Source organism: Fontibacillus panacisegetis (assembly GCF_900102215.1).
Lineage (GTDB): Bacteria > Bacillota > Bacilli > Paenibacillales > Paenibacillaceae > Fontibacillus > Fontibacillus panacisegetis.
On sequence record NZ_FNBG01000012.1, the window covers coordinates 1 to 57,671 of the forward strand.

61 protein-coding genes and 2 riboswitches (1 of these 63 running past the window's edge) are annotated in these 57,671 nt (G+C 44.4%); of the genes, 43 read left to right on the top strand and 18 right to left on the bottom strand.

Annotated features, from left to right (window positions below):
- Positions 1-176: 176 nt before the first annotated feature.
- Positions 177-2,558, bottom strand: coding sequence for a sensor domain-containing protein (locus BLS49_RS11510; protein ID WP_091230093.1), 2,382 nt, complete (start codon positions 2,556-2,558; stop codon positions 177-179).
- 134 nt (positions 2,559-2,692) lie between these two features.
- Between BLS49_RS11510 and BLS49_RS11515 the strand changes: the two genes are divergently transcribed.
- Positions 2,693-3,256 carry a GNAT family N-acetyltransferase gene (locus tag BLS49_RS11515; protein WP_091230096.1) on the top strand — a complete coding sequence of 188 codons (564 nt, stop codon included), beginning with the start codon at positions 2,693-2,695 and terminating at the stop codon, positions 3,254-3,256.
- 42 nt (positions 3,257-3,298) lie between these two features.
- Here the strand turns inward: BLS49_RS11515 and BLS49_RS11520 are convergent, their stop codons facing one another.
- The gene (locus tag BLS49_RS11520) at positions 3,299-4,792 is read right to left on the bottom strand and encodes a methyl-accepting chemotaxis protein (protein WP_175471383.1); all 1,494 of its coding nucleotides are present in this window, start codon (positions 4,790-4,792) and stop codon (positions 3,299-3,301) included.
- A 299-nt stretch (positions 4,793-5,091) separates the two neighbouring features.
- On the opposite strand from BLS49_RS11520, the gene BLS49_RS11525 reads away from it, so the two are divergent.
- A complete protein-coding gene (locus BLS49_RS11525) occupies positions 5,092-5,484 on the top strand; it encodes a flavodoxin domain-containing protein (protein WP_245742360.1) in 393 nt (130 codons plus the stop codon).
- 5 nt (positions 5,485-5,489) lie between these two features.
- Positions 5,490-6,143 (top strand): hypothetical protein, encoded by a 654-nt coding sequence (locus tag BLS49_RS11530; protein WP_139173131.1) that lies wholly within the window; start codon positions 5,490-5,492, stop codon positions 6,141-6,143.
- Here the strand turns inward: BLS49_RS11530 and BLS49_RS11535 are convergent.
- From BLS49_RS11535 to BLS49_RS11580, 11 genes are all read right to left on the bottom strand, one after another.
- Positions 6,119-7,078, bottom strand: coding sequence for an NAD-dependent epimerase/dehydratase family protein (locus BLS49_RS11535; RefSeq protein ID WP_091230105.1), 960 nt, complete (start codon positions 7,076-7,078; stop codon positions 6,119-6,121). The two genes, BLS49_RS11530 and BLS49_RS11535, sit on opposite strands and share 25 nt — an antisense overlap.
- A 138-nt stretch (positions 7,079-7,216) precedes the next feature.
- Positions 7,217-7,741, bottom strand: coding sequence for a TetR/AcrR family transcriptional regulator (locus tag BLS49_RS11540; protein ID WP_091230108.1), 525 nt, complete (start codon positions 7,739-7,741; stop codon positions 7,217-7,219).
- A gap of 147 nt (positions 7,742-7,888) precedes the next feature.
- Positions 7,889-8,995, bottom strand: a complete 1,107-nt coding sequence (locus BLS49_RS11545) for a nucleotidyltransferase domain-containing protein (RefSeq protein WP_245742343.1) — start codon at positions 8,993-8,995, stop codon at positions 7,889-7,891.
- Positions 8,996-9,110: 115 nt separating this feature from the next.
- Positions 9,111-10,283 carry an oxalate decarboxylase family bicupin gene (locus BLS49_RS11550; RefSeq protein ID WP_091230111.1) on the bottom strand — a complete coding sequence of 391 codons (1,173 nt, stop codon included), beginning with the start codon at positions 10,281-10,283 and terminating at the stop codon, positions 9,111-9,113.
- A gap of 159 nt (positions 10,284-10,442) precedes the next feature.
- Positions 10,443-11,057, bottom strand: a complete 615-nt coding sequence (locus BLS49_RS11555; RefSeq protein ID WP_175471384.1) for a DUF1648 domain-containing protein — start codon at positions 11,055-11,057, stop codon at positions 10,443-10,445.
- Between the two features lie 25 nt (positions 11,058-11,082).
- Positions 11,083-11,343 (bottom strand): autorepressor SdpR family transcription factor, encoded by a 261-nt coding sequence (locus tag BLS49_RS11560; protein WP_091230117.1) that lies wholly within the window; start codon positions 11,341-11,343, stop codon positions 11,083-11,085.
- Between the two features lie 132 nt (positions 11,344-11,475).
- Positions 11,476-12,213: an MBL fold metallo-hydrolase gene (locus BLS49_RS11565; RefSeq protein WP_091230120.1), complete on the bottom strand. Its 738-nt coding sequence runs from the start codon at positions 12,211-12,213 to the stop codon at positions 11,476-11,478.
- Between the two features lie 181 nt (positions 12,214-12,394).
- The gene (locus tag BLS49_RS25615; RefSeq protein ID WP_342707195.1) at positions 12,395-12,559 is read right to left on the bottom strand and encodes a CHRD domain-containing protein; all 165 of its coding nucleotides are present in this window, start codon (positions 12,557-12,559) and stop codon (positions 12,395-12,397) included.
- Positions 12,559-12,729, bottom strand: a complete 171-nt coding sequence (locus BLS49_RS25530; protein ID WP_281243734.1) for a CHRD domain-containing protein — start codon at positions 12,727-12,729, stop codon at positions 12,559-12,561. The genes BLS49_RS25615 and BLS49_RS25530 overlap by 1 nt, the downstream gene beginning before the upstream one ends.
- A 147-nt stretch (positions 12,730-12,876) precedes the next feature.
- Positions 12,877-13,110 (bottom strand): helix-turn-helix domain-containing protein, encoded by a 234-nt coding sequence (locus BLS49_RS11575; protein WP_175471385.1) that lies wholly within the window; start codon positions 13,108-13,110, stop codon positions 12,877-12,879.
- Positions 13,111-13,181: 71 nt separating this feature from the next.
- A complete protein-coding gene (locus BLS49_RS11580; protein ID WP_091230122.1) occupies positions 13,182-14,228 on the bottom strand; it encodes a TolB family protein in 1,047 nt (348 codons plus the stop codon).
- A gap of 66 nt (positions 14,229-14,294) precedes the next feature.
- Positions 14,295-14,387, bottom strand: a riboswitch (cyclic di-GMP riboswitch).
- 925 nt (positions 14,388-15,312) lie between these two features.
- Between BLS49_RS11580 and BLS49_RS11585 the strand changes: the two genes are divergently transcribed.
- A complete protein-coding gene (locus BLS49_RS11585; RefSeq protein ID WP_091230124.1) occupies positions 15,313-16,035 on the top strand; it encodes a TrmH family RNA methyltransferase in 723 nt (240 codons plus the stop codon).
- A 12-nt stretch (positions 16,036-16,047) separates the two neighbouring features.
- Here the strand turns inward: BLS49_RS11585 and BLS49_RS11590 are convergent, their stop codons facing one another.
- Positions 16,048-16,230 carry a hypothetical protein gene (locus tag BLS49_RS11590; RefSeq protein ID WP_091230127.1) on the bottom strand — a complete coding sequence of 61 codons (183 nt, stop codon included), beginning with the start codon at positions 16,228-16,230 and terminating at the stop codon, positions 16,048-16,050.
- A 294-nt stretch (positions 16,231-16,524) separates the two neighbouring features.
- The gene (locus BLS49_RS11595) at positions 16,525-17,388 is read right to left on the bottom strand and encodes a sulfurtransferase (protein WP_091230131.1); all 864 of its coding nucleotides are present in this window, start codon (positions 17,386-17,388) and stop codon (positions 16,525-16,527) included.
- Positions 17,389-17,561: 173 nt separating this feature from the next.
- Here BLS49_RS11595 and BLS49_RS11600 point away from each other — a divergent pair, with 173 nt between their 5' ends.
- Positions 17,562-18,014, top strand: a complete 453-nt coding sequence (locus BLS49_RS11600; protein WP_091230134.1) for a hypothetical protein — start codon at positions 17,562-17,564, stop codon at positions 18,012-18,014.
- A 163-nt stretch (positions 18,015-18,177) separates the two neighbouring features.
- Positions 18,178-18,549 carry a hypothetical protein gene (locus BLS49_RS11605; RefSeq protein WP_091230137.1) on the top strand — a complete coding sequence of 124 codons (372 nt, stop codon included), beginning with the start codon at positions 18,178-18,180 and terminating at the stop codon, positions 18,547-18,549.
- A gap of 60 nt (positions 18,550-18,609) precedes the next feature.
- On the opposite strand, the gene BLS49_RS11610 is transcribed toward BLS49_RS11605, so the two are convergent.
- A complete protein-coding gene (locus BLS49_RS11610) occupies positions 18,610-18,822 on the bottom strand; it encodes a hypothetical protein (protein ID WP_091230140.1) in 213 nt (70 codons plus the stop codon).
- Between the two features lie 136 nt (positions 18,823-18,958).
- Here BLS49_RS11610 and BLS49_RS11615 point away from each other — a divergent pair, with 136 nt between their 5' ends.
- The 25 genes from BLS49_RS11615 (at position 18,959) to BLS49_RS11730 (ending at position 44,640) form a co-directional block, all read left to right on the top strand.
- On the top strand, positions 18,959-19,567 hold the full coding sequence (locus tag BLS49_RS11615) for a hypothetical protein (RefSeq protein WP_245742344.1): 609 nt from the start codon (positions 18,959-18,961) through the stop codon (positions 19,565-19,567).
- A gap of 66 nt (positions 19,568-19,633) precedes the next feature.
- The gene (locus BLS49_RS11620; protein WP_091230142.1) at positions 19,634-21,760 is read left to right on the top strand and encodes a DNA topoisomerase III; all 2,127 of its coding nucleotides are present in this window, start codon (positions 19,634-19,636) and stop codon (positions 21,758-21,760) included.
- 54 nt (positions 21,761-21,814) lie between these two features.
- Entirely contained in the window at positions 21,815-21,952 is a 138-nt protein-coding gene (locus tag BLS49_RS24815) for a hypothetical protein (RefSeq protein ID WP_175471386.1), read from the top strand.
- Positions 21,953-22,260: 308 nt separating this feature from the next.
- Entirely contained in the window at positions 22,261-22,524 is a 264-nt protein-coding gene (locus BLS49_RS11625) for a DUF1294 domain-containing protein (RefSeq protein ID WP_091230145.1), read from the top strand.
- A 73-nt stretch (positions 22,525-22,597) separates the two neighbouring features.
- Positions 22,598-23,032, top strand: coding sequence for a universal stress protein (locus BLS49_RS11630; RefSeq protein WP_091230148.1), 435 nt, complete (start codon positions 22,598-22,600; stop codon positions 23,030-23,032).
- Positions 23,033-23,249: 217 nt separating this feature from the next.
- Positions 23,250-23,351, top strand: a riboswitch (purine riboswitch).
- A 257-nt stretch (positions 23,352-23,608) separates the two neighbouring features.
- The gene (gene purE, locus BLS49_RS11635) at positions 23,609-24,115 is read left to right on the top strand and encodes a 5-(carboxyamino)imidazole ribonucleotide mutase (protein ID WP_091230151.1); all 507 of its coding nucleotides are present in this window, start codon (positions 23,609-23,611) and stop codon (positions 24,113-24,115) included.
- Entirely contained in the window at positions 24,112-25,266 is a 1,155-nt protein-coding gene (purK, locus tag BLS49_RS11640) for a 5-(carboxyamino)imidazole ribonucleotide synthase (RefSeq protein ID WP_091230155.1), read from the top strand. The genes purE and purK overlap by 4 nt, the downstream gene beginning before the upstream one ends.
- Positions 25,266-26,564 (top strand): adenylosuccinate lyase, encoded by a 1,299-nt coding sequence (purB, locus tag BLS49_RS11645; RefSeq protein WP_091230158.1) that lies wholly within the window; start codon positions 25,266-25,268, stop codon positions 26,562-26,564. Before purK ends, purB begins: the two co-directional genes overlap by 1 nt.
- A 61-nt stretch (positions 26,565-26,625) precedes the next feature.
- Positions 26,626-27,513: a phosphoribosylaminoimidazolesuccinocarboxamide synthase gene (locus BLS49_RS11650; RefSeq protein WP_091230462.1), complete on the top strand. Its 888-nt coding sequence runs from the start codon at positions 26,626-26,628 to the stop codon at positions 27,511-27,513.
- Between the two features lie 85 nt (positions 27,514-27,598).
- Entirely contained in the window at positions 27,599-27,844 is a 246-nt protein-coding gene (gene purS / locus BLS49_RS11655; protein ID WP_091230161.1) for a phosphoribosylformylglycinamidine synthase subunit PurS, read from the top strand.
- A 3-nt stretch (positions 27,845-27,847) separates the two neighbouring features.
- Positions 27,848-28,537, top strand: coding sequence for a phosphoribosylformylglycinamidine synthase subunit PurQ (gene purQ / locus BLS49_RS11660; protein ID WP_091230165.1), 690 nt, complete (start codon positions 27,848-27,850; stop codon positions 28,535-28,537).
- Positions 28,515-30,758 carry a phosphoribosylformylglycinamidine synthase subunit PurL gene (purL, locus tag BLS49_RS11665; protein ID WP_091230169.1) on the top strand — a complete coding sequence of 748 codons (2,244 nt, stop codon included), beginning with the start codon at positions 28,515-28,517 and terminating at the stop codon, positions 30,756-30,758. The genes purQ and purL overlap by 23 nt, the downstream gene beginning before the upstream one ends.
- Positions 30,743-32,221 carry an amidophosphoribosyltransferase gene (purF, locus tag BLS49_RS11670; protein ID WP_091230172.1) on the top strand — a complete coding sequence of 493 codons (1,479 nt, stop codon included), beginning with the start codon at positions 30,743-30,745 and terminating at the stop codon, positions 32,219-32,221. Before purL ends, purF begins: the two co-directional genes overlap by 16 nt.
- Positions 32,222-32,750: 529 nt before the next feature.
- Positions 32,751-33,794, top strand: a complete 1,044-nt coding sequence (gene purM / locus BLS49_RS11675) for a phosphoribosylformylglycinamidine cyclo-ligase (RefSeq protein WP_091230173.1) — start codon at positions 32,751-32,753, stop codon at positions 33,792-33,794.
- A complete protein-coding gene (gene purN, locus BLS49_RS11680) occupies positions 33,794-34,411 on the top strand; it encodes a phosphoribosylglycinamide formyltransferase (protein WP_091230176.1) in 618 nt (205 codons plus the stop codon). The genes purM and purN overlap by 1 nt, the downstream gene beginning before the upstream one ends.
- Positions 34,412-34,560: 149 nt before the next feature.
- Entirely contained in the window at positions 34,561-36,108 is a 1,548-nt protein-coding gene (gene purH / locus BLS49_RS11685) for a bifunctional phosphoribosylaminoimidazolecarboxamide formyltransferase/IMP cyclohydrolase (protein WP_091230179.1), read from the top strand.
- Positions 36,109-36,558: 450 nt separating this feature from the next.
- Entirely contained in the window at positions 36,559-37,830 is a 1,272-nt protein-coding gene (gene purD, locus BLS49_RS11690; RefSeq protein WP_091230183.1) for a phosphoribosylamine--glycine ligase, read from the top strand.
- 137 nt (positions 37,831-37,967) lie between these two features.
- Positions 37,968-38,222 (top strand): hypothetical protein, encoded by a 255-nt coding sequence (locus BLS49_RS11695; protein ID WP_245742345.1) that lies wholly within the window; start codon positions 37,968-37,970, stop codon positions 38,220-38,222.
- Between the two features lie 148 nt (positions 38,223-38,370).
- Positions 38,371-39,309 carry a ring-cleaving dioxygenase gene (locus BLS49_RS11700; RefSeq protein ID WP_091230190.1) on the top strand — a complete coding sequence of 313 codons (939 nt, stop codon included), beginning with the start codon at positions 38,371-38,373 and terminating at the stop codon, positions 39,307-39,309.
- An 88-nt stretch (positions 39,310-39,397) separates the two neighbouring features.
- Complete coding sequence (gene ilvA / locus BLS49_RS11705) at positions 39,398-40,657, top strand: threonine ammonia-lyase IlvA (protein WP_091230193.1); 1,260 nt, start codon at positions 39,398-39,400, stop codon at positions 40,655-40,657.
- A gap of 369 nt (positions 40,658-41,026) precedes the next feature.
- Entirely contained in the window at positions 41,027-41,950 is a 924-nt protein-coding gene (locus tag BLS49_RS11710; protein ID WP_091230465.1) for an ABC transporter ATP-binding protein, read from the top strand.
- Positions 41,943-42,713: an ABC transporter permease gene (locus tag BLS49_RS11715; RefSeq protein WP_091230201.1), complete on the top strand. Its 771-nt coding sequence runs from the start codon at positions 41,943-41,945 to the stop codon at positions 42,711-42,713. The genes BLS49_RS11710 and BLS49_RS11715 overlap by 8 nt, the downstream gene beginning before the upstream one ends.
- Before the next feature lie 47 nt (positions 42,714-42,760).
- Positions 42,761-43,135 (top strand): GntR family transcriptional regulator, encoded by a 375-nt coding sequence (locus tag BLS49_RS11720; RefSeq protein WP_091230204.1) that lies wholly within the window; start codon positions 42,761-42,763, stop codon positions 43,133-43,135.
- Between the two features lie 48 nt (positions 43,136-43,183).
- The gene (locus BLS49_RS11725; protein WP_091230209.1) at positions 43,184-43,882 is read left to right on the top strand and encodes an ABC transporter ATP-binding protein; all 699 of its coding nucleotides are present in this window, start codon (positions 43,184-43,186) and stop codon (positions 43,880-43,882) included.
- Entirely contained in the window at positions 43,879-44,640 is a 762-nt protein-coding gene (locus tag BLS49_RS11730; protein ID WP_091230212.1) for a hypothetical protein, read from the top strand. Before BLS49_RS11725 ends, BLS49_RS11730 begins: the two co-directional genes overlap by 4 nt.
- Positions 44,641-44,705: 65 nt before the next feature.
- Here the strand turns inward: BLS49_RS11730 and BLS49_RS11735 are convergent, their stop codons facing one another.
- Positions 44,706-45,407 carry a DUF1129 family protein gene (locus BLS49_RS11735; protein WP_091230215.1) on the bottom strand — a complete coding sequence of 234 codons (702 nt, stop codon included), beginning with the start codon at positions 45,405-45,407 and terminating at the stop codon, positions 44,706-44,708.
- Between the two features lie 240 nt (positions 45,408-45,647).
- On the opposite strand from BLS49_RS11735, the gene BLS49_RS11740 reads away from it, so the two are divergent.
- From BLS49_RS11740 to corA, 8 genes are all read left to right on the top strand, one after another.
- The gene (locus BLS49_RS11740; RefSeq protein ID WP_091230218.1) at positions 45,648-46,364 is read left to right on the top strand and encodes a class I SAM-dependent methyltransferase; all 717 of its coding nucleotides are present in this window, start codon (positions 45,648-45,650) and stop codon (positions 46,362-46,364) included.
- Between the two features lie 65 nt (positions 46,365-46,429).
- Positions 46,430-46,603, top strand: a complete 174-nt coding sequence (locus tag BLS49_RS24820) for a hypothetical protein (protein WP_175471387.1) — start codon at positions 46,430-46,432, stop codon at positions 46,601-46,603.
- Positions 46,604-46,742: 139 nt separating this feature from the next.
- The gene (locus tag BLS49_RS11745; protein WP_091230221.1) at positions 46,743-47,570 is read left to right on the top strand and encodes an alpha/beta hydrolase family protein; all 828 of its coding nucleotides are present in this window, start codon (positions 46,743-46,745) and stop codon (positions 47,568-47,570) included.
- A gap of 101 nt (positions 47,571-47,671) precedes the next feature.
- Positions 47,672-48,457, top strand: coding sequence for a DODA-type extradiol aromatic ring-opening family dioxygenase (locus BLS49_RS11750; protein ID WP_091230224.1), 786 nt, complete (start codon positions 47,672-47,674; stop codon positions 48,455-48,457).
- 168 nt (positions 48,458-48,625) lie between these two features.
- Positions 48,626-49,696: a DUF3048 domain-containing protein gene (locus tag BLS49_RS11755; protein WP_091230227.1), complete on the top strand. Its 1,071-nt coding sequence runs from the start codon at positions 48,626-48,628 to the stop codon at positions 49,694-49,696.
- 207 nt (positions 49,697-49,903) lie between these two features.
- Positions 49,904-50,518 carry a DUF47 domain-containing protein gene (locus BLS49_RS11760; protein ID WP_091230229.1) on the top strand — a complete coding sequence of 205 codons (615 nt, stop codon included), beginning with the start codon at positions 49,904-49,906 and terminating at the stop codon, positions 50,516-50,518.
- 89 nt (positions 50,519-50,607) lie between these two features.
- On the top strand, positions 50,608-51,597 hold the full coding sequence (locus tag BLS49_RS11765) for an inorganic phosphate transporter (RefSeq protein ID WP_091230232.1): 990 nt from the start codon (positions 50,608-50,610) through the stop codon (positions 51,595-51,597).
- A 426-nt stretch (positions 51,598-52,023) separates the two neighbouring features.
- A complete protein-coding gene (corA, locus tag BLS49_RS11770; RefSeq protein ID WP_091230235.1) occupies positions 52,024-52,983 on the top strand; it encodes a magnesium/cobalt transporter CorA in 960 nt (319 codons plus the stop codon).
- Positions 52,984-53,000: 17 nt separating this feature from the next.
- On the opposite strand, the gene BLS49_RS11775 is transcribed toward corA, so the two are convergent.
- A complete protein-coding gene (locus BLS49_RS11775; RefSeq protein WP_091230237.1) occupies positions 53,001-53,504 on the bottom strand; it encodes a hypothetical protein in 504 nt (167 codons plus the stop codon).
- A gap of 224 nt (positions 53,505-53,728) precedes the next feature.
- Here BLS49_RS11775 and BLS49_RS11780 point away from each other — a divergent pair, with 224 nt between their 5' ends.
- The 4 genes from BLS49_RS11780 to rlmD all read left to right on the top strand — a co-directional run.
- Entirely contained in the window at positions 53,729-54,019 is a 291-nt protein-coding gene (locus BLS49_RS11780; protein WP_091230469.1) for a YerC/YecD family TrpR-related protein, read from the top strand.
- Complete coding sequence (locus BLS49_RS11785; protein ID WP_091230240.1) at positions 54,019-54,792, top strand: sirohydrochlorin chelatase; 774 nt, start codon at positions 54,019-54,021, stop codon at positions 54,790-54,792. Before BLS49_RS11780 ends, BLS49_RS11785 begins: the two co-directional genes overlap by 1 nt.
- A 19-nt stretch (positions 54,793-54,811) precedes the next feature.
- The gene (locus BLS49_RS11790) at positions 54,812-55,693 is read left to right on the top strand and encodes a diacylglycerol kinase (RefSeq protein ID WP_091230241.1); all 882 of its coding nucleotides are present in this window, start codon (positions 54,812-54,814) and stop codon (positions 55,691-55,693) included.
- 549 nt (positions 55,694-56,242) lie between these two features.
- Positions 56,243-57,671, top strand: partial view of a 23S rRNA (uracil(1939)-C(5))-methyltransferase RlmD gene (rlmD, locus tag BLS49_RS11795; RefSeq protein WP_091230244.1) — the 5' portion only. 200 nt of this gene lie beyond the right edge of the window; the window shows 1,429 of its 1,629 coding nt (coding positions 1-1,429); it begins with the start codon at positions 56,243-56,245; its stop codon lies off the right edge, out of view.

The following is a 57,671-nucleotide window of genomic DNA, read 5'->3' on the forward strand; positions in this document are numbered from 1 at the left end:
CACATTTGCAGGAATTTCAGGAATTCCGCAGCATGACACTATTACACATGAGATACGGTCATAGAATGTGTGGCAGGATCAAGCGGTGCAGGGATCATCTTCCTTGCACCGCTATTTCTAGTTTTAACAGTAACCCTACTTTTGGAACAGCCCCTTTAAGAAGATTCATTCAAAATTCAGGTTAGAAGCGCGTTTCGCTGATGAATAAAATGGAAGCAGTCCTCCGCGGTAAGCGGCTTGCTTACATAGAAGCCTTGAATGTCATCGCAGCCAAAGTCTTGAAGCATGTCCCATTGTCCGCTCATTTCAACACCTTCAGCGATAACTCTTTTACCCAGATTGTGCGACATAGCAATGATCGCTTTGATAATCGCCCGATCGCTTTCGTCTGAGATCATATCCTTTACGAATGAACGGTCGATTTTAATAGAGTGTACGGACAGGTTTTTTAATAGTGAAAGGGAAGAGTAGCCTGTACCAAAATCGTCAATCGATAGCTTGACCCCCATATTGAGAATCTGCTCGCATATGTTAAGACTATACTGTTCGTTTGTCATAGCTGTATGCTCAGTAATCTCCAGACATAGCAGGGAAGGATCAACACCGGTTCTGGATAATGTATGAGCCAAGCGGGCTGGAAAATGAAGGTCTAGAAATTGTTTGGCAGAAAGATTAATAGACATTTGCAGGGAGTCAATCCCCCGATCCATCCAATCCTTTAATTGCTCACATGCTGTATCCAGCACCCAGTAGCCAATTTCAACGATCGCTCCTGTCTCTTCAGCAAGAGGGATGAATTTTCCTGGAGAGAGGTTGCTGCTATCAGGATATTCCCATCGAATTAAAGCCTCCGTACCTGTAATCAAGCCGGATTGCAAATCGATTTGCGGTTGATAGTGAAGCCGGAATCTCCCCTCGGACAAGCCCTTCCGAACAGTCTCTACGGTCATAAAAAGATCATTCTCATGACTCCGTAGAGAGCTGTCATAAATAACGTACCTATTCTTTCCTGACTTCTTGCCATGGTACATGGCAACATCGGCATGCTGCAGCAATTCATCTGCATGAACTCCATGCTCCGGTGAGATCGATATTCCGATACTGGCAGTAATGGTGAAGGATTTGCCATTATGTATGAACGGTGTATTGAATCCTTCCAGAAGTTGTTGACCTACACGGTGCAGATCTTCAATTGAATGAATATCCGGGATGATCAGGGCAAATTCATCTCCTCCAAATCTAGCAATAAGCGTCTGATCATTTGTATTACGCACAAGCAATCTGGCTACGTGCTCCAGCAATATATCGCCTGCATGATGTCCCTGTGTGTCATTGAGCTGTTTGAAGCCATCTAAATCTACTAGTAAAAGAGCGAAGGATGAGCTAGTTGCTATGGAGTGCTCCAGCTGTTCATGCAAACGTTTGCTAAACATGTAGCGATTGGCCAGCCCGGTTAATTGATCATGGCAGGCGAGGTAATTTGCCTTTCGTTCTGCAGATTTTACATCTGTAATGTCCAAAAGCACAAGAAACTGAAATTGCTCTCCCTCGGTCACTACGTACTCGCTTTCGGCTTTCACATATTTGATATCTCCAGTTGAAGTCGTAATCGAGAACACTCCCTTAAACAGCTCCTCATCATTCATTTTGGAATTTCCAGCTGTTATAGGGGCCTCAAGAGTAAGAAATTTATAGAAATTGTGATTGATGAGCTCTCGCCGGGAATATTGGAACAGGATCGCAGCTTCCGGGTTGGCATCCCGAATCATCATTTGCTCGTCAAGGAGTAATATGGACATAGGTGATTTCTCATATAGGATTTGGTATTTTCTCTCGATCGAAGGTAAAAAATCATATTTCACCATCGCATAACGCAGCAAAAGAGCGAAAACGAATAGTCCGTAGCTCGCTAAATGAGGAAGACCGAGATCCTCTGGTAAAAATGCAGGTCGTTTTAAATAAGCTCCAAGTGTCGTAGAAATGATTCCAGTACAGATTAGCCCCCGTGTAATGAGGACAACTTGCTTACGTTTCAATAAAAACGCAGTACTATTTCTAGTATTTTTAAAAAAGATATAAAGAAAATATGATACGATCAGTATGGAGTAAATAACGGTTAGTGAAAGAATAATTTTAAGTAAGGTGCTCGGATACACATAAGTCCATGCGCTTTCTTTGACATAGTTAAGGGATATTCCGTCGTTTAGAAAGAATATGAACAGGATAGATAGAGACGGAATATAGCAAATAGTAATAAGTGAAGGATATGAAATATTCAGCTGGTTTCCTACCAAGCTTGCGATGAAATGGAGCTCAAGACACAGTGTTAGAAATGCAGGAATGAGTATAAAAGTGATGACAACGCCATTTGCATACTCAAGAGGGGAGAAGTTCAACAAGAAAAAGCCAAGCATTAAAATCATCATTGCAATGAAAAAATAAGACGTGATCCTGTAAGTTGAATTGCTCCTATCACGGTGGTAGATTTCCACGGCCATATAGAAGAGAAGTAGCACAGGAAGCAGGTAGGCGGCAATGGATATTATGAAGAGCGTCACATAAGTTCCTCCTTATATCCACAAAAATTATAGAATTATCATATCACACTAATGTTAGCGATTGGATAGAAATTAACAGTCCGGATAATGAGGTATAATAAAGGGAGTTAAAATTAGGAGGGGAATACAACATCATGTATAGACAAGCTACAAAAAGTGACGCTTCGGCCGTTATTACACTTCTATTCTCAGCGATTGGCAACATCGCCAACACTTTAGCAGGTACGGACGATGATCAGCAGGCTCACCATGTGCTGGAGCATTTTTTTCAGCAGAAAGGCAATAGAATCAGCTATGAAAATGTAATGGTTAAAGAGGAAAATGGAGAGGTTATCGCGTTCATGCTCACATATCATGGCAGCGATGCCGCCAGTCTGGATCAGCCGTTCATAGATCGCCTTGCTGCTAATGGAGTAATGGCGCCAGTAATTCAACGAGAAGCGAAGGATGACGAATTTTACCTCGATTCAATCGCGGTAGATCCCAATTACCAAGGACATGGTCTCGGAACTGAAATGTTGCAGTTATTCGAACGCCAGGCTTCAGAACGCGGATATGATAAAATCATGCTGCTCGTTGATCAGGACAACCCCGCTGCACGCAAGCTTTATCTCAGACAAGGCTACAGCGAGGATGGATCGATTACAGTGAGTGGACATATTTTTGACCGAATGGTTAAAAAACCGGAGATCACGTAGAAATAGCCCATGGATGCCAAGGGCTACTCAAACATAGAGGCTCTAAGTGCTTGTCATCACACCTAGCTTGTCAATTACGGAGCGGACTTCATCCATCTCCTGATGGATCGTAATGATACGGCTGTTCTGCTCCTCAATGGAGGACAGCATTTCCTCGGCCGTTGCGGAATGCTCCTGCGTGATTGAAGCGATATCGCCAACCTGATCACGGATACCGCTGAATTGTTGAATCAAGCTATTCAATTGCTCTGCTTCCACACGAATATGATCGCTTATTCCGACAAATCTATTCTCAATAGTCTGGAAGCTGCTGCGGAAGCTCGCGACAATTTCAGCTCCTTGCTCTGAAGCAGCATGTCCTCTTTGAACGTCAGCCAGAGCTTCTTGCGTATTCTGAGTCATTCCATCCACAATGCCCTGAATCCGTCCGGTCAAATTGCTTGTGTTGGAAGCGAGCTTGCGAATTTCTGTAGCGACAACGGCGAACCCTCGACCTGCCTCTCCGGCTCTTGCTGATTCAATCGCAGCATTGAGCGAGAGTAGATTGGTTTGAGTAGAAATTTGCGTGATGGAGAGCAGAATATCGCTTATTTGTTCCATTCGTACATTCATATGAGATACTGCATCAAGTGCGGATTGAATAGCCCCCTGCACAACCGAGATTCGCTCCGTCAGCTCGGTGACTCCCTGGGAGCTTTTATTGACCAGCTCAGTAACCTCTGTGGAATCATCCAGAGTTGTCCGGGAGCTCTTATGTATTTCCTGTACGAGCTGGTCTATATCTAAAATTGACGAGTTAATATCGTTCAGGCTAGTCGCTTCCTGCTCTACTCCACGCGCAATTTCCTGTACTGCAAGAACGACGGTGCTGCTGATTTCCCTAGTTCCTGCAATGTTTATGTTGCTGCTGGTCACACTGTCATTTAATGTGCGTGTATAAGCGCGAATATCCTCCATATTTTTCCCCAGAGTAGTGTAAAGGTCAAGTGCCTCAGTCTCTTTTATCTTGCTCTCATCGATCAATCCTTTTCCCCACTTGGTCAAGAAATATAAGTAAACCACAGTACTATCAAGAAATATCAGACGTAGGATGAAGTCGGACAGCTCCCAATTTGGCCCCATAAGAGCTGTTGGGTTTATGATAAAAGTTGTAACTAAAAGTATGTTCAGTAAGCCTGAATAGGTAAGTAAAATATCTCTTCGAAAATACATGGCAGATGACACGATCGTGACAGGGAACACTAGAAAGAAACGAAAAGCACCCTGTTCGTAAATCAATAGGGTAAGGGCAATTACTGTAGGAGCAAGGGGCATTAAAGACCCAATCACATTTTCGGGCAATAACTTTTTTAAATGAGCAAAATATATTGCAGATCCGATGAGACAGGTGATGATCATAACAGTGGAGATGCGAAGCCCGATTTCGCGTCCATGCATAAACGGAGCTTCAATAGCAAAAACCGAAGAACAGACGAGCAAAATAAAGTAGTTTATTTTAGTGACATGATGGAAACTGAATCTGCCCTGTAGATGCATACATAACATCCTTTCCTGTATGTAACGTATTTCACATTAAATATAGATTAATATATTGATTGTTAACGAAACTTGTCAATGTCATTTTTCCAAATTATATTGTTTGGCTGTCTGGGCTTTATGGCTTTAAGGTACATCAAAGGCATAAGTTCTTTTTTTATGCAGAATTAATTGACAATGATAATCATTATCACTTATATTCGAATTAGATTACTTTATTAAAGAGGAGAATATCCATGAATAATAAAATTGTTATCGTATATGCAAGTTTGACAGGGAATACGGAAGAAATGGCATAGCTGATTGCTGAAGGTGTACGATCAACAGGCGCAACAGCTGATTTAAAAGTTGTGGATGAATGCAATGCCGTGTTATTGAAAAAATACGATGCTTTTATATTAGGCACATACACTTGGGGAGACGGGGAGCTGCCAGATGAATTTCTGGATTTTCTGGATGAGATGGAGGAGCTTGAGCTTAAGGGTGTAGTAACCTCTGTTTTTGGGAGTGGTGATTCGACTTATCGGCTGTTCTGCGGAGCTGTAGATGAATTGGAGGCAAAGCTGCAAGGGTGGGGTGCTGTAATCGCGCAAGAGAGCTTGAAGGTAGAGTTCGGGCCAACGAAGGAAGAGAAGCAGCTGTGTAGAGAATTTGGCGAAAAAATGGTTGCCCGGCTCAATGTGGTGAAATGAAATCAATGCTGGAAACCATTAATGATTATGAGATTGAGGAATGGATTCGCAGCGGCTTGCCATTAGGCTCTACCCCAACACTTAAGCAGCTAACATGGCGCCAACATGTTCAGTATGCGGTCGGGCACATCATTAACGACTACTATTCTAAATCGCCTGAGGTGAGAGAGCAGACCTCAGTTCAATTGCTTGTCGAACGGCGTTGGCCGAAAAAGCAAGATGGTTTTCTGAATGGTCTGCACTATTGGAAAGCTTATGACAGAGTTGCGGAACAGTTGACGAACATTTTTGATATCTCAGATCATTCAGCATATCCTGTTGCTCTCTATGAACAATGGAATACCCACGTGAAGGAACTGAATATAGATTTGACTATCATTTTTCAGGCTATATGGGATAGCGAAGAGAAAGCGGGCCAATTTACAATTCAAAAATTTATGGTTGATGAGGACATTGAAGTGATAAAAGCTTTTGTGTTTATGGCGAATGTGTTCTGGCACTCGGTTTATGGAGAATCCCCCGGCAGTATTGAAATATACACGTTGATGAGTGGGCGCAAATACAGCTTTGCTAGAGAGAATCTTTGTTATCGTGAGTCGTTGGATTATGTGTACTTGTTATCAAAAAGGGCCCCTCATGCGCGAACTTGCAAGGCATGAATGGTATCGGATATGCCATCTTGAAATGATGTCGCTGGAATGGGGCCGATCAGTCGCTCATACTTCTCTCCACTGAGGACGAACGGTTCTTCCGTTAAGTAAAGCATTTCGACGACTTCCTTCATGACAGGTACAAAAAGCCCAATCAAAGAGAGGCTGAGTCTGCCCATAGGAAGTACTGGCTTCGAGGCTCCGCTAGCAGCTTGCTGAGCGATCCGCACAATTTCTTTACCTGAGATGATGCCAGAACCGGGAATATGCCAGTTTTGTCCGTAAGCATGATCCCTGTCGGCAAGCTCTACAATCATTTTGGCCGCGTCTGGCAAATAAATATATTCACGCGGAATATGCATATTGCCGATAAATGTGGCAGTTTTGCCGGCTGCAATAGCCTCCATCGTTGTTCCAAGATAAGACGCCTGATTGGCGGTAGGGCCGTAATAGTCCGGCAGACGAACGATCATTTTTTGCACGCTGTCCCATTTGTCACTGAATAACATTTGTTCATACTTCAGTCTGATTTTACCTTTTCTCGTGTGAGGCTGCTTGGGGTGATCCTCAGTAGCCTTATTCATTTGGCTTCTTCCATACGGATAAATACCATCGATAACTATGACCTTAAGATTGAGGTGCTCCGCAGCTTCCATTACGGCTTCGCCAAGCGGAAGCAGTTTGCTTACCATCTCATGATATGGAACATTGGCACAGTGGAACAGAACATCTGCATCTTTAGCGGCGGCAATAATATCTTCTGCTTTAAATGCATCACCAGTGGATAGAGTCAGATGGGCAGGGCTTCCTATACGTAAAGCTAAATTCATTAGCTTCTCCCGAGAACGACCGAACGCAATAGTTTCTATACCTCTTTTACACAGCTCCTCCGTAATTGCTGCACCTGTTCCTCCTGTCGCACCCAAAACGATTGCTTTCTTCATAGAAAAGTTCTCCTTTCTTTTATCAACATGTGATTTGTCTAATGCCAGTTATTGATTGATCAATCACTAACTTTATTACATCATAATCAATAGTGAGTGATTGGTCAATAACCAATTTTGAGCGGCTATTTTAGCCGTCTAGATTCCCTTTAGCTCTGGCATAGCGAGTGCCATCGAAATATTGCATAACATGCCCTTGGCAAGAAAAATAGTTGTCCGTTCTTCTGCATTGGGAAAGCCTGCTTTTTGAAAGGCTTCTAGTACCATGCCTTGAACCCCCCGAAATCCGTTGCGCATCGCCTTACGAATCGTGTCATCAGATATGGTTTGGGCTTGCATTTGCAGTAAGGTCTCATTTTTATGCTCCAAAAGGAGTTGGTCATAGGCTTCGATCAGTTCGGCTTCCAATCGGTCCGATGCGGCAGACGCTATTACTTGACGGAAAGCATCGATAATTCTTGCCCATGAAACCTCCAAAGCGGCTAATAGCAGAGCTTCCTTTGTGGCAAAAAACTTAAAAACATATGGTTGCGAAATAGCTGCTCGTTCGGCTACTTGTGCAGTAGTTGCTTTAAAATACCCAATTTCAGCAAATACCTCGATGGCAGCAGCGATAATTTCATTTTTGCGGTTGACTGAGGCAGCGGTTTTATCCTTCGGCATACTATTGTTCCTCTCAATCGATTAGTGATTAGTCAATAAATACGTGTGTTTATCATAACGTATCGGATAGATGTCTGCAAATAGCAGACAAGGAACAATAACAATAGCCGCCCCACAAAAGAAATTGCGGAACGGCTGACGAATGGCCTAACTATGAAGAGAGGCTGCAAATTGCTCCAGGGTATCGAAACGGTTGATTTTTACGCCTTTGTCTTTTAGGCAGGATTCAAACCGGGCATCAAGACGTTTAACAGCTTCACACAATGGTGCTAAATCCTCAGGATCGAGATAAGAAACTAAGTCGGGAAATGCCAGGTTGTTGTACAACTCCTGATAATCCAAGGATAGATCCAATGCGATAGGCCAATATCCTTTTTCCGCATGATAGATGAACATCGCAATTAATTCCTGGATTTCAACGGACCAAAAAAAGGCAGTAGTATAGTCATTGGCAGCGCAAGCCAGGATGATTTTGTCCAGCATCCCTTTAAGCTCCTCATATGCCCCTTTCATCCTGTCGTGATAGGAAGGAGGGGTTGAGAATGTTTCCTTTTGTTTCATTAATAATTCCAGTGTCTCTTGCGTAAGTTCCTCGCAAGCATTCAGAACAGCATTACACGAGCCAGATTGAGTAATGGTGGTAATGTGCTTTTCAAGCTGTGCAGGACGCAGCTTGAATTTGTAGATTTGCTCCAGGTTTTTCCCCCAGCCTTTGGTGACATAAGTTTGATTTAACAGAGCAAGGCTATATAACACTTTTGTTAACACACTACGAGCTTCATAGCGGAAAAAAGCTATATTGTCCGAAGGCAGCATTCGGCTCATTTTATATAAATGCACATAAGTATCACGCAGCTCTTGTTCTGATTTTTCAAGCAATTGCAGTCCAGCTTGAGCTGTTGTAGTCACTTTATTATGCAACTGCTCAAAACGGGATCGGTCATCTTCGGAACGAGTGTACAGCAGCTTGCTATCCGCGATCACAGATGTTTTAGGATCGTCAAAGCTGGCCATTTGCTCTGCACGCTCCCAACTGATGGGCCAAAAATCAAAACTTATGTCTTTTAAAATAAATGCTATGCTTTGACGATAACCATCAGGTGTGGCAGGAATAAAGAAGAAGTCCAAGTCTGAGTGTTCTGTAGCTGTTCCTTGCGCATATGATCCATAATAAGCAACGATAGCAATGTCATCCGGACAATTCGTTTTGATATGATTGACTAAAATATCTGCAACATTCATAACGTTCAACATATGTATTCCCCCTTATCTGCATACAGCATAACAAAGTTTCTCAGAAATTGTCTGGGGGACTTTGACTATAAATGAAAATTGCGAGTTAATAGTTTGCTTTTTGCTGTTGCTTATCTTACTTTGGATAATACGAGTATCCGGGATATTTTACTACAGGCCATTTTTCCTTTCTTAAAGCACCCATCAGCTCAGGTCCTGCGTTAAGATTGCTTTGAACTAACTCGGCAGGGGTAAGCGCCATCCACTGATTAAGGGAAACATCTTCAAATCGGGCGCTTTTAAACATTTCGAGAAACCATAACGACTGTGTGCCTGTATTTTGAATATAGTGTCCGAAGGCAAAAGGAACATAACCTACATCTCCTGCCCGATAGTCAAAAGTTCTAGCAGCACCATTGCCAGCGAATACTGTCATGCGACCTTGACCAGTAAGATAATACTGCCATTCATCGTTATTTGGATGCCAGTGCAGCTCACGCATCGCGCCGGGCTCAATTTCTACAAGAGCTGCTGCAATCGTCTTGGAGATCGGAAAATTGGAGGAATCGACAATCCTTACGCTGCCGCCGGGAGTTTTGATGGGAGGCTGTGCAAGCAGCCGGTGCTTGAAGGTTTGAGGAATAATCCCGTATGGAGACTGGACCTTTTGGGTCTCAATGGCTCCGGGCACTTTATCCTGATAAATGTAAACCTGCAGTGAGGGAATATGATTGAAAGCATCAGCAGGTACTCCGAAATTGGCAGAAAGAACATCCTTTGGGGTATGTGCGAACCAATCAGAAATGGATAATGTGTTGAGGTCTGAGAAATGGCCGTCATCAAAAACGAGCAGAAATTCACAGCCATCCTCCAGGCCTTGTATGGAATGGGGAATACCCGGTGGGAAATACCATAAATCGCCGGGACCAATGTCGGCAATAAAGTTGCGTCCATTTTGATCGACTGCGGTTATTCGGGCATGACCGAGCAGCATATAAGACCACTCTGCTTGCTGATGCCAATGCAGCTCACGAACACCACCGGGCGTCAGGCTCATATTAACACCCGCTAGCGTCGTTGCGATAGGCAACTCGCGCACCGTAATTTCTCGGGACCACCCTCCTTGATTCAGCTGCATATGGGTATCGGAGAAGGAGAACCTCAAATTCGGAATAAGCCCGGAATCGGTAACCGGGGGAACCATCATATCCGGATTTTGCTTGTCTCGAATAACGTCTCTGGGGCCCTTATCAACCGTACCTGCTCCGTCACTGCGTATCGGCTGAGGGATGTGTTCTTGTTCCATCATACTCACCTCTTTTGGATAAAAAGTCAGATGAGAAATAGATATGTTGTTTGAACTTGGCATATGCGCAGGGCTTGTTGAGCAGTTTCAAAATTCGCTGATACTGTGTTACGAAGAAGAGTATTCCATGACTTGTAATCAAGACGTGGAATACTCTGGTTGTTATCTTAACCGAGAATAATACATAACACTCGAGAAAATTGCTACTAGAAACAAGCTGAGGCTAATGAAAAAAGCAGGGAAGATATAGCTGTTGGGAAGCAGGGAGAGGAGCAGGAACACAAAACCTACAATTAGCATGAACCGTCCTTGAAACCGCAAGGCTTTACTTTGAACATGTTCTGGAAGCTTGGGAAACTGGACGGAGCTTTGTCTTAAACGCGGCATTAAGTTACCCATCAATACAAATACGATCCCGACAATAATCGTTACGAATACAGCAACACCCATTTTGTAGCCTAAGTTGTAAGCAATCATAAAACAATGAACTGCAAACAGAGTTGTTGATACAATGGTTACAATGTTGTTTAAGCTGGCTTCATTTCGTTGCCGTCTCTGTGGGTCCTTTTCAAATCTTATTGAAAAAATAGTTATAGCACCTACGAATAGAATGAGCGCAGGAAGCAAAAATGCACCTACTCCAGTAGATACCCAGTTATCTGGATTTTGAGTCGAACCGAAATGAATAACCATTCTCTCAGGGAGATCTCCATAAAAAAACAGGCTTACAGCGACAGCTGCCAAGGTGAAAAGAAAAGGAATAATCATTTTTTTCATCGTGAATACCATCCTTTCATTGTTCTCATTTGTTAAAATCCATCATCCACTTCATGACATCCTGGAACACTGTAGTATTGAGCGAGTACACAATGTGTTGGCCTTTTCGTTCATCCCATACAAGATCTGCATGCTTTAAAATGTTTAGATGATTAGAGATGCTGGGCTTTGTCATGTCAAAATGCTCCGCGATTTCTCCTGCGGTTAGATCACCGTTCTTCAGCAGATCCAGCATTTTGCGGCGAGTGGGATCTGCCAATGCTTTAAAAGTGTCGTTCAAAGACATTGCTCTCACCCTCCTTGATAAGATATTTAGATAATTATCTAATAATTAAACAATAGGTGATGATGCATTTTTTGTCAATAGACTATATATGCATCGGATTAAACATGGGTGGCACAAAGCAGTTTTATTTATTCAGGAGAGGTATACCTTAAGGAGATCTTTAAGAGCCTTATTAATATCGCCTTGAAATAACCCGCCATGATAGCAAATGAGATGCTCGATATCATATTCAAGCAATTTTTGCACAGAGCGAACTGCCTCGTCCAAATCCCAGGCAAATTGCGGGTTGGCAATATTCAGTTTTCCTTCCTCGATGACGACGACATCTCCGGCGATCAGTGTTTTGCTGGTTGGAAGATACAAAGATATATGACCTGGCAAATGACCGGGAGTATGGATAATTTCAATACCATCGCACCAAGGCAGGTGTTCGCCGCTAGAAACTGTTACATCCACAGAGGCTGGCTCAACTGACTGGAGGAAGGCAATAAACTGTTCGATGCCTGGCTTTTCTTCATCGGGTAATTGATCGAAAGTGGACTCGGCCTGTACAGCTCGCAGCGGTTTATTCTTGCCTTCGATGTATGGAGAATCCAGCTCATGCGCAATAATTTCAATTTGTGGGTACGCCTGCTTTAGTGCAGCGAGTGAACCAATATGGTCTACATCGTGATGGGTCACGATCAATTTGGTGATGGAATCCAGGCTGATGTTATGACGGTAGGCTGCCTCTTCAAGGAGTGGGATAAAATTAGGATATCCGCAGTCAATAAGAATCGTATTCTCTTTATCCTTGAGGATAGTCGGAGTAATCGTTTGTCTTTGACCGTTAAATTCAAAATCGATTTCGAGTAAATAAACGTTTTTCATATATGCCTCCAAAAATTACACAAAAGTGATATTCAATTATAATCCCTAATACCCGAATTTAGGAAGCTTGAAATGAGGAATTATTAATGTACTATCTTAGTTTTTTATGAATTTCTAAATCAAAAAGGTACTTCCCAGAATCACCGGAAAATACCCTTTTTTTGTTTGGAAAATCAATGAATTACCTGTTTACTCTATTGACCTGACCGCGGATTTCGCCATCTGGGTGGCCGATGGTGTGGACATTAACATAAGCGTTTCCGTTTCGAAATTCACGTAAAAGATCGTTGATAGTTTTTCCACTGAGTGGACCAATGAGATCTTGATTGCTTAAAAACCCTCGAATTACGCAACGATAGGTCCATTTACACCTCGACGGCCAAGATGAATATGCGCTTGAGTCATGCGGGGAATATTATTTACTACTAGGCGGAATCTCAGGCGATTACCAACTACCTCAAAGACGGCGTTACCAGTTGAAATCGTCCGTACTGGCAAGGACTTCACTACGACCATTAAGCCCAGCTCTAAACGTTGGAATAGGGATCACTCCTCTAGTTCAAGATAGTTTAGTAACATGCTGCAGTGGAGTGTATTGTTTATGTTTTAGTCCAGAGCCAGTTTTAAAAATAACTATTTTTATTGGTACCTTACCTAAGATGCTTATGTTAATTCTTGTGTTGATTCGATTGGAATTAACTCATACAAGTCACTTGCAGTACAACCGAGAGTATCAGCGATTGAAATTGCTGCCTTTAAGGGCATAATCCTCTTATTTTCAATATAATCTGATAGTCGCTCGCTTTTATACAGCAAGGTTTGAGCTAGATCATCTATGGTCATTCCACAATCTACTAATCGCTCATGTAATAAGCAGCGGCCAAGTTCGAATTTCAATCTGTAATCCCCCGATACAAAAGATTGTTTACCTACATCATAACCCATTATTATGAAATTAATCCGAAACCTTAGCGCACTACGCTGCGAAGAGATATATTACCGGCATCATCCTGCATGAGAAGCTCGTCCCCTACAAAATAGAGAAAATTCGATTGATTTTTATTCATATCTCCGTAATTAAAGATGTTTCCCGTACGAAGGTCCATACCGCGCGCTATGTGTTTATCGTTAACCTTCTCTGTCCAGGCTACATAGTTCGTTCCCACAGATAGCAATTGGTTGGGCGCATTATGTATGGAGGAAGAGAGATTAATTGTTTTCTGCTGTGCATTCGGCTTCGTTAAGTCGACAATGGTATAGGCATTAAGGTATTGTTTTTTCTTCGCAGGGTCAAGTCGAGTTTGCGTTTCTGTAAACCAAATGACATACTTGCCATTAAAAGCGGCATTGTGAAACTCCTGATTGTCTTTCATTGTAACCACAGAAGTTACTTTGTCAGTAGCTATATCATAAGTCGACAATGTGTAATCCGGGTAATCCTGCCTTACAAGCAATTTTCCATCCACGATATCCATCACTTTGTAAGATTTATCAAGCACTTTAGTCTGCTTGGTCTTTAAGTTGATAATGGTATAACCGTCGTGACTTGTGGAATATACCAGATAATTACCATCGACATTGAGATATTCAGGGTAATCTCCTTCGTCTAGTAGCTGCTGCGTTTCTTTGGTTTTCAAATTGTATTGGATAATATTTTTTCGATAGACATTTATATTTTTCGTTACAGGTATAGTTGATTCTAAGAAAAAGATATCGTCTCCTTTAATCCGGATACTGGTCTTAAAAGTGTTCGAATTAGTGATCTGTTCAAGTTTTCCTGTCTTCACTGACCGTAAATATACTTGTGGGATACCGGCTTTGTCCTTTTCAATAAAGACAAAACGATCTCCGGAAATTCGGAAATTATAGCTTGGCTGAGTGCTGTTGGCAACCTTGCGGTCTTTTGTTTGGTACGTCCCAGCTCCAAATACCGGGGTTGCTGCTAAGAGTAGGGAAGCTATGATCATAAGCAGCATAGCACGCCCATACTTTTTGTTGCGGGAATTTGTGTACATAATGATGATGTCCTCCTTCTGTTTTACATCGTTCTAATTTTTTCGACAATAAAAAAACCAAGCTGCCGAAGCAACCCCGCTGTCATGCCGCTTGAAGAGCGGTTTAGACCGGTAGCTTTGCGTCTTCCGCCTTTCGGACGAAAGTTGCCTTTGTTCTACATCTTGGTGACGTGGAGAACAACATAAAATCTTGGATTATTTTGTCGCTTTTTAGAATATTCTAGGAGGAATGTGAATTTCCTCTTCTCCCACTCGAAATAAGGCACTTATCAAACAAAATCCCGAAGAGGGCAGCAACAGCCTGCCCATTGGCAACCTGTCTCAGCCCTCCAACCCGCGTCCGACGCGGTCTCTTAAGCTCTTACTCTTCCCCCGTCGCGATCGGGTTCTCCTCATAGCTAATCCAATCGCTCCAGCTTCTTACTCCCCCACGAACCCCCATGCTTGAATAGTTCCAACGTCAAAAAGTAGGGGTTCGGAGCAGCGCGGCGGGAATGCCTCGGAGGATATGCCAGCGCCCATGTGCAACGCCCTCCCTTGGCTACGCTTGGGAGGACTTGTGGAGCAAGAAGCCGTGGGGAAAGAGCTAGCGAAACAGTATGGTTTGAGCCAAGGGAACATATTCCCTTGTGGTTGGGTCAAGCCGAACAGGACGCTAATTAAAGTATAAGTGAAACAAGGTAGCATTCCAAAATCCGGATTGGCTACAAAGCTGATGTTTGCAAGCTGTTGGCGGTTGTTTGCAAGATTATTCTGCTTGATTCATTTAACCCAAACTAACCCTTGATATAATTAGAAATTTATTGAACAATAAAGTAGAAATAGTTGCACCAAACGAAGATTATGTGTCGGGCTGAGGTATGACAAGGGGACGGAATATGCCTAAGTCGGATTGGTCGGCATACAGAGGATTATCGAGACTTGGAGGTGAAACATGGCAATTACATTCGGTTATGTACTTGGCGCGCTCCATGCAAGGTCTGTCAAACAGACGGCGAAACTTGCATGGAGCATAAGATACTAATTTCGCCGTAACCGTTTGTCGGCCTTGCATCCTTAAAGATAATTTTAAGGAGCGGGTAATATGACAAACAAATTTAAAGCGTATAAAAAGGAATTTGAGATTTCCTACACGTCAGGCGCTTATGCGACGTTTGAGTTATTAAAAAAACGTACTAGCGACGCCGAGTGCGTATACATCCACTCGGATTACCGCGACGACGATGGCCTTAGCGAGCTGTGCAATGCATTAAACGTGCCTCTAGTGCAGTCTGACAAGGCATTTAGCATTTTAAACCAAAAGGGAAACAGCTATGTACTCGGTGTATTTCGCAAATACGCGGACGCGCTTGCGGTAGATGAGCCACATATTGTGCTAGTAAATCCGTCCGATATGGGAAACCTCGGTACAATCATCCGCACGATGGCAGGACTGAACCTTAGAAATCTTGCCGTGATTGAACCGGCGGCGGATGTGTGGAATCCAAAAACCGTTCGTGCCAGTATGGGCTCGTTGTTTCACATACGTCAATGCGTTTATGCGAGCTTTGACGAGTACCAGACGCAATATCCGCTCCACACCTTGTTTCCGTTCATGCTTACTGGCTCGATTGCGCCAGAGGACGCACCGCCGTGTCCACTCTTTACACTGATTTTCGGAAACGAGGCAAGCGGACTATGCGAAGCATTTGCCCATATTGGTCAAAGCGTTAAAATCCCGTTGTCTACCGATCTGGACTCGTTCAACCTTTCCATCGCGGCGGGGATAGGAATGTATGCGTTCGCACGGAACAACAATTTGGTGTAAGTGCAATTAAGTTTAAGTGCCACAAGAGGCACAAGCACGTCTGGGCTGCGCGGGGTCATCCAGTTCGCTATCGTCTGCCGCGAGAGTGTGCAGCCAAGCCGTGTAAACATTTACTACTACCGATGCAGCGGAGAGGCTGGACGAATTGATAACAAGTGCAGCAGCAGCCATCCGTTCATGATCAGCTGTCACCATAGGCCGACCACCACCAAAACTCGTGGCAGTCACTTGAGCGTACCTTGCTCCGGTTGACTGCCTCTTGTTGTCACGGAGACGGCAGTGAACGAGAGCCGTAGAGAAGGTGACTGCAGGCGATAGAGGAGACAACAACCTGGATCCGACCGTCTCGCAGTGGCTGGCTCAGGGTTCCTGCAACTGTTTTCCTCGGGTTCTTGTTTGCAAGCTGTTTACAGAAAAGCCCAAAGAGGGCCGCGACAGGTCACATGTTCACCACCTGTCACAGCCCCCAAACCCGTGTCCGACGCGGCCTTACGCCTTGCCCTCTTTCCCCGTCGCCACCGGATTCTCCTCATAGCTAATCCAATCGCTCCAGCTTCCTGAATATAACTTCACTTGTTCATATCCTAGCCGATACAGAGCAAGGACATTTGGGCAAGCGCTCACACCGGAGCCGCAATAGACAATGACTTCTTTGCTGTGATCAAGCGCTTGCGTAATCGGGGCGAAGTGTTCTCGCAGCTCTTCTTCGTTTTTCCAAGAGCCTGAAACTTGATCCTTCAGTACGTTTTTCCATAAGGAATTTATAGCACCCGGAATATGTCCAGCTTTAGCATCAATTGGCTCTTGCAGGCCTTGATAGCGGGCAGGTTCTCTGGAATCTACAAACAGGATGGAGGGGTTGTCCAGATTCAGTCCCACTGTCTGCATATCTACTACCATATCCTTACGAATTCTGTACTGGAAGGTAGAAGGGATTTGTACGGCAATAGCATCTGTAACGAGGTAGCCGGCTTCTTTCCAGCTAGTAAATCCTTCATCCATCACATACACGTTGTCATGCCCCAGCCAACGAAGAAGCCACCACAATCTGGATGCGTACATACCGCCTTGATCATCGTAGGCGATAATGTGGCTGCTATTGCTGATTCCTACTTGACCTAGCCGTTGTGCCAGAGTCTGAGGGTCGGGCAGTGGATGGCGTCCGCCATGCTCTCCGATTGGCGCTGATAAATCCTCTTCAAGATCAAGGTAAATAGCACCGGGTATATGAGAGGCCTTAAATGCATCTTGTCCAGCTTTCGGACTGCCTAGTTGAAAACGACAATCTACTATAATGAGATCGGGTTCGTACATGCGTGCTAAAAGCCATTGTTTTGAAACGATTGAATCCATATATATAACCTCCGATCACAAAATAAGTTCTTCCTGTATTTTATCATTATATTCTACAGCCATAGGATTGAATATAATGAGCTCGCAGAGAACGCTTCCTTAACTCTATAAATATTCATATATTACTTTCCGAAATAAAGTATGTAAATACTTACTTATCAAGGAGAGGTTAGATGAAGTACATAAAAGTGCTGGAATCAGGGGATGAGTTAAAGCTCACAACCGGATTTGGAGGGAAAATTAATGTCTTTTGGAACGGACTAAAAATCCAAAAATCAGATGGCAGGTATCCTGTAAATATGAATAACGAGTCCAAATCGCTTGATATTAGCAGGCATAAGTTTACGGGGTCACCTATCGTATTGCTCGATGGTCAGGAAATTGAAATTGCCAAAAAGCTAAAGGCATACGAATGGGTAATCTCGATGCTGCCTTTATTGCTTATTTTTATTGGGGGAGCGCTTGGAGGACTGCTGGGAGCTCTCGGTTTTTCCGTTAATGTCTTGTTATTCCGCTCTAAGCTTCCTACGGCAGTGAAAGTGATTTTATCTATTCTTGTATTAGGAGTAACTGTTATTACTCATTTTGTCGTAGCGGGGCTGATCTATTACTATATTGCATTCTAGAATTTAGAAAAAGCCGATCTAATTGTTTACAATTGACGATTGGCTTTTTTGTTGATTGCTTGAATTTTATGTGCTCTATCATCAATTCATATTTTCATGCTCTATGATCCATACCAATTCTGCTTTGAGGCATAAGATAGAGCAGAAAAGGAGGAATTTAATTATGGTGAATAGAGCGTTTATCTCTCAAACTTTCCCGCGTCTGACTGTGTGGGATGAGGAGAATTTTCGCGGCTCCCGCAGAATATTTACTGGGAATTTGGGGATTAGAAACATAGACAATATTCTGGATGGTATTGAGAGTCTACGTTTTTTCTCGACTAGCGGCAATGCGACACTAGTTCTGTTTACGCGTACGAGATTTAGAGGCAATTTCCGTGTACTTCGTGGTAATCGCAGCATTGCAGATTTAGATGATTTTATCAACGGTAATGATGTTGAATCATTAATTTCTTCCAATCAGCGCCTGACACTGCAGCAAATCCGAAATATCCGAAGCAGTGGACAACTGCCTAGCGGCTACCGCACAATTTAATAAGGCAAAAATCAAGGGAGTTCCTGACCATATCAAATGGCAGTTGGGACACCCTTGTTTTTATTTTTTTAATTCAAAAAACTGGCATTCCTTGCGTGGATGATAGGTAAGATCACTGACACTGGATTGTGTGATGATCGTTTCGTCCGTAAACCGAACCACAAAGCTGTCAGCCTCGATAAGATGACTGTCCCGAAAAATTCGAATATGGAGTTTCCGATCAACTGCTTCCTGAAAATCATGATCAGTGAAAAGACGTCTAATAGTAGGCATTGTAGCTTTTGTCTCCTTTGTTGCTATGATGGTATTTATTTTAACCTGTATCGAGGTCTATTGAAAGCAAACCTGACTGTGCCTACATACATTATAAAAACGAGGTTAGGCTGGGAATTCGGAAGGAGAGCTAGAAATGGCAGTTTGGCTTAGCAAAAATGTTACAAAAGGCTTGATTAAAAATCATCCGCAATCTTACACCGGGATAACAGGAGGAATTGTGCAAAAGGTGGCCCTTGGCATGCTTCCTTTTTACATGGAAATTGCATCGAACAGAAGTTATGCGGAGGAGTGGAGCAAGGCGATTGTTTGTGCTGATTTGGATCATATGAAAATATTGCTGGGCTCTGTATCAAAGCTGGCTGCCAAGCAGGGACTTGGCACAAACGGGATAGGGTATTTTGTTGATTTTGATGATAAGCATCATCCATGGTCTTTTTCGAATGGGACGACGATTCCGCCCAGTAAAGTGAGATTCCACTTTAGTACGAGAGTGCATCGAGCGATTTCTAGAGCTGTGATTCCGTTCTACCGTCAGCTGGCTTCTAATCGCGTATTTGCAGATGCGCTGGCTGTGGCCATTCGCAGAAAAGAAAATGAGCTTGTCGAGAGGGTGGTTCGTGGGTTAGTATGCACACCTGCGCTAAAGTCCGTAAGCATTGAGGAGCATGGTATTGTGCTTTTGTTCAAATATCCTTCGAGTAAATACAGCTATGAAAATCTGTTGATCCGAGTGCCGAATTAATCAGATATTTATCATCACCCCTAAATGCTATAATGATAAGGATGAAGGGAGTGTATGATGTAATCCATGAAAACATTGATATTAGCAGAGAAACCCTCGGTTGCGCGGGAAATTGCTCGGGTGATGGGCAGCCGGGATAAACATAAGAGTTATATTGAAGGACCTAAATATGTTGTAACCTGGGCGCTGGGACATCTGGTCGGTCTTGCTGAACCTGAGGATTATGACGGTAAATACGGCACATGGTCTCTTGAGGATCTTCCGATTCTCCCGGGGAAAATGAAGCTGAAGGTGCTGCGGGAGAGCAGCCATCAATACAAGGCGGTTGCGCAGCTTCTGCGCAGACAGGATATTGGAGAATTAGTTGTTGCAACGGATGCCGCACGGGAAGGTGAGCTGCTCGCGCGTTGGATTATGGATATGGCAAAATGGAACAAACCATTCAAGAGACTATGGATTTCATCGCAGACAGATAAAGCCATTAAAGAAGGTTTTGCTTCCTTGAAGCCAGGGAATCAGTTCGATCGGTTGTACCAATCTGCTCGCTGCCGTGCAGAGGCGGATTGGATGATCGGACTTAATGTGACGCGGGCGCTTACATGTAAATTTGGCTCGCCATTATCGGCGGGACGTGTACAGACCCCTACTCTGGGCATGATTATGCAGCGGGAGAAGGAAATAACCTCTTTTCGTTCCGAGGAGTATCATGTGCTGCGCGCTGATTTAGGCGGATTTGAAGCGGTATGGCGAGGGAGTAATGGAGATTCGCGGATTTTTGATGCTGAGAAAGTTAAGAGTCTGCAGAGTAAATTGGATGGACGTTCTGGAGCTATTGTTAAATTGAAAAAGAGTGAAAAGATCGTTCCACATCCACTTGCGTACGACTTAACCGAACTGCAGCGGGATGCTAATCGGATGCTTGGTTTCTCGGCAAAACAAACGTCAAATGTGCTGCAGCGATTATACGAGCAGCATAAGCTCGTTACTTATCCGAGAACGGATTCACGTTATTTGACTTCAGATATGTCCGATACGCTTAAGGAGCGTTTGACCAGCGTAGCTGTAGGTCCGTATGCATCGCTTGCAAGACCATTGCTGCGAAAGCCGCTTCCACTAAGCAAAAGAATCGTTGACGACAGCAAGGTAAGTGACCACCATGCGATTATTCCAACAGAACAGACTGTGATATTGGGATCGTTGAGTCCGGAAGAACGTAAGTTATATGATTTAATTGCGCGACGGTTTATCAGCTTATTTTATCCACCTGCCCGATTTGATAACGTTGCTGTAGTGATTGACGTTGCTGGGGAGACACTTCATGCCAAGGGCGTAACTGTGAAGGATAACGGATGGAAGGCCGTTTATGATGGACAAGCGATGGAAGAGGATGAAGCTGATGGAGACAGTGATGATGACAGTGAAGCATCGACGCTTCCTGAATTAAAAGAAGGCCAGCATGTCACTATTACTCGCTGTCGTATTCAGAATAGCCGAACCCAACCTCCAAAACGTTACACTGAAGCTGCCTTGCTGACTCAAATGGAGAAGCATGGTTTGGGCACTCCGGCGACCCGGGCAGACATTATCGAGAAGCTGGTTAGTTCAGATACGATTGATCGGCAGGGACATTCACTGCATCCGACTGGAAAGGGTAAACAGCTAATCGAGCTGGCTCCAGCAGATCTTCGTTCACCGGAGCTTACTGCCAAGTGGGAAGCGGAGCTTGAAAGAATCGCTAAAGGACAAGGTAAGCCAGATCCATTTCTTAGCGGTATTCGTGATATGACGCAGGGACTTGTCAGAGGTGTGAAAAATAGCGAAGCTACCTATAAGCCTCACAATGTCTCGAATAGTCACTGTCCAGACTGTGGGACAAGACTTCTGGAGAAGAAGAGTAAGCGCGGGCTCATGCTAATATGTCCAAATGAGGATTGTGGATATCGCCGGTCTGGTGAGAAAAGAGTTTCTAATCGCCGTTGTCCACAGTGTCATAAGAAGATGGAAATGAAGGAAGGTAAAGCAGGGTTATATGTACAATGTATCACCTGCGGAATTACAGAGACAGTTAATAAGGATTCCAAGCATATCAATAAACGTGAACAACAGAAACTGGTTAAGCAATATTCTAAACAGGAGTCGATTGGATCGAATCTTGGTGACTTGCTGAGAGCTGCGATGGAGAAGAAGGAGTAGTAGATCGAATAAATCGTGAATAGTTCGGGATGCTATAACTGGGAGGTGATAGGTGTGCCATATCACAAGTCTCGGAAAACCGAAAATCAGCAGAACAAGTCCAGCATTTTAGAAAAAACGATTGAGGCCAAACCGAAGAAACAGGCCGATTGTCCTCCTAGTCTCAACGGGATTTCCAAGAACGAATCCTGAGAAGCACAATAGAGGGTGTGTCCCAATTAGGCTTGCTCAGCTCATGAAGGTTCACCTGATTTAAAAACCTAAAATCGCGGTGCAAGGGAGATTGCCCCTGCACCGCGATTTTGTATTATTGGTCTGTTGTTGCTTATCAGAAATTGATATCGCTACCAAAGATGAAATTCAACGGTTAAAGGGCGATCAAAAGCAACCGGGGATGTCAGTAATCAGCCTTTTTAAATATTTTGGTAAGAGTTATAATAGAAGTGTGAAGAGGCGAAAATAATGCCATAATATGCCGGAGTTAAAGGGGGAAAGTCGGTATGAAGATTGGCGTGCTGTTGTGGTTCGCGGTCATTAACATCATCGCGTATATCGTGATGTCAGATGACAAAAAGCGCGCTAAGCAAAGGAAGGAACGAATTCCTGAGAGGACTTTGTTTCTGCTCGCAGCAATTGGCGGGGCACTTGGGGTGCTGGTTGCGATGAATCGCAAGCGCCACAAAACGAAGCATACCAGCTTTGTCATCGGTGTACCGCTGCTTCTCCTTCTGAATGCGGTCTTGTACGGATATTTTTTAACTTAATATCAGAATACCTTCGCCTCCAAGCTTTCTGATTTTATTGTGTGGATACTTAAAATGAGAGAGGTGCTTTCAAATGTTATTCAACAAAATTCTCGCAGCATACGACGGATCGAAGGCAGCTAACAAAGCGCTGGACAAGGCAATTGAACTCGTAAAATTAACGCCGGGGGCAACGCTGGAAGTGATACATGTGTTTGATTATCCAAGATTTTATGTGGCGGATGGTTTCGCACCCGTACCGGCATCCGTGAATAAGGATTTTTATGAGCTCGCTGAAAGAACGGTAGAAGAAGCTAAAAATCGTCTGGAGGAAGCTGGGGTATCTGCTAAGGTAGAGATGTTCCAAGGGTCCCCTGCAGAAGTGATTTTAAGTTACACTAAGAAACATGATAATGATGTAATTATAATAGGCAGCCGTGGTCTGGGAACGATTCGTGAGTTTGTTCTCGGTAGCGTCAGCCATAATGTGGTTCAAAATGCCAAAATTCCAGTATTGGTTATTAAATAAATGGACTCTTTGATATATAAATAATTTTAGAAAATTGTCAAAAGAACTGCTGGAATAACTTCTAGTGGTTCTTTTCATTATTATGATGTTTGAAGTGCCTTGTATAAATTCACTCACCCAAAAGCGAACGTTTGGATATTAACGTATTATAATGTTCGTGTTTAAGTTGACATGACATGTCCTGGATTGGTAAACTAAGAGGGCAAGGCAAAGAAACTGCCGAATATTCATATTAACTCGTATAATGCCGGGGATATGGCCCGGAAGTATCTACCTGAGAACCTTAAATTTTCGGACTACGAGTGAATACGTTACTTGAGTCAGATTGTTTGTGACATCATTCGAGATTCATGTACCTAGCCAAGTACTTATGATTTTATTTACTGCGGCTTGTACGTGTCCTTTTGTCCAAATGATGATTCGGAGTATTCGCTATGTGTCCGGAAATGCTGAAAATAGTGTCTATTTTCCAGAGCATCCCGGATTTTTTCATGTTTGCACATGTATTGGGACAGTTTACTGGTTAATGAATTTTAGATAGATCATTTCTAAAAATCACAGAAAGTAGGTTGAAGCATGTCAGCACAGGTTGCAGTGATTATGGGCAGCAAATCAGATTGGGATACGATGTCTCATGCATGTGCTATTTTGGAGGAGTTAGAGATTCCTTACGAGAAACAGGTAGTCTCAGCTCACCGTACACCGGATTTGATGTTTGAATTTGCGGAGAATGCAGCACAGCGTGGGCTGAAAGTGATTATTGCTGGAGCGGGAGGCGCAGCGCATTTGCCGGGTATGGTTGCAGCAAAAACGGTGCTTCCAGTCATCGGTGTTCCAGTGAAATCCGCTGCGCTTAACGGCTTTGATTCCTTGCTTTCTATCGTGCAGATGCCAGGCGGCATCCCGGTTGCGACGGTTGCAATCGGTAAAGCTGGTGCTACAAATGCAGGTTTGCTTGCGGCACAAATACTGGGTGCTTATGATCCTGAACTTGCAAGTCGACTTCAGAAGCGACGGGACAGTCTGCGGGATGCAGTGCTGGAGAGCAGCCATGATCTCGTGTTGGAGGAGCGCGGTCAATGAGTCAATCGGTTATTCGGCCAGGCTCCACGATTGGAGTGCTTGGTGGTGGACAGCTGGGACGTATGATGGCGCTGGCTGGCAGTAATTTGGGATATCGGTTTATTGCGCTCGATCCTACGCCAGAGTCCCCCTGCGGTCAGGTCGCTGGACAAATTGTTGCGGGGTATAGTGACCAGACAGCGGCCCGTGAGCTCGCTGAACGCTCGGATGTAATTACTTATGAATTTGAAAATGTAGACGCTGAAGTGGCTGCTTTGCTTGAAGAGCTTTCTTATGTACCGCAGGGTAGCCGTCTTCTATATACTACGCAGCATCGTCTTCGTGAGAAGAGAGCGGTGGAGAAGGCGGGAGCGACGGTTGCTCCGTATGCAGAGATCGGTAGTGAGGCTGATCTGCGTGAGGCAGTATCAAGGCTCGGTATTCCATGCGTGCTTAAGACGGCGATGGGCGGATATGATGGCAAAGGACAATGGGTGATCCGGTCGGAATCGGAGATTGGCCCGGCTTATGCTGAGCTGAGTAAGGCTGGAGTCGAGCTAGTTCTCGAGCAATTCATTTCATTCGTCAAGGAGATTTCAGTTATCGCTGCACGCAGCCCGCGTGGGGAAATTAAAACTTTTCCTGTTGCGGAAAACATTCATGTAGATAACATCCTGCATGTTTCTATAGTTCCTGCACGAGTAAATGAGAAGGTACAGCAGGAAGCAGAACGGTTAGCTGCTAATATCGCTGAATCGATGGAAGCAGTCGGATTGCTCGCGGTAGAGATGTTCCTGACTGAAGATGGAGAGATTTACGTCAACGAGTTGGCCCCTCGGCCACATAATTCGGGACATTATACTATGGAGGCTTGTGCAACCTCGCAATTTGAGCAGCATGTCAGAGCTGTCTGCAATTTGCCGCTCGGCCCTACGAAGCTGCGGACACCTGTTGTGATGGTTAATGTGCTCGGTGAGCATACGGAAGATGTAGAGGGAATCGTAGTTAATAGTACGGAAACTGGATTTAATGTGATCCCGAAAGTACACTTATATGGTAAGAAAGGTTCGGCTCCTAAACGTAAAATGGGACATATCAATCTGCTCTGTGACGATGTAGAGGACGGCCTTAACTGGATACAGCAAACCAATATTTGGAGGAATCAGAACTAATGATCGAACGCTACAGTAGACCGGAAATGCGGGCCATTTGGACCGAAGAGAACAAGTTTAGAGCTTGGCTGGAAGTTGAACTTTGTGCTTGTGAGGCATGGGCTGAGCTAGGTGTTATCCCTAAGGAAGATACCGTATTGCTTCGCAAGAATGCAAAATTTGATATCGATCGAATCTATGAAATTGAACAAGAGACCAGACATGATGTTATCGCGTTTACACGTGCTGTCTCCGAGAGCTTGGGCGCAGAGCGGAAATGGGTACATTACGGTCTAACTTCAACGGATGTAGTTGACACTGCTCTTGGTTATTTGTTGAAACAAGCCAATGAGATTTTGGAAAAAGACATTGTCAACTTCATCGAAATTTTGCGTGACAAAGCGATAGCTTACAAAGATACCCCGATGATGGGCCGTACACATGGCGTTCATGCTGAACCTACGACATTTGGTCTGAAAATGGCGCTCTGGTACGAAGAAATGAAACGTAATCTGGAGCGTTTCCGCCATGCGGCTGACAATGTTCAATACGGTAAAATTTCCGGTGCAGTAGGTACTTATGCCAACATCGATCCTTCTGTCGAACAGTTTGTATGTGACAAGCTTGGTACAAAGGCAGCTCCGATTTCTACTCAAACCTTGCAGCGTGATCGTCATGCTGAATATATGGCGGCTTTGGCGCTGATCGCTACATCGCTTGATAAATTTGCTACAGAAATTCGCGCTTTGCAAAAGAGTGAATTCCGTGAGGTAGAGGAAGCTTTTGCTAAAGGTCAAAAAGGTTCCTCCGCTATGCCGCACAAACGTAATCCTATTGGCTGCGAGAATATTTCAGGCCTGTCCCGTGTCATTCGTGGTCATATGATTTCTGCTTATGAGAATGTGACACTTTGGCATGAACGCGATATCTCGCATTCCTCGGTAGAGCGTATTATTTTGCCGGATGCTACGATGCTTCTGAATTACATGCTGAACCGTTTTGGCAACATCGTTAAAAACTTGACCGTGTTCCCAGAGAACATGAAGCGTAATATGGGTAGTACTTATGGCGTTCCGTTCTCCGGACGGGTGTTGACGAAGCTGATCGACAAAGGCTTTAGCCGTGAGCAAGCCTATGACACTGTTCAACCTCGGGCAATGAAGGCGTGGGAGACACAACGTCAGTTCCGTGACATTGTTGAAGAGACGCCGGAAATTACGGCAGTGCTGAGTAAGGAAGAGATCGAAGATGCATTTAATCCTGCTTGGCATTTGAAGCATGTAGATACGATTTTCCGCAAGTTGGGACTCACAGAGTAGTAAGCAAAGCTAAGTTAAGCTATACAGCTACAAAATAAGGGGGATAGCGAAGATGTCATTACTGGCAATTTCTACGGCGGCGGACTTGATTAATGCCCCGCTGCTCTACAAAGGCAAGGTACGGGAGCTATACGATTTAGGGGAGCACTACCTGATCGTAGTAACCGACCGGATCTCCGCATTCGACTATGTTCTTGAGCCTGCAGTGCCGGACAAGGGGAATGTTCTGAACCGACTAAGCTCATACTGGTTTGAGGTCACGGAGGATCTGATGGAGAACCATGTCGTTCATACGGATGTTGATCGACTTGGAGCTATTGTGAGTGATGAGAACAAGCCAGCGCTTCAAAACCGGATTATGGTTACCCGCAAAGCAGAGCGCATCGATATCGAATGTGTAGTGCGCGGATATATTACCGGCGGGGGCTGGAGACAGTATGAAAAAAACGGAGAAATTAACGGCATTCCGCTTCCGGCAGGCTTGCGCAAAAATGATAAGCTTGCTGAACCGATCTTTACGCCAGCAGCCAAAAACGATGTTGGGCATGATGAAGACATATCGTTTGAGGCAATGGCAGATAAGGTGGGTAGCGAATTGGCCGACGAGCTGAAAACCCGTAGCCTTGAGCTGTATAGCTTTGCTCGTGATTTTTGCGAGGAGAGAGGCATTATTTTGGCAGATTGCAAATTGGAGTTTGGTCTTGTAGACGGCAAGCTGATTCTGATCGATGAAATTTTCACGCCGGATGCTTCGCGCTTCTGGTCAAAAGAAAATTACGCGCTCGACATCGAGATCGACAGCATGGATAAGGAGCCGGTTCGCACGTATTTGGCAGGCTCCGATTGGGACAAGAACAGTCAACCTGATCCTCTTCCGGCACATGTAGTCGAAGAAACGACTCGTCGTTACAGGGACATCTACAAACGCCTGACTGGCCAAGAGTTGTAAGGAAATAGGAAGTTCATATGGTAATTATTCTTTTATTATAAATCTGCGGCATGGCCGCAAAAAACTTAGGAGGAACACGAGGAATATGATTAAAGCGATCGTTTATGTCACCATCAAGCAAAGCGTACTTGATCCGCAAGGAGTTGCTGTACAAGGAGCGCTGCATTCTATGGGATTTAAAGAAGTAGATAGCGTTCGAATCGGTAAGTATATGGAACTTCAACTGGACACTAACGACCGTAATGAAGCGGAAACCCGTGTCAAAGAAATGTGTGAAAAGCTTTTGGCAAATACGGTTGTAGAAGATTACCGCTTTGAATTGGAGGGCTGATTCATGAAATTCGCAGTACTCGTATTTCCCGGTTCTAACTGTGATATTGACTGCTACAAAGCGGTGGAAGATACGATTGGCCAACCTGTAGACTACGTATGGCATACAGCTACGGATCTTTCCGCTTACGATGGCATTCTTGTTCCTGGTGGTTTCTCTTACGGCGACTATCTCCGCTGCGGAGCAATCTCCCGTTTTGCGCCTGTAATGAATGAAGTAGCGAAGGCCGCTGAAGAAGGTAAGTTCATTCTTGGTATTTGTAATGGATTTCAAATTTTGACTGAGGCGGGCTTGCTTCCAGGTACACTGCTTCGAAACACATCACTCAAATTCCGCTGCCACGATACAGTGCTTCGTGTTGAGAATAACACTAATCCTTTTACTTCGGAGTATGCAGCGGGTGAAGAGATTGTTATTCCTATCGCACATGGTGAAGGCAACTATTATTGTGATGATGCTACTCTTGAGCAATTGAAAAAGAACAATCAAATTATTTTCACATATGTAAACAATCCGAATGGATCGCTTGAAGATATCGCAGGCATCTCAAATGAGCGCGGTAATGTAGTGGGGATGATGCCTCACCCTGAGCGCGCTGTGGATAGCTTGTTTGGATCAGAAGACGGCAAGAAAATGTTTACTTCGATACTAAAGGCTTGGAGGGATCGTCATGAGTCAGCAAGTGTCCGCTAAGGAACCGAATGCAGAACAAATTGCAGAGCAGCAAATATATAAACAGATGGGCGTTTCGGACAGCGAGTATGAACTCATTTGTGGATTTCTCGGTCGTAAGCCGAACTATACGGAAATCGGCGTATTCAGCGTAATGTGGTCCGAGCATTGTGCTTATAAAAACTCTAAACCACTTCTTCGTCGCTTCCCGACTAGCGGACCTCGCGTCCTGATGGGACCGGGTGAAGGTGCGGGGATCGTTGATATTGGCGACAACCAAGCGGTTGTATTCAAAATCGAGAGCCATAACCATCCTTCTGCAGTAGAGCCGTACCAAGGTGCTGCGACTGGCGTTGGCGGTATTATTCGCGATATTTTCTCCATGGGTTCAAGACCTATCGCAGTTCTGAACTCGCTTCGCTTCGGCAAGCTTGAGAGTGATCGTGTTAAGTATTTGTTCGAGCATGTCGTATCAGGGATTGCTGGTTATGGTAACTGTATCGGTATTCCGACTGTCGGCGGCGAAGTTGTGTTCGATGATTCCTATGACGGTAACCCGCTTGTTAACGCGATGTGCGTCGGTTTGATCGATCATGACAAAATTCAGCGCGGTGTCGCTAAAGGTGTAGGCAATCCGGTATTTTATGTCGGGCCGCCAACTGGGCGTGACGGTATTCACGGCGCTACCTTTGCATCTGAAGAATTGACAGAAGAATCAGAAGCAAAACGGACAGCAGTTCAAGTAGGCGATCCATTTATGGAGAAGCTTGTTATGGAAGCTTGTCTTGAATTGATTGATACAGGAATCGTTCTTGGTATTCAGGATATGGGTGCGGCAGGTTTGACTTGCTCTAGTGCTGAAATGGCAAGTAAAGCAGGTAACGGTCTGGAATTGTATCTTGACCAGGTTCCACAACGTGAAGCAGGCATGACAGCTTATGAAATGATGCTGTCTGAATCTCAGGAACGGATGTTGTTCGTGGTTGAGCCTAAGGATGAAGCGCAAGCCCTTGAAATCTTCGAGCGATGGGGTGTTATCTGTGCAAAGGTTGGTAAGGTAACAGATGACGGACGTCTGAAGCTGTTCCATCACGGTGAAGTGGTTGGCGACATGCCAGTAACAGCGCTCGTTGATGAGTGTCCAATCTATGATAAGCCATCTACAGTTCCTGCTTATTATCTAGAAAATGAAAATGTAGACACAAATCGTTATGAAGAAGTTACGGATTTGGGCGGTGCACTGGACAAGGTGTTATCGTCTCCATCAGTAGCTAGCAAGGCTTGGGTATATGAGCAATACGATACAATGGTGCGTACAAGCACTGCAGTTCGTCCAGGCTCAGATGCCGCTGTTGTTACCGTTCGCGGAACACGCAAAGCTCTTGCGATGACGACAGATTGTAACGGACGTTTCGTATATTTGGACCCTGAAGTAGGTGGACGTATTGCGGTTAGTGAAGCAGCTCGTAACATCGTATGTTCCGGTGCTGAGCCGCTGGCAATTACAGATAACTTGAACTTCGGTAGTCCTGAGAAGCCGGAAATTTTCTGGCAAATGGAAAAATCGGTTGACGGTATGGCAGAGGCTTGCCGCGTTCTCGATACTCCGGTAATTGGCGGTAACGTCAGTCTGTATAACGAAAATGCAAAAGGTGCGATTTATCCGACTCCGGTTGTTGGTATGGTTGGGCTTGTACATGATACAGAGCATATTACAACCCAAGGCTTTAAGACCGAAGGCGATGCAATCCTCCTGTTGGGTGATACGTTCGCAGAGCTTGGAGGTAGTGAATTCCAGGCGATTGTTCATGGCGTAACTGAGGGACGCCCACCACAGCTGGATCTGAACACTGAACGTAAATTGCTCGATACAGTACTTGCAGCGATTCAAAATGGCTATGTACACTCTGCTCACGATTTGTCAGAGGGTGGACTTGCAGTTGCTCTTGCTGAATCCTGCATTAGCGGTGGTCTGGGAGCTAACGTTCAATTGAATACAAATCTTCGCAACGACGCCCTGCTGTTCAGTGAGTCACAATCCCGCATCCTGCTTTCTGCTTCCGCAGACAAAGCAAAAGAGCTGGAAGACTTCATTGCATCCCGTGGCGTTCCCGTTCAAGTGATCGGTCAAGTACAAGGCCAAAATCTTGACATTCAAATTAATGGAGCGAAAGCTCTGAGCAAAACGGTGTCAGGATTGAAGCAGGTCTGGGAGGATGTTATTCCATGTCTGATGAAATAATTTCAGAGCGTCTTTGGACAGGAGATTATTACAATGAAGGCACTGGTCGTAGCGATATTTTTGACACATTAAAAGAAGAATGCGGCGTATTCGGGGTGTTTGGTCACCCGGAAGCCGCTTCTTTGTCCTATTATGGTCTTCACGCTCTTCAGCATCGCGGTGAGGAGAGCGCGGGGATCTGCGTATCAAACGGAGAAGAATTTAACTACCATCGTGGTATGGGACTCGTTAAGGAAGTATTTGATCGTGATAAATTGATGTCCCTTCGCGGCGAACGTTCCATTGGTCATGTTCGTTACTCGACTAGCGGTGACAGCCGCTTAACGAATGCTCAACCGCTTGTGTTCAAATATCGTGATGGTGATTTGGCGGTAGCAACGAACGGCAATATCGTGAACGCGCCGCAGATTCGCCGCGAGCTTGAGCAAAGCGGTTCGATTTTTCAGACAACAAGTGATACGGAGGTTATTGCCCACCTTATCGCACGTTCTCCTAAAGATTTTGTTGAAGCTGCAAAAGATGCATTACAGCGTCTGGTAGGCGGATTCGCCTTCCTGCTGATGACGAATGACAAGCTTATTGTTGCCAGTGATCCAAATGGACTTCGTCCGTTAACGATGGCTAAGCTGGGAGATGCTTATCTGTTCTCCTCCGAGACTTGTGCCTTTGAAGTTGTCGGTGCGCAGAGCATTCGAGACATTCTTCCAGGTGAGCTGCTTGTGCTGGATGGCAACGGGTTGCATGAAGATCGTTACACGGCTCCTCAAAGAAAAGCGTTATGCGCGATGGAGTACATTTACTTTTCTCGCCCGGACAGTGATTTGAACGGTTCAAACCTGCATGCTGCGCGTAAACGGATGGGTCAGATGATGGCTCAGGAATCTTTTGTAGATGCTGATGTTGTCACGGGCGTACCGGATTCCAGTATCTCCGCAGCGATTGGTTATGCAGAGCAGACGGGTATCCCTTACGAGCTTGGCTTGATTAAAAACAAGTACACAGGACGTACATTTATTCAGCCGAGTCAGGAGCTGCGTGAGCAGGGTGTAAAAATGAAGCTGAGTGCGGTTCGCAGGGTTGTTGAAGGTAAGCGGGTCGTTATGATCGATGATTCTATCGTTCGTGGCACGACATCGCGCCGGATCGTCAATCTGCTGCGGGATGCAGGTGCTACTGAAGTGCATGTGCGTATTACTTCTCCACCTTTCAAAAACCCTTGCTTTTATGGCATAGATACTCCAGATCGCGCCGAGCTGATTGCTTCTTACAAGACGATCGACGAGATTCGCCGTGAAATCAATGCTGACTCTTTGGAGTTTTTAAGTCCAGAAGGTTTGATTCAAGCAGTTGGCGGGGATAATGCGAGTGACTATAAAGGCGGTCTATGTATGGCGTGCTTTGACAACGATTATCCTACCCGGACAAGTTTTGAGGGCGAGGAAAAATTCGGCTGCAGCTGCTAAATTTCCTCATGCAGAATGTCAAGACGGGTATGAAGTCTTTTGAATGAGCATAGAGGAAAAATAGTACGCTATTTATAAAAATTCGACCGGATTTTTGAAAATAGAGGAAGATAATTCCCTTATATTACAGAGATCAGAGTATTCACTGCTTGTTTTGGTGGTTTTACTCATATTAGAGGAAAAAAGTTCCCCTAATTTACGAAAATCACTTTGAAACGGGTGAATAGGGGAACATTTCTCCCTTATGTAACTCCAGTCGTCCAAGCAGTAATTATCGAAAACACGATACTTCACATCATATGTAATTCATGAGTTTAACTACCTTATTAAAATCATGTTTAAAAATCGGATTTTCAGCACCGAGAAGGTTGAATAAAGCTGGGACTGAGGAACGGAGCGTACGTTTTGTGTACGTGAGTACCGGAAGGACCAGATGAATTCAAGATTCGATGTCGAATAAGCTCCTGGTTGAGCTTCGTGATCAAAAGCTGATTTTTAAACTACCTTATTAAAAGGAGAGTGTCCTTGAGTGTCTGAAGCGTATAAGAATGCCGGAGTAGATATCGCGGCAGGGAATGAAGCAGTAGAGCGGATGAAGAAACACGTCAAACGGACGTTTCGTCCGGAAGTGATGACGGATTTAGGCGGCTTTGGCGCTTTGTTCGGTCTGAACAAAGATAAATATGAGGAGCCTGTGCTAGTATCGGGTACAGATGGTGTTGGTACGAAACTGAAAATCGCATTTGCGATGGACAAGCATGACACAATCGGAATCGATGCTGTAGCGATGTGCGTGAATGACATCGTCGTGCAGGGTGCTGAGCCGCTTTTTTTCCTTGACTATCTCGCATGCGACAAGGTTATTCCAGAGAAGATTGAAGCAATCGTATCCGGCATTGCAGAAGGCTGCAGTGAATCAGGCTGTGCGCTGATCGGCGGAGAGACTGCAGAAATGCCGGGGATGTACGCTGAAGGAGAATATGATATTGCTGGTTTTACCGTTGGTGTTGTCGATAAAAGCAAGATCGTGAACGGAAGCTCCATTACTGCGGGCGACACGGTCATTGGCCTGGCTTCTAGCGGTGTTCACAGTAACGGCTTTTCGCTTGTTCGCAAGCTGCTTCTCGAGCAATCAGGCTACAGCCTGAAGGATAGTCTGCCTGAGTTAGGCGGCGAAGTTCTGGGTGATGTACTTTTGACGCCTACCAAGCTGTATGTGAAGCCGGTTCTGTCTTTGCTTGAACAAGTTAAGGTTAAAGGCATGGCTCACATTACGGGTGGAGGCTTTATCGAAAATATTCCTCGTGTATTGCCTGACGGAGTGAATGTAGAAGTAGACTATGGTACATGGCCGATTCTTCCTATTTTCTCTCTGCTACAAGAAAAGGGGAATGTCAGCAATCGTGATATGTTTACGACATTCAATATGGGGATTGGATTTGTAATTGTCGTTGCTAAGGAAGATGAGGAAGCTTCTTTGGCTGCATTACGTGCTGCTGGAGAGAATCCTTATGTGATTGGACGCGTTACTGAGGGTGACCGTATCGTAACGTTCAAAGGAGCGGAAGTATAATGTCGTCACCTTACCGGATCGCGGTATTTGCCTCCGGACAGGGCAGCAACTTTCAGACGATGGCCGATGCTTCATTGTCCGGGTCACTTGGAGCAGAGGTTGTACTGCTCGTCTGCGACAAATCGCAAGCTCCGGTTGTAGAGCGTGCACGCAAGGCCGGGGTCGAATCTTATGTGTTCGATCCCAAAGCCTATGCAAGGCGTGAAGATTATGAAGCAGAAATAGCTGCTGAGCTGGAGAAAAGAAATGTGGACCTCGTGGTGCTGGCAGGATATATGAGACTGTTAACCTCTGTGCTAGTCGAGCGTTATGCGGGAAGAATGATCAATGTGCATCCTTCTTTATTGCCTGCTTTTCCAGGCAAAAACGCGATAGGACAAGCTTGGGATTATGGTGTTAAGCTGACCGGAATTACTGTGCATTTTGTAGATGGCGGTATGGATAGCGGTCCTGTCATTGCTCAACAGGCGGTAGAAATTACATCTGAGGACACTTTGGATTCGCTGGAATCCAAGATTCATCAAGCTGAACAGCAGTTATATCCGCAGGTGGTAAGCATGTTTGCTAAAGGACTCGTTCGTCTGGAAGGCAGACAGGTTTCGATTCATAATAAATAAATCTGGTTTTTAGCGAACAATGTAGCGTTTCAAGCCTTGATTGCGAAAGAAGTCTTTTTCAGGAGGCTGGGATTACATTTCGATAATATTTCGATATTTCCCGAGAAATATCGGGGTCATGATTCGCCATAATAAAGGAGGAGCCAATTTTGGGTATCAAGAGAGCACTGGTAAGTGTGTCGGATAAAACAGGGATCGTGGATTTTTGCCGCGAGCTGTCTAAGCTGGGTGTGGAAATTATTTCTACAGGGGGAACCAAAAACCTTTTGTCGAAAGAGGGTGTGCCAGTAATTGGTATCTCTGATGTGACAGGTTTCCCGGAAATTTTGGATGGTCGCGTTAAAACGTTGCATCCTGCGGTTCATAGTGGATTGTTGGCAGTTCGTGACAGTGAGGAGCATCAAGCTCAAATGAAAAAATTGGGCCTTGATTACATCGATCTGGTTGTCGTGAATCTGTATCCATTCCAAGAGACGATTGCAAAACCGGATGTAACCTATGAAGATGCCATCGAAAATATCGATATTGGCGGACCAACTATGCTTCGTTCTGCAGCTAAAAATCATGCGTTTGTCAGTGTTGTCGTTGATTCTGCTGATTATGCCAAGGTTTTGGAAGAGGTACGTGCGGATGGAGACACTACACTGGAGACTCGTAAACAGCTTGCTGCAAAAGTGTTCCGTCATACTGCGGCTTACGATGCCTTGATCTCCGATTATTTATCGAAAGTAACTGGCGATCCGCTTCCAGAACGCTTTACAGTAACCTATGAAAAAATTCAGGACCTCCGTTATGGTGAAAATCCTCATCAAAAAGCAGCTTTTTATCGCAAACCGCTTGCTGGAGCAGATACTTTGACAACAGCCGAGCAATTGCACGGGAAAGAGTTGTCATACAATAACATCAATGATGCTAATGCAGCACTCCAAATCGTTAAGGAATTTGAAGAGCCTGCTGTTGTAGCAGTAAAACATATGAATCCATGCGGCGTTGGCGTGGGTGAGAGCATTTATGAAGCTTACCGCAAAGCATACGATGCTGATCCAGTATCGATCTTCGGTGGAATTGTAGCAGCTAACCGGATTATTGATGAAGATACAGCTATGCTGCTTAAAGAAATTTTTCTGGAAATCATTCTTGCTCCAGGGTTTACGAAGGAAGCTCTAGAGTTGCTGACGAAGAAGAAAAACATTCGTTTGCTTAAAGTCGGCGGACTGGAACTTGGCGCAAGCCGCAGCAGCCAATTCGTGGTAACTTCCATCGATGGTGGCATGGTTGTTCAAGAGAGTGATGTCCACTCGGTTAGCGAATCTGATCTTCAGGTCGTTACAGATCGTAAGCCAACTGAGGAAGAGCTTAAGCAATTGCTGTTCGGCTGGAAAGTAGTTAAGCATGTGAAGTCTAATGCGATTGTTCTTGTTAAGGACAATATGACGATTGGCGTTGGTGCCGGACAAATGAACCGTGTAGGTGCAGCTAAAATCGCGATCGAACAAGCCGGGGATAAAGTACAAGGCAGCGTGCTTGCCTCTGATGCTTTCTTCCCGATGGGCGATACTTTGGAGCTTGCTGCAAAAGCTGGTGTAACAGCTGTAATTCAACCAGGCGGTTCCGTAAGAGATGAGGAATCGATCAAAGTGGCTAATGAGTACGGGATTGCTATGGTATTCACTGGCGTGAGACATTTCAAACACTAAGCTCTTCATGAAGCCTGTACGGCAGGACTGCTACGGCGGCCTGCCGTTTTTCATTAAACTGCAAAAGTGCAGCAATTTTAGACTAGAATGAGTTAGTAGAGTGAAAAGCCTGCAAAAGTGCAGGAATTCTGCGCCATTTTGGATAAATATTGAATCTGGGCCAGAAATAACTGCATTTTTGCAGGAATTCCACATGGCGGATCTAGTACGAGACAAAAAGTTGTATTTTTGCAGTAATTTTGCGCAGGCACTAGTTGTTATACAAATATGCATTATGCACGAGTTGTTATACAAGCTGGGTACTATGCACCTGCGGAATTGTTATACAAATAGAAACTATGCGCATTCGGAGTTCTTATACAAGTAAGCGCTATACACACACGGGTTGGTTTACAAGTTAGTTAGCGGAATTAATTTAGCAGAATTAGTTTAGGAGGAAAGATATACGATATGGATATTTTAGTAGTTGGCGGCGGCGGACGAGAGCATGCGATTTGTTGGACACTTGCGAAGAGTCCGAAGGCGGGAGTCATCTATTGTGCACCAGGGAATGCGGGGATTGCGGAAGTAGCTCAGGTAGTTCCGATTCAGGTTGATGAATTCGATCGGTTGACAGAGTTCGCTCAAGAGAAAAACGTCGAGCTTGTTGTGATCGGGCCGGATGATCCGCTAGTAGATGGTATTGTTGATGCTTTTGAGGAGAAAAATATTCCGGTGTTTGGACCTCGTAAAAATGCGGCTTATATCGAAGGCAGCAAGACGTTTATGAAGGATTTGCTCAAAAAATACAACATTCCAACGGCTGCATACGAGAAGTTTGATAACTTTGAGAGCGCACAATCTTATCTGGATAATCAACCGCTTCCAATAGTGATCAAGGCTGATGGATTGGCAGCAGGTAAAGGTGTTACTGTTGCTTTTACCCGTGAAGAAGCAAACGAAGCCTTGAAGAGTATTATGGTCGATAAAGTATTTGGTGATTCGGGCAGTCAGGTTGTTATCGAGGAGTTCCTTGAGGGACAGGAAATGTCGATTCTGGCTTTTGTTGATGGAGAGACAGTACGCCCGATGTCAGCAGCGCAGGATCATAAGCAGGTATTTGATGGCGACCAAGGTCCGAACACAGGCGGTATGGGGACATATTCTCCGCTTCCACATATTGCAGACAGCCTCATTGAAGAGGCGATTGAGACCATTATTAAGCCAACGGCAAAAGCAATGGTATCAGAAGGCCGTTCTTTCAGAGGTGTATTGTTTGCCGGATTGATGATTGCACCTGATGGTAAACTAAAGACGATTGAGTTTAACGCGCGTTTTGGTGATCCTGAGACTCAGGTTGTTCTGCCGCGATTGAAGAGTGATCTGGTTGATATTTTCCTCGCTGCGATTAATGGCACTCTTGATGAAGTAGAAATTTCATGGAGCGATGAAGCTGCAGTATGTGTTGTATTGGCTTCTGGCGGGTATCCTGCTTCTTATCCGACCGGACTTCCGATTCTTGGGCAAGAAAAGGCCAAACAGAATGGCAGCCTTGTGTTCCATGCCGGAACCGCGACTAATGATGCTGGAGATCTAGTAACTAAGGGCGGGCGAGTTCTTGGTGTAGTGGGTCTTGGAAGCGACATTGCCGACGCTAGAAACAAAGCATATGCCGCTGCTGAGCAGATTACTTTTGAGGGCAAGCATAACCGCACTGATATTGCCGTAAAAGCCCTGGTGTAATAACAGTGCGCAGGTCCGAGAAATCGAACGACATAGCGTTTATCGGTGCGGATAATTGTCATCCTTTTGGTGAATGGTAACAGGGAGAGGTTGTTCACTTTTACTTTCTGTCATGAACTAAGGGAGGGCAAATGAAGATGAGCAGTGAAAACTACGATATGGACCCGATCTCTCGAGAGATCGTAAATGTTGAAGGTGTATATACGGATGAAAACGGTCGTGAGGCATATTTGCATAAAGGGGAAGCGTTTCCGGCTGATCTCATTATGGGAACGACGGAATGGAGGCTGACTGAACTGGCTCAGGTGAAGCATTCCGATGGTGAGACCAGTCGTCATCTTATTCCTAAAAAGAGACCGAAGGATCAAAATCATCAAAATGAGCACAGTTGAACTTTAGTGTAATATGAAATGCTTGAAAAGCTCCGTGATCGCAAATAATATTGCGAAGCATGGGGCTTTTGCTATTATATTGAGGTGAATTGTGGGCTCCTTATCGCTATAATGATTTAATGTAGTGTAATTATCGGGAGGACTGGTCATGACAACGACTACAGACGGAATACATCATATTACAGCTTTTGTGAATGATGTACAGGAGACCGTTGATTTTTATGCGGGTGTCTTAGGGCTCAGATTAGTGAAGAAAACCATTAATTTTGACGCTCCGGAAATATACCATTTATATTTTGGCAATGAGACAGGTGAACCGGGAACAATCATTACTTTCTTCCCACAGGAAAATGCGCGGCAAGGAATTCTTGGCGGTGGTCAGGTAGGTGTTACGGTGTATGCCATCCCGCCAGGCAGTCTGTTTTTTTGGCGTGATCGACTGAAGAAGTATGAAGTAAAGTCCATGGATACCGTACGCTTTGGAGAGGATTATGTTCGGTTTACTGATCCATCAGGACTGCTGATCGATTTAGTTGAGCGGGATGAAGGGATGGGGAATACTTGGTCCTTTGGCGGAATTTCGCAAAAGTATGCTATCAAGGGCTTTGGAGGCGCCTTGCTGTTCAGCAGAGCCAGCTCCAAAACAGCATTGGTCCTTGAAAATGTACTCGGTCTTGAACGTATAGCTGAAGAGGACGGATTAATCCGTTACAAGTCCCATGGTGATCGCGGGAATGTAATTGATTTGAACGTCGAGAATATGGAGTCTGGACTCGGCGGAGCCGGAACGGTTCATCACATCGCCTGGCGAGTGCAGGATGATGACGAACAACTGCTGCTGCATAATCTTCTGGATGCGATTGGCTTTCAGCCAACTCCGATCGTGAATCGTCAGTATTTTAAGGCGGTATATTTTCGCGAAGGCGGGGGGATATTGTTTGAAATTGCTACTGATCCGCCAGGCTTTGCCACGGATGAACCGGAGGAATCACTCGGTGAGAAGCTCATGCTTCCTGACTGGTATGAATCGGAACGATCCGTTATTGAAAGCTTGCTGCCACCTTTTGAGATCAGATCCCTGGAATAGAAGTTGAACCAACCCGCATTCAGGTGTATCTTAAGAACAATGAGATAGTGAGATATTAAGAAGCAGTGTATAAAGTGAGGAGAAAGAAATGAGTACTGAACGGCAAACGGTAGGAATGGAAGATATTATACGAGCACATCATGTGCTAAAAGAAGTTGTAAGACGAACCCCGCTCCAACTGGACGCGACATTGTCGGCAAAATACGAATGCAACGTGTATCTGAAGCGCGAGGATTTGCAGATGGTACGTTCATTTAAAATTCGTGGAGCCTACAATATGATTCGAAGCCTCAGTGATGAGGAATTAGCAAAAGGTGTAGTGTGTGCAAGTGCAGGCAATCATGCTCAAGGTGTGGCTTTTTCGTGTAACGCTTTGGGTATTCACGGCAAAATATTTATGCCGAGCACGACGCCGAATCAGAAGGTTAAGCAGGTTAAACGTTTTGGAGGATCTTCGGTAGAAATTATTCTGATTGGAGATACTTTTGATGACGCTTATGAGGAAGCAGTAAAAACATGTGATGAGAATGGCATGATCTTTATTCATCCTTTTGACGATCCTAAAATTGTTGCTGGCAACGGAACGATTGGTATGGAGATCATGGAAAGTCTGGATACTCCAGCGGATTACGTGTTTGTAACGATCGGCGGCGGCGGTCTGGTCTCCGGTGTAGGTACTTACATTAAGACAATGAGTCCTCAAACGAAGTTGATCGGAGTTGAACCGTCCGGTGCAGCTTCAATGACAGAGGCATTAAAACAGAAAAAAGTAATATCGCTTGAAACGATTGATAAATTTGTGGATGGGGCCGCGGTAAAACGTGTTGGCGATTTGAACTATGAAATCTGCACCCGCGTATTGGACGAGACGGTTAAAGTTCCAGAAGGCAAAGCTTGCACAACAATTATCGGACTATACAATGATAGTGCAATTGTTGTTGAGCCTGCCGGAGCACTCCCAGTGGCAGCATTAGACATGTATCGTGATGAGATTCGCGGAAAAACAGTCGTATGTATCATTAGCGGCGGGAACAACGATATTGACCGTATGCAGGAAATGCAGGAACGATCGCTTATTTATGAAGGCTTGAAGCATTACTTTATTATTAATTTTCCCCAGCGTGCAGGAGCACTTCGTGAATTTTTGGAAGAGATTCTTGGACCCAATGATGATATTGCACGTTTTGAATATACGAAGAAGCACAATAAAGAGAATGGGCCTGCGCTGGTAGGCATTGAGCTAAGTGATAAGGATGATTATAAGGCATTGATTGAACGTATGGATGAGAAGGGCATCACCTATACCGAGCTGAATCGAGACCTGAACTTGTTCAATTTATTAATTTAATATTGACTAACAGTCGGAACCTTTGCAATCACCACAAGGTGAGAGCGAAGGTTCTTTTAATTTTATCCACATTCATACTAGCAAAATATCGCTTACCCACAGTTCGCACACGATTATTCACAATTAATCCACGGAAAAAATACATAAGTCCACAAACTTATTCCACTAATCCACAGGTTGTGCACAGTGTTATCCACATTAATCACAGGATTATTTTATAAAAAAGGCTTTACAGGGTTAAAATACTAGTGTACTATTCAACTATAACACTAGTACGTTGAGAGGTGAATCTGCGTGACACTTGATAATGAACAAATCAGTGAAAGTAACATTCAAGCGGTACTTTCCGTAAAAGGCATCACCAAAATAATGGGTAAACAAAAATTAGTGAACCAGCTGTCCTTTGATATGCATCAAGGGGAAATCGTTGGGCTGCTTGGTCCTAATGGAGCAGGAAAGACGACAACGATTCGTATGATTGTAGGCTTGATCGCAATGAATGAAGGAGATGTATTGGTTAAGGGGCACAGCATTCGTACGGATTTTGCCAAAGCTATATCACATGTGGGAGGTATTATAGAGAATCCTGAGTTCTATCCCTACATGACGGGGTACGACAACTTGAAGCAATATAAGCGAATGGGCGAAGGGATTACCGAGGAACGGATTTCTGAAGTGGTGAAGCTTGTTGGTCTTGAGGGCGCTATGAGCAAAAGAGTAAAGGCCTACTCCCTGGGAATGCGTCAGCGACTTGGTATTGCGCAAGCACTCCTGCATAAGCCAGCCATTCTTATTCTGGATGAGCCAACGAATGGACTTGATCCCGCGGGGATTCGGGAAATGCGTGATTATTTGAAGAAAATCGCTAGTGAGGAAGGAATTTCGATTCTAGTATCCAGTCATTTGCTGGCGGAGATGGAACTGATGTGTAACCGTGTTGTGGTTATTCAGGAAGGTAAGCTGGTTACGGTTAGAACATTAGGAGCTGCGAATATCGAGAACAACGGTGTGGATGCAGTGAATGGAACCAATAGATCCAATATTGTGCAAATTAACCTTCGAGTGAATGATGTCGTTCAAACCAAGGATAGCTTGCTGCATTTGAAGGATATTCGCATAGTGGGAATTTCACCGGAAAAGAATGATATAACGGTAGCCATTGATGATAGCTCTATTCCTCTGCTCGTCAACACTTTATGCGAGAAGGGGATTGCCCTGTATCGGATGGAGGAAGTGAAGGAGTCGCTTGAGGATGAATTCTTAAAATGGACTGGAGGGAACCAAATTGCTTAACTTTGGGAATCTAGTAATTAATGAGTGGTTGAAAATGTATAAGAAACGAAGCTTCTTCATCCCCTTTGCGATTATGGCGGTAATTATCATTGGATTTGTGTATCTGATGAAGTCATTCGCTCCGGCAACGATAACAGCAGGTATAACAAGCTTTGATGTAATTAATGAAATGATGAACTATAACGGGTTAGGGCAGATCATTACATTTCTTGCGATCATATGTACAGCGGGTTCTGTAACGAAGGAGCATAGCCAGGGGACGATAAAGTTCCTGTTGATCCGTTCTCATAGCCGAAGTGCGATTTTAGCATCCAAATATGTAACAGTATTGTTGTTCATCGTTATGCTCACTTTATTTACATTGGCAGTATCTTTTGCAGCGGGGGTAATTGTATACGGATTTGAGATACATGATGTCACATGGAGGGATGTACTTTTAACGACTGCGGCTGCCTTAATAAGAACATGGGTATACGCGACGATTACTTTCATGCTTGGAGTGTTAACGCGCTCAACCGGGGCTACGATAGGAGCGAGTATGGTAATTGTGGTACTGAATGGCCTGATCATATTTTTGCTCTCCAAATATGCCTTTATTAAATATGTGCTGTTTACGAATATAGATTTGTTGCCTTATTTCTATAACCAGAATCCACCGTACGAGGGGATGACACTAGGTTTCTCGATCAGCGTAATTGCAGTGTATGTGTTCTTGTTTCTTGCAGGGAGCTTTGTTACGTTTAAGAAACGGGATATCGCTTAAATGATATACTTGAGATTCGTTATTTTGGCAGAAAGGAGCGACCCGGTGTGACTATTGAATTCGATAACAATTTACCGATTTATTTGCAAATTATGAACTATATCAAACGAGAGATTGTGACAGGCAAGCTGAAGGCAGGAGATAAAATTCCATCCGTCCGTGAACTGGCTGCTGAGCTGCAAATTAATCCTAACACGATTCAACGGACGTTTCAGGAACTGGAGAGGGAAGCCGTGGTAGAGACGAGACGTGGGCTTGGAAGATATGTAACAAGCGAGGAGTCTAAAATTATGACAATTAAAAAAGAGATGGCTGGAGATTTGCTGGAACATTTTATTCATGGAATGCAGGAGCTTGGTTTTACTAATCAGGATATTGCGGTAATTGTGGCAGAAGCGGTTAAGGTAGAAAATCAAGAATAGCCTGTGTTACTAAGGATTGAAATTTTTGAGGAGGAGACTTGAACGAGTATGGAAAATATACTTCAGTTTCAGGGGATATCTAAATCCTACGGGTCTAAAAAAGCACTGCAGGACGTGACCTTTAGTATTGGTGCTGGCAAGATCGTAGGTTTGCTAGGCACGAACGGAAGCGGCAAAAGTACATTAATGAAAATAGCGGCAGGTCTTATTCAGGCTTCAGCTGGGACGGCAACAGTGACCGGGGTTCAGGTGGGGCTTGAAACGAAATCATTAGTATCTTTTATGCCGGATCGTCCTTTAACTGAGTCATGGATGAAGGTTCGAGACGCGATCCAGTTCTACAAGGATTTCTATAGTGATTTCGATTCAGAGAAGGCACGTCGGATGCTGGACTTTATGAATTTGAATGAGCGAGATCGGGTATCCACATTGTCTAAAGGGATGAATGAAAGGCTGCAGTTGAGCCTTGCATTGTCCCGCAATGCGAAGCTGTATTTGCTGGATGAACCGATTGGCGGAGTTGATCCGGTGGCCAGAACGAAAATATTAGATGCAATCGTGGAGTTCTATAGCGAGGACAGCACTGTGATTATTTCGACGCATTTAGTCCGTGATATCGAGCGGATTTTTGATGAAGTTATATTTATTAAGAATGGTTCTATCGTTATGCAGGAGGAAGTGGAGGATCTTAGGATCAGACATGGTAAAGGTGTTGATGACATGTTCAAAGAGGTGTTTGCAGAATGATCAAATTGCTGAAGTATGATTTTAGGCAAAATATGAATACAATTCTGGGCACATTTGCAGTACTGATAATTGTGCAGATCATGCTCGCCATCACTGCTCAAGTAAGGGGATGGGATCAGACGCTAGTGCTAGGCGGAAGTATTGCCCTTTATATGATTGTAAGCTGCAGCGTGATAATTATGATGTGTAAAACGTTTCGAACAAATATCATGGCTTATCATATCAGATTGCTGCCTATACGACCTGTCTGGATGATAGTATCATCACTGTTATTGGGTATGATTGTTGTGGGCGGCGTGGTAGTGTTAATGATGATTCATACTATGGTCTATCGGGAGAACTTTCAAATTTTGATGCAAGAGGTTGAATTAAGCTTATTAAGCAATAAAGAGTTAGCTATAATTTTCCTAAGGGTTATCTGGAACTGCATTGTTACGATCATAATGATCTTATTGGCCATCACAGTTGGATATAGTGTGCAAAAGGGTAAACGTATAGGAATATGGCTTGGGATCATTACATTTTTTGTTCTGCAATATATAGTATCCTGGATCGAGACGAAATTGTTTTATCAAACGGATAAGCTGAGTCTTCCATTTATTGAAACGAATACGAATGTAATCAATACCGGAATTAATGCTGAAATAAAAGCAAATATACTGGATTTCCCATGGGGATTGTTTGCATTTGAATTGGTTGTAACCGGTCTGATGATCTGGGCAATCACATACTTGATTAATAAACGGGTAGAGGTTTAATAAAGATAAGAAAAAGATGGCGGATCTGCTTATACAGCAGACAGCCATCTTTTTTGTCTGAAGCTCTATTTGGATTTATTACGTCCATAAATGAATTTTTGTCCTATAATACCGATTACAAAAATGATCAGGCTGTCCCATGGCGATACTGTAAACGAGGGCATAATCCGGGTCAGAAGCAGGCCGATCGCGACGATAGCAACAGCGATACCGATATAAATTCCTAATGCTTTTATATCAAATTTGCGATTAGGTTCATTTTGTCGTTCTTGCTCATCGTTCTTTCGGGAACCGGGCCCAAGATAACGGATAACCAATTCAACCAGCACGATAGATAACGCTGCGATCAGAAGCAGGGAAGCACTGCTAATCAGAGTGTACTCAAGCTCGCCGCCGAACCATTTACTGAAGAAGCCGGTAATCATGTAAATGAAAAATACCCAAGTCAGTGCAATCCAGGGAATCATGGTATAGTACATGATTTTGTCCCTTGTGCTGCGAGGTTTACGCATGGATACATCTTCTGCGAGCTGTTTGCTATAAGCAGCCGCGTCGGGGCCAAATAGATCTTTGGCCAGGATGTCCTTTTCCTGATTCTTCACAATTTTGCGGGCTAGTCCTAGAAGCACTTCTTCACCTTTAGCTTCAGTTAAGGGACTGGAACCGGATCGGATGTACATGACCATTTCGCCGAAATAGGCCTCATTAACCGGATTCATTTGCTGTCTTAATTGTTTAGTCTCTTGAATCATTTCATGAATATACAATGAAAATTCCTCTCCTCCCAAGCTGCAAGCATTACTCCAAAATTGCCAAACGAGTTAATAAATTGTCGATTTTCTCCAGTAGTATACTGCAAATTTTGTTGTTTTCGCAAGGGACTAGGGAAGTGAGTGGCTTGTAAATAGGCAAAAGCTATTATATTCATAGTATTTATATATTATAACAATTGGGATACTTTGGAATATGATATACCTACAGTTAATTTAAAATCGGGAGGTCCTACTATGGAGAGCAAGAATGAAGTAAGCATCAAATTCAATAAGGCAGCTCGGGATTATGATAAACAGCGTCGTAAATTGATACCTTGCTTTGATGATTTTTATAACATTGCTGTGTCTCTGCTACAATCGGATGCTCAACACCCTAGAATATTAGATTTAGGTGCTGGTACAGGATTGTTATCGTCCATGCTGCATCAGAAATATCCTGAAGCTCATTTTACGCTGATAGATCTATCTGAAAAAATGCTGGAGATGGCTAAAAAAAGATTTGATGGATATAACAATGTCAGTTATGTTCTAGGCGACTACACGAATTATGTGGAATATGATTCCCAGAACAAATACGACTTCATTGTGTCGGCGCTCTCCATACATCATCTGAACGATGAGGATAAGGTGGAATTGTACCAGAATGTTTATGAGAATCTAAAGGACGGTGGAATATTTGTAAATGCCGACCAAGTGTTGGGCTCCACTTTATTTCTGGAATCGCTCTATACAAGTGACTGGAGGCAAAAGGTAGAAGCCAGTGATTTGTCCCGCGATGAAATTGATGCAGCTTATGAAAGAACCAAGCTTGATCAAATGGGGAGCCTCGAATCACAAATTAAGGCTATGCAAAAAATTGGATATTTAGACGTGGATTGTGTGTACAAGAATTATAATTTTGTTGTTTTGCATGGAAGAAAAGCAAAATCACATAGTTTGAAGACTCTGTGAACGAAGAATAAAAAATACCCTCCTCTGACGAAACTACAGCATGTGCGAAAAGGAGGATGGGAGTAATGGAGAAATATGAATCTGAATTAACTCGCAGGTATTTGCTGAACAGCCATTCCCGCGGCAGTCTGGAGGAGGTAATATCTGACGAAGAAGGCTTCGAAGCAGAAACGGAGATGCTCGAAATGGAATCTGCTTCCGATGTTACGCGCGATTTGCTCAGATTGTATTATGAATAACAAAAAAAAACTACAAATTAACATTACTGATTGACACCCCGTAGCTTGTGATGCTAAGATAAGTTTAATAAATCACATTAAACTTATCGGAATTAAATGATTATATAAAGCAAGATGCAAGTGCGGGGAGGATTTTAGTATGGAACGGCAAATTATCATTCAGCATGGACAAGAGGAAATCGCAGCTAGTATTCATTATGCAGCACCAGCCAAGCAAGAAGGACGCTGTAAGGAGCGTCTTCCGCTGGTTGTTATATGTCATGGTTTTGTCGGCAGTCGAATCGGAGTAGATCGTTTGTTCGTCAAGACTGCTCGCGAACTGGCGGAGCAAGGGTTTCTTGTTGTCCGTTTTGATTATATCGGTTGCGGAGAGAGCAGTGGTGAGTACGGCAGGGAAGGCGTAGAGTCGATGATTGCCCAGACGCGAACCGTTCTGGACTATGCACATTCTATCGGCGATATTGATCCTACAAGAGTTACGTTGATCGGACACAGCTTAGGCGGTGTAGTAGCTCTATTGACATCGGTACGTGATCGTAGAGTAAAGAATCTTGTATTATGGTCCTCAGTAGGCTATCCGTTTAATGATATTGTGAAAATAACCGGAAGAGACGTATACGATAATGCGATTAAGCGCGGTACGGCAGATTATTTAGGCTACGACTTTGCTCCTGTCTTTTTCGATTCACTTGGAGCATATCAGCCGTTTCAAGAGGCTTTGAAGTTTACTGGAAACGTACTAGTGATTCATGGAACGTCAGATGATGACATCCCGGTGGATTATGCTTTTTTATTCCAAAAGGTGTTCTGGATGCGTCCTGAGGGAAGGTGCGATAAGGAAATTATTTTCCAGGCGGACCATACTTATTCTAACGGAAAGCATCGAAGACAATTGCTGCAAAAAACCAAGGAATGGCTTAACGGGCTCGAAGGAGTTCAGAGTGAATGGCAGCATTGGATGATTTAGCTTGTGAAGGTCGTTTCAACAGGAAATTGAGAACTGGTAAATAATATCCCGTCGGTGATAAAATAGAGATGTAACCAAATTGGCGTCGGGAGGTAGGTTCTATGACTCAGCCTTCATTGTTTATCGCACACGGGTCCCCAACACTGGCTATTGAACACAATGCATACACTGGATTTCTTAAAGAATTGGGACAGCAAATAATGAGTGTGCCTCCTCGAGCGGCTCTGATATTCTCAGCCCATTGGGATTCACCAGTCCAGTATGTAAGTAATGATACTCTTCATGAGACGATGCATGATTATTATGGCTTTCCTGAAGAGATGTATCATATTCGCTATCCGGTTAAGGGTGATCCTGAACTTAGTGAGTGGATCAGCAGCATTTTTAAGTCAGGCAATTTACCGTATCAAATGAGCTCAGGTAGAGGATTGGATCATGGAGCATGGGTAGTACTTCGCGCACTGTTTCCGAGCGGGGGCATTCCGGCAGTCGCCTTGTCTGTGGATTCCAAACGATCACCTGCAGAACAATATGCGATTGGCAAAATGCTGACAGAGTTGCGAAACCGTAACGTTCTAATTATTGGCAGCGGCGGTTTGGTACACAATCTCCGTCTGATGGAAAACAGGGATGATCCTAACCCGTGGGCTACTGAATTCGATGATTGGATCGGAGAACAGTTAACCAACTGGAATCTTCGTACGTTGTTTGATTATGAAAAAAAAGCACCACACGTCAAAGAAGCTGTACCCTCCTATGCAACAGAGCATTTTGCCCCGCTTCTGTATGCGATGGGAGCTAGTGATAATGATCGGCATGCCAGTCGTTTATTTCAGGATTATCAATACGGTAGTCTCAGTCTAAATGCTTGGCAGTTTGGTAGTTAAATGAATGGCAGACAGGCTGATTTCCCTAACACATCTCTATGGGTTAAATGGGAATCGCCTGTTTTTTTGTTGAAGGTTTCTCCTTAAAGTGTGAATCCTATCTTTTCCATACGACTCCATTCGACGTATAATAGATTAAATACATAATGATAGACAAATGGAGGAGTTATGAAATTAAACCTGTCTAAAATAGGACTACCGCTTGTGATGGCGGCTTGTCTACTGCTAACTTCCGCTTGTGGAGGCAATAAGACTGCACTCCCTGAGGCTGACCCTGCAAATTCTGTAACCGTAGAGAATGACAACACTGAACTACCTTCTGAGCCTGCTCCCCCGGCCTATACCTCACCTTTATCAGGAAAACCATTGGATGAACCTATAACTCAGCGTCCACTTGCTGTTATGATTAACAATGCTCCGGCTGCAAGACCCCAGTCAGGTCTTAATGAAGCAGATATCGTCTATGAAGTATTGGCAGAAGGCGGAGTAACCAGGCTGATTGCTATTTTTCACAGTGGTGAAAAGGTAGCTAAAATCGGCCCGATTCGCAGTATCAGACCGTATATGATTGATCTTGGAGAGAGCTACCATGGCGTTCTGGTGCATGCTGGTGCTAGTAATGATGCGTATGCGATTATACAGCGTCAGCATAAAGAGGATCTTGATGAAATTACGAATGCGGGTTCCTTTTTCTGGCGGGATAAATCGAGAAAAGCACCTCATAATTTGTATTCTAATGTAGAGAAGCTTGTGGAAGGGGCCCTTAAGAGAAACTATGTCATGGAGGACACCGCGGTTCCTGCATACACTTTTCGAGATGAGAATGATCCGGTTGAAGGTGATATTGCCAACTCCGTAGAGATTAAATTTCAGTTAAGCAATTATTTAGTAACTTATGAATATGATGCAACGACCAAGCTGTATAAACGATATATCAATGGAAAACCGCATACTGATTTAGACACTCAGGAGCCGATCACCGCTGCCAATGTAGTTGTGCTTGGAGCTGATCATAAGGTATTGGATGATGTTGGACGTCTCGAGGTCAACCTGGAGACAGGTGGAGAAGCGATACTTTTTCAGCGCGGTAAAATGATTCGAGGACAGTGGGTGCGCAAGTCGGACGATGTCATCCGATTTATCAAAGACAATAAAGAGATTCCATTTTATCCAGGAACTACATATTTCAACGTTGTGCCCAATAATCCTGATTTTGATAGCCATATTAAGGTAGATTAAGCGTTTCCAGAGGGATTTATTGTATGAATAAGGATATATGTGGATGGTAATGGTAAAGTTGGTGCAAAAATTAGTGACCGAACGTGAAATGTTTGCGACAAAATTACCTATATAGGTATTAGTTGTGTTAAGATATTCAAGGTTATGTAATAAGAGTGTAATAGGAGTGTAAAACTGTATTCACACTTAGAGAAGAGGGGATACCACATGCGAGTCAAGAAAAAGGATATCTTTTTCCAAACATTGGAGAACATGGCAGATACTATCGTGAATTCTGCAGATTATTTTGCTGAGCAGGTAGCGCAATTCAAGGATGTAGAACAATTTGCCAAAAAAATGAAGGAATTTGAATCCCAATGTGACGAATACACGCATACAATTATTGTCGAATTAAATAAGACGTTCATTACTCCGATTGAACGCGACGATATTATGAATTTGACGACAACGCTTGATGATGTCATGGACGGATTGGAAGCGACAACTTCACGTTTCTTTATGTATCATCTTAGTGAACCTGATGAGTATATCATTAAGTTTGCTGAGATTTTGCGCAATTCGGCCTATGAAATTCAAAAAGCTATTCATTTGCTGTCCGAGAAGAAGCTGCTGGCGATACGCGAATATACGATTCGTTTGAACGATCTTGAGAATCAAGGGGACGAGCTGCTGCGGATTTGTATTAATGAATTGTTCGTCAAGGTAACTGACCCGATCATACTGATCAAGAAAAAAGAAATATACGAACGTCTTGAAACGACGACTGATGCGTGCGAGCACGTAGCAAATATGTTGGAATCCATTATCATGCGCAATTCATAAGAATCGTGGCGTGACGATATACAATCGATATTCGGGAGGTTGGGATTGCGCGGATTTCTAGAGAGATACCCAATCTGTGCAAATAAGCTATGGATACGAGTTTGTTGATTATGATGATCGTCATCATCCTGGCGCTTGCGTTTGACTTCATTAACGGATTTCATGATACGGCAAATGCGATTGCAACTTCTGTATCTACGAGAGCGTTGAAGCCACGTACAGCGATACTGATGGCGGCTGTGATGAATTTTTTGGGTGCGATAATGTTCACCGGGGTAGCAAAAACGATTGGCGGCAGTGTAGCTAACCCAGCTGCACTTGATAATGGGCTGGAAGTGTTGACTGCCACGTTGCTTGCTGCGATCATTTGGAATCTTATTACCTGGTGGTTTGGAATTCCATCCTCATCGTCTCATGCCTTGATAGGGGCTCTTGCTGGTGCAGTATATGTAGGTGCAGGACCGGACAAGCTCAACTGGAGCGGGTTTAAGACGATTATTGAGGGGCTAGTATTTTCTCCAATCATTGCATTTGTTATTGGTTACATCGTTATGATGGTGCTGAAATGGATTTTCGCCAAGCGCAGTCCACATACCGTGAACAAGGGCTTCCGTTCCATGCAGGTGATTACGGCGGCCATTCAAAGCTTCACTCACGGGACCAACGATGCGCAAAAGGCAATGGGTATTATTACTTTCGCATTGGTTACAGCCAAGTATCAGGATCATATGGAGGTTCCGCTTTGGGTTAAGCTCTCGGCGGCTACCGCTATGGCACTCGGTACTTCTATTGGTGGCTGGAAGATCATTAAAACAATGGGTACAAAAATTTTCAAAATTGAACCAATTAACGGCTTTGCAGCCGATCTTACCGGAGCATCTGTTATTTTTAGCGCCACATTACTTCATCTGCCGGTCAGCACTACGCATGCAATTACATCGGCGATCCTGGGCGTAGGTTCGGCGAAACGGTTCTCTGCCGTCAAATGGTCACTTGCCGGACGTATCGTTATAGCATGGGTCATCACGATCCCTATTGTGATGATATTGTCAGGATTGATCTATATTGTGTTGTTCTAAATAAGTGTATGAAAGCCAATTTAAAGATAGAGGCGTCCCGAAAGTTATCTAAGATAACTTTGAGGGACGCTTCTTGTTTAGCAGTGGAAAGGCAAGATAATCAGGAAAAGCATGTAAAAATACATCTTTTTTAGAAGTAGCCATGAAAGGATGAGCCAAAGCCTGCAAAAATGCAGGAATATTGTTCAGAATAGACTAGTTTGAAGAGAATCCCAGAGAAAGCCTGTACATCTGCAGCAATTTAGGGCATTTAGAGGCTTTACATAAACAAAGCCTGCACATTTGCAGGAATTTCAGGGATTCCGCATCATGACACTATTACACATGAGATACGGTCATAGAATAATGGTAATGGTGATAAATGCTACAGGTATTGATACAATGCTATATGTATCGGATAATGTCACTGTGCAGGGGGGGACTCTATTGATCAGAGTAATGGGGATTACGCATGAGCATAAGGTAGAGGGAGATATTCCTCTCGAGCGAATTCATGATACGAAATATGCATGGAGCTGGGTAGATTTTAGTGTGCCTTCGGACGAGGAAGCCGAAAAGCTGGATTCCTTCTTCGGATTTCACCCGCTTGCTATTGAGGATTGCCTCCTCGTATTGCAGCGACCTAAAATAGACTATTATGATGATTATCAATTTTTAGTATTGCATGATTTAGACCCAGGAACGCTGGAAACGGTAGAGGTCAATTTGTTTATCGGCAGTAAGTATATCGTGTCCTTTCATCACAAGCCTCTGGAAGAAATCGACGGAGTTTGGGACAAGCTGATGAAGCAAACGCAGAGTAAAAAAGGCTGGGCTCGTGGACCGTTCTCTGCCGCTTATATGATTATTGACAGCTTGGTGGATCAATATTTTCCTTGTGTCTATGCTGTTGAGGATGAGCTTGATGAGCTGGAGAAGCAGGGTGGACACGAATCTGTAGAAACTTTGATGAACCAGGTATTTGATCTGAGAAGTCGATTGCTTAAGCTTCGCCGATCGATTGTACCGATGCGGGATTTAATGTACCGTCTACTCAATTCACAGCATATTCAAGGTGAACGGGAACCAAGGGCCCATTTTGCGGATATACATGATCACTTGCTCAAGCTATCTGAAATGATCGAGACGGATCGTGAAATGACTGCTGATTTGCGGGACTCCTATATTTCACTTAATTCTAATCGAATGAATAGCATTATGAAGACACTCACGGTTATTACTACGGTGTTTATGCCACTATCTTTAATAGCGGGAATTTACGGGATGAACTTTACCAATATGCCGGAGCTTGGGTGGCATTATGGGTATTTTGCTGTAATCGCATTGATGTTACTGCTTAGTGTTTGGATGATCCTCTATTTTAAAAGACGAGGTTGGTTCAAATAAAAAGGCTGCCGTCGCATTTAGCGACGGCGTTTTCCGGTTTTTTTGCGGCCTCGGGAGTTGGACGTACGTTTGCGACTGCTCTTTTTACCTCTACTTTTACGCCGTGGCTTGTATTCGTCCAGCTTTCCGTTGTTTCCACCTTGGAGCTTAAGCCCCTTTCCTCCGGGAAGAAAACCGGCTACCATTTTGGCCATAGGAGCGAATTGCTGTACCGTCTGCATGACCTTTTGAACCTTTCCCATTGTTGCGAGAATACCATCGATACCGCCAAGTCGTTCCACAATTCCACCGAGATTGGCTAGCGAGAATCCACTGGCTGCTGTGCTTGCAGCCGACTCTGCGGCAGCGGCCCCAGGAAGAACAGAGACGGGGTTGCTTGCTACGGGTGAGTAGGGAACAAGCGCCGAGGCTTCAGCTTTTGGCAAATCCAAAGCACCAACCGGACCGATTCCGGGATATAGGCTGGAGTCAGCATAAGGGAAAGGCGCGGCACTGCGTTTTGAAGAATGATAATGAGGCATTATATCACTTTCCTTTTCATATATTTTCGGGCAATAGGCATTTGATTACTATACTGTATGTGTTCGGGGCTTTCGGCGTATAGACGATTATCACGGTTTTTGTGGGCTATTGCGGATTTTGGCCTTCTTTCTGTAATGCGTGAAATCGTTAATGCTTGAAAAGGGGGATGCTGCTCGGGTACAATAGTAATGCGGTTACAGTAATGGTAGGGGATGATTATTCAGTGCAGCTTAAGAAGTTGAATGATAAAACGATTGATCAATTATTCGAAGCAATTCTTACTTTGAAGGATATTGAGGAATGTTATACTTTTTTTGATGACTTATGTACAGTTAATGAAATACAGTCCTTGTCTCAGCGTCTTGAAGTAGCGCGTATGCTGGGTAAAGGGAATACTTACAACCAGATTGAGGCTGAGACGGGAGCCAGCACGGCTACGATCTCACGCGTGAAGCGCTGCCTTAATTATGGTAACGATGGCTACAAAATGACGCTGGACCGTTTAGGACGTTAATAGTGAAGCTAGGCGTTCTAGTTATTAGCCATGGTTCACCCGATCCTAATTGGGTGAACCTTGTTGATGATGCTATTCAAATTGCAGCAACTGATCTGCCGGACGGCCTTCCGATCGTGGCCTCTTTTTTAGAGGTCGTCGAGGGGCGTTTTATTCAAGATGGAATCGATCAATTGGAGAAACAAGGAGTAACGGAGCTTATCGTTATTCCTTTGTTCGTATCCTCAGGAAGTACTCATATAGACGAAATTGCATATGCGTTTGGTGTGAAGAACACGCCGGATAAGGAGACGGATCTTAAGCCTTTTCGCCTCCATTCCCACGTGTTCTTTGGCGATCCAATCGATGACGATCCGGTGATCGCCCAGATGATCTGGGACAAGGTGCAGGGACTGTCTCTTCAGCCAGAGCGTGAAGTGATTCTTTTGGTTGGTCATGGAAGTATTCATGATGGCTTCCGCCAACGCTGGGAACGAGGGATTTCATCATTGTCTAGCCGGGTAGGCAAGCTTAGCGGACTAAAGGCCAGTGATTATGCGCTGTTAAATCCTGATAGTGTCAGGCAGAAAGTGACTAATTGGCAGGAACGAGGATATGATGTTATTATTGCTCCGCTTTTTTTGAGTGCAGGTTATTTTACAAAGAAAGCGATCCCTTCCAGGCTTGAAGGCTTGAACTATCGGTATACAGGTGAGGCTCTTTTGCCACATTCGCTGTTGCCTTACTGGATGTCTCAGCAAATATTGAATATAATGGGATCAATGAGATTATGATAGCGGGTGGCGTTCAGAAATGAAAAAAGCAAGGTTGATCTATAATCCAACCTCCGGTCGAGAGGAAATGAGAAGGTTGCTTCCGGATATATTGGAGCGTTTGGATCGTGCCGGCATTGAGACGTCCTGTCATGCTACCACTGGAGAAGGCGATGCTACGCGTGAAGCGTCAGAGGCCGTTGATCGTGGTTATGATATTATTATGGCGGCTGGCGGTGACGGTACCCTGAATGAAGTAATTAACGGGATGGCCGGAAAGAACGACTTGCCACCGTTAGGTATTTTTCCGCTTGGGACAACGAATGATTTCGCTCGTGCTATGGGAATTCCAAAGCGCTGGGAAGATTATTGCGATTTAGTGATCGAGAATAAGACTAGACCTATCGATATAGGCATAGCAAACGGACGCCATTTTATAAATATTGCAGGCGGTGGTTCCTTAACTGAGCTTACTTATGAGGTGCCGAGCAGGCTAAAGACCATGATCGGCCAGCTTGCCTACTATATGAAGGGCATTGAGAAAATGGCCAGCCTATCGCCGATCCGACTCGAAATTCGTGCTGAAGGACTTGATTTGATCGAAGGCGAATTCATGCTCTTCCTTATAGCAAACAGCAATTCGGTTGGAGGTTTTGAGAAGCTGGCCCCGGATGCAAGAATTGACGATGGCATGCTCGATGTAATTGCACTTAAGAAATGCAATCTGGCAGAGTTTATCCGCCTCGTAACGATGGCGCTTCGCGGCGACCATTTTAACGATCCACGTGTCGTCTATTTCAAAACTAGCAAAATGGAAGTCAGCTCACCAGACCACGTCCAGCTGAATCTCGACGGCGAGCTAGGCGGCGAACTGCCTGGCGTGTTCGAAATACTGCCGCAGCATTTGCGGATTTTTGTGTGATGGCTTGATGGATATGGGTTGATGGATGGATGCTGGATTGGCTGCTGCTTAGCGGCTGAGTAGATGGTGTAGTGCAGAGACTGAATTGCAGCAGGAGCTAATGTCCCGTAGTCAACAGGAGCGAATTCGTTGGATAGATAGTGCGTAGGGATGAATTGCTGCAAAAGCTAAAGCCAATGTCCGCAGTCCAACAGGGTGAATTCGAGGGATAGATAGTGCGGGAATGAATTAATGCAAAAGTGCAGTTTTTTGCGTCGGAATGAGCTGGGAATGATGATATTGCTGCAAAAACGCAGTTTTTTCGGAGTGTATCCTCGGCTGTAGGATGAAATGGTATAACATTGCTGCACATTTGCAGGCTTTTTCTAAAAGGACTGGCTTGTCTCGGTAAAAAATGCATTTTTGCAGGCTTTTTGCTGGATAGTAGCTAAATACATGTGATCATAGAATATCCCCTGTCATCATGGCGGGGGTTTTGTGCGGATATGGTAAAATAGAGGCTAAAAGTGCAGGAAGAAGTAATTAAAAGGAAATGAGTGAAGTAATCGGATGAAAAAGCAGCAGGCAGCACGGACAAACGGAAAAAGCGCCGAAGCTAGCAGGAACAATCGCAATCCTAGAAACAGTATGAAAGCTGGAAATAAAAACAGAAGACATGATTCGGTGCAGATCGAGAAGGACATTCCGGGTGTGCCTGTTGCGAAAAATGATGAGGTTATCATCGATATCATTGGCATGAATCACGATGGGGAAGGCGTGGGCAGAGCAGAGGGGTATACGCTTTTTGTGCAAGGTGCGCTTCCTGGTGAGAAAGTAAGTGTAAAGGTACTCAAAACCAAAAAGCAATACGGCTATGCCAAGCTGTTGAACGTGTTGAAAGCGAGTCCTGATCGGACTGCTGCTCCATGTCCTATTTATGATAAATGCGGCGGGTGCCAGCTTCAGCATCTTAGCTATGAGGGCCAGCTTGCGTGGAAAAGACAGCATGTCGTGGACGCGCTGGAGCGGATTGGGAAGCTGAATGTAGCGAGCTCTATGGGGGAAAATCATACGAGTGAATTGGAGACGGTACAAGCTGCACACAATGCAGGGAATTCAGAGGCTGGTAATCATGGCGGTAATAAAGCCTCAAGTGCAAGTCTGCATGAGATTACAGTGCTCCCTACACTTGGGATGGCGGAGCCTTGGCGTTACCGCAACAAAGCACAAGTACCGATTGGAGTTACGGATGGCGGCTTGGTCGGAGGATTTTATGCGCGCAGCAGCCATCGTATCATCGACATGGAGACTTGTCTCATCCAGCATGACAAGAACAATGAAGTCGTTGCCCGCGTCAAGGCGATAGCTCGCCGCTTCGGCATCAGCGCCTATAACGAGGAGACAGGCGGCGGCCTGCTTCGCCACGTTGTGGTCAAGGTCGGCTTCCGCACCGGAGAAATGATGCTTGTCCTAGTTACGAACGGCGAAGAAATCCATCACGTTGAAGAATGGATCGCCGCGATCCGCGACGAGCTGCCTTCCGTGGTCAGCATCTGCCAAAACGTGAACACTCGCAAAACGAATGTCATTTTTGGCGATGTAACCCGTGTTCTGTGGGGAAGTGAAGTCATATACGACTATATCGGAGACGTTAAATTTGCCATTTCCGCACGCTCCTTTTATCAGGTGAACCCAGTGCAGACCGAGGTGCTGTACGGGAAAACCGTTGAATATGCTGGACTTACAGGCAACGAGACCGTTATTGACGCATACTGCGGGATCGGTACGATTTCACTCTTTTTGGCTCAGCACGCTAAAGAGGTTTACGGTGTCGAGATTGTTAAAGAAGCGATTGAGGACGCTCGAGTGAATGCCCGGTTAAACGGGATGGAGCATGTAACATTTGAAGTGGGCGCATCAGAGGATGTCATCCCACGCTGGAAGGAAGAAGGCATCGAAGCCGACGTCATCGTCGTCGATCCTCCGCGCAAGGGTTGCG

Excerpts from the sequence above, each read along its gene's own strand:
- BLS49_RS11515 (WP_091230096.1), top strand. The coding sequence starts at position 2,693 with ATGTATAGACAAGCTACAAAAAGTGACGCTTCGGCCGTTATTACACTT.
- BLS49_RS11520 (WP_175471383.1), bottom strand. The coding sequence starts at position 4,792 with ATGCATCTACAGGGCAGATTCAGTTTCCATCATGTCACTAAAATAAAC.
- BLS49_RS11530 (WP_139173131.1), top strand. The coding sequence starts at position 5,490 with ATGCTGGAAACCATTAATGATTATGAGATTGAGGAATGGATTCGCAGC.
- BLS49_RS11535 (WP_091230105.1), bottom strand. The coding sequence starts at position 7,078 with ATGAAGAAAGCAATCGTTTTGGGTGCGACAGGAGGAACAGGTGCAGCA.
- BLS49_RS11540 (WP_091230108.1), bottom strand. The coding sequence starts at position 7,741 with ATGCCGAAGGATAAAACCGCTGCCTCAGTCAACCGCAAAAATGAAATT.
- BLS49_RS11545 (WP_245742343.1), bottom strand. The coding sequence starts at position 8,995 with ATGTTGAACGTTATGAATGTTGCAGATATTTTAGTCAATCATATCAAA.
- BLS49_RS11550 (WP_091230111.1), bottom strand. The coding sequence starts at position 10,283 with ATGATGGAACAAGAACACATCCCTCAGCCGATACGCAGTGACGGAGCA.
- BLS49_RS11555 (WP_175471384.1), bottom strand. The coding sequence starts at position 11,057 with ATGAAAAAAATGATTATTCCTTTTCTTTTCACCTTGGCAGCTGTCGCT.
- BLS49_RS11560 (WP_091230117.1), bottom strand. The coding sequence starts at position 11,343 with ATGTCTTTGAACGACACTTTTAAAGCATTGGCAGATCCCACTCGCCGC.
- BLS49_RS11565 (WP_091230120.1), bottom strand. The coding sequence starts at position 12,213 with ATGAAAAACGTTTATTTACTCGAAATCGATTTTGAATTTAACGGTCAA.
- BLS49_RS25530 (WP_281243734.1), bottom strand. The coding sequence starts at position 12,729 with ATGGTCGTAGTGAAGTCCTTGCCAGTACGGACGATTTCAACTGGTAAC.
- BLS49_RS11580 (WP_091230122.1), bottom strand. The coding sequence starts at position 14,228 with ATGTACACAAATTCCCGCAACAAAAAGTATGGGCGTGCTATGCTGCTT.
- BLS49_RS11585 (WP_091230124.1), top strand. The coding sequence starts at position 15,313 with ATGACAAACAAATTTAAAGCGTATAAAAAGGAATTTGAGATTTCCTAC.
- BLS49_RS11590 (WP_091230127.1), bottom strand. The coding sequence starts at position 16,230 with ATGGTGACAGCTGATCATGAACGGATGGCTGCTGCTGCACTTGTTATC.
- BLS49_RS11595 (WP_091230131.1), bottom strand. The coding sequence starts at position 17,388 with ATGGATTCAATCGTTTCAAAACAATGGCTTTTAGCACGCATGTACGAA.
- BLS49_RS11600 (WP_091230134.1), top strand. The coding sequence starts at position 17,562 with ATGAAGTACATAAAAGTGCTGGAATCAGGGGATGAGTTAAAGCTCACA.
- BLS49_RS11605 (WP_091230137.1), top strand. The coding sequence starts at position 18,178 with ATGGTGAATAGAGCGTTTATCTCTCAAACTTTCCCGCGTCTGACTGTG.
- BLS49_RS11610 (WP_091230140.1), bottom strand. The coding sequence starts at position 18,822 with ATGCCTACTATTAGACGTCTTTTCACTGATCATGATTTTCAGGAAGCA.
- BLS49_RS11615 (WP_245742344.1), top strand. The coding sequence starts at position 18,959 with ATGGCAGTTTGGCTTAGCAAAAATGTTACAAAAGGCTTGATTAAAAAT.
- BLS49_RS11620 (WP_091230142.1), top strand. The coding sequence starts at position 19,634 with ATGAAAACATTGATATTAGCAGAGAAACCCTCGGTTGCGCGGGAAATT.
- BLS49_RS11625 (WP_091230145.1), top strand. The coding sequence starts at position 22,261 with ATGAAGATTGGCGTGCTGTTGTGGTTCGCGGTCATTAACATCATCGCG.
- BLS49_RS11630 (WP_091230148.1), top strand. The coding sequence starts at position 22,598 with ATGTTATTCAACAAAATTCTCGCAGCATACGACGGATCGAAGGCAGCT.
- purE (WP_091230151.1), top strand. The coding sequence starts at position 23,609 with ATGTCAGCACAGGTTGCAGTGATTATGGGCAGCAAATCAGATTGGGAT.
- purK (WP_091230155.1), top strand. The coding sequence starts at position 24,112 with ATGAGTCAATCGGTTATTCGGCCAGGCTCCACGATTGGAGTGCTTGGT.
- purB (WP_091230158.1), top strand. The coding sequence starts at position 25,266 with ATGATCGAACGCTACAGTAGACCGGAAATGCGGGCCATTTGGACCGAA.
- purS (WP_091230161.1), top strand. The coding sequence starts at position 27,599 with ATGATTAAAGCGATCGTTTATGTCACCATCAAGCAAAGCGTACTTGAT.
- purQ (WP_091230165.1), top strand. The coding sequence starts at position 27,848 with ATGAAATTCGCAGTACTCGTATTTCCCGGTTCTAACTGTGATATTGAC.
- purL (WP_091230169.1), top strand. The coding sequence starts at position 28,515 with ATGAGTCAGCAAGTGTCCGCTAAGGAACCGAATGCAGAACAAATTGCA.
- purF (WP_091230172.1), top strand. The coding sequence starts at position 30,743 with ATGTCTGATGAAATAATTTCAGAGCGTCTTTGGACAGGAGATTATTAC.
- purN (WP_091230176.1), top strand. The coding sequence starts at position 33,794 with ATGTCGTCACCTTACCGGATCGCGGTATTTGCCTCCGGACAGGGCAGC.
- purD (WP_091230183.1), top strand. The coding sequence starts at position 36,559 with ATGGATATTTTAGTAGTTGGCGGCGGCGGACGAGAGCATGCGATTTGT.
- BLS49_RS11695 (WP_245742345.1), top strand. The coding sequence starts at position 37,968 with ATGAGCAGTGAAAACTACGATATGGACCCGATCTCTCGAGAGATCGTA.
- BLS49_RS11700 (WP_091230190.1), top strand. The coding sequence starts at position 38,371 with ATGACAACGACTACAGACGGAATACATCATATTACAGCTTTTGTGAAT.
- ilvA (WP_091230193.1), top strand. The coding sequence starts at position 39,398 with ATGAGTACTGAACGGCAAACGGTAGGAATGGAAGATATTATACGAGCA.
- BLS49_RS11710 (WP_091230465.1), top strand. The coding sequence starts at position 41,027 with ATGGGTAAACAAAAATTAGTGAACCAGCTGTCCTTTGATATGCATCAA.
- BLS49_RS11725 (WP_091230209.1), top strand. The coding sequence starts at position 43,184 with ATGGAAAATATACTTCAGTTTCAGGGGATATCTAAATCCTACGGGTCT.
- BLS49_RS11730 (WP_091230212.1), top strand. The coding sequence starts at position 43,879 with ATGATCAAATTGCTGAAGTATGATTTTAGGCAAAATATGAATACAATT.
- BLS49_RS11740 (WP_091230218.1), top strand. The coding sequence starts at position 45,648 with ATGGAGAGCAAGAATGAAGTAAGCATCAAATTCAATAAGGCAGCTCGG.
- BLS49_RS24820 (WP_175471387.1), top strand. The coding sequence starts at position 46,430 with ATGGAGAAATATGAATCTGAATTAACTCGCAGGTATTTGCTGAACAGC.
- BLS49_RS11745 (WP_091230221.1), top strand. The coding sequence starts at position 46,743 with ATGGAACGGCAAATTATCATTCAGCATGGACAAGAGGAAATCGCAGCT.
- BLS49_RS11750 (WP_091230224.1), top strand. The coding sequence starts at position 47,672 with ATGACTCAGCCTTCATTGTTTATCGCACACGGGTCCCCAACACTGGCT.
- BLS49_RS11755 (WP_091230227.1), top strand. The coding sequence starts at position 48,626 with ATGAAATTAAACCTGTCTAAAATAGGACTACCGCTTGTGATGGCGGCT.
- BLS49_RS11760 (WP_091230229.1), top strand. The coding sequence starts at position 49,904 with ATGCGAGTCAAGAAAAAGGATATCTTTTTCCAAACATTGGAGAACATG.
- BLS49_RS11765 (WP_091230232.1), top strand. The coding sequence starts at position 50,608 with ATGGATACGAGTTTGTTGATTATGATGATCGTCATCATCCTGGCGCTT.
- BLS49_RS11775 (WP_091230237.1), bottom strand. The coding sequence starts at position 53,504 with ATGCCTCATTATCATTCTTCAAAACGCAGTGCCGCGCCTTTCCCTTAT.
- BLS49_RS11790 (WP_091230241.1), top strand. The coding sequence starts at position 54,812 with ATGAAAAAAGCAAGGTTGATCTATAATCCAACCTCCGGTCGAGAGGAA.